This window comes from Paenibacillus radicis (ex Xue et al. 2023) (genome assembly GCF_024722015.1).
In the GTDB taxonomy this organism is placed as follows: Bacteria; Bacillota; Bacilli; order Paenibacillales; family NBRC-103111; genus Paenibacillus_S.
Window position 1 is genome coordinate 57,225 of record NZ_JANQBD010000020.1, and the last position, 57,671, is coordinate 114,895.

General features: G+C 43.6%; 55 protein-coding genes (2 of these 55 cut by a window edge). 51 read left to right on the forward strand and 4 right to left on the reverse strand.

Features of this window, described 5'->3' with window-relative positions; genetic code table 11:
• From trpE to trpA, 6 genes are all read left to right on the forward strand, one after another.
• Nucleotides 1–1,339, forward strand: the 3' portion of a protein-coding gene (trpE, locus tag NV381_RS25075; RefSeq protein WP_258216033.1) for an anthranilate synthase component I. It extends 203 nt beyond the left edge of the window; the window shows 1,339 of its 1,542 coding nt (coding positions 204–1,542); the start codon falls outside the window, past its left edge; its stop codon occupies nucleotides 1,337–1,339.
• A 150-nt stretch (nucleotides 1,340–1,489) separates the two neighbouring features.
• Nucleotides 1,490–2,533, forward strand: coding sequence for an anthranilate phosphoribosyltransferase (gene trpD, locus NV381_RS25080; RefSeq protein ID WP_258216034.1), 1,044 nt, complete (start codon nucleotides 1,490–1,492; stop codon nucleotides 2,531–2,533).
• Entirely contained in the window at nucleotides 2,520–3,326 is an 807-nt protein-coding gene (gene trpC / locus NV381_RS25085; RefSeq protein ID WP_258216035.1) for an indole-3-glycerol phosphate synthase TrpC, read from the forward strand. Before trpD ends, trpC begins: the two co-directional genes overlap by 14 nt.
• A gap of 7 nt (nucleotides 3,327–3,333) precedes the next feature.
• Nucleotides 3,334–4,080, forward strand: a complete 747-nt coding sequence (locus NV381_RS25090; RefSeq protein WP_258216036.1) for a phosphoribosylanthranilate isomerase — start codon at nucleotides 3,334–3,336, stop codon at nucleotides 4,078–4,080.
• Nucleotides 4,073–5,278, forward strand: a complete 1,206-nt coding sequence (gene trpB, locus NV381_RS25095; protein WP_258216037.1) for a tryptophan synthase subunit beta — start codon at nucleotides 4,073–4,075, stop codon at nucleotides 5,276–5,278. The genes NV381_RS25090 and trpB overlap by 8 nt, the downstream gene beginning before the upstream one ends.
• On the forward strand, nucleotides 5,265–6,074 hold the full coding sequence (gene trpA / locus NV381_RS25100) for a tryptophan synthase subunit alpha (RefSeq protein WP_258216038.1): 810 nt from the start codon (nucleotides 5,265–5,267) through the stop codon (nucleotides 6,072–6,074). The genes trpB and trpA overlap by 14 nt, the downstream gene beginning before the upstream one ends.
• Before the next feature lie 67 nt (nucleotides 6,075–6,141).
• Here trpA and NV381_RS25105 read toward each other — a convergent pair whose 3' ends face one another.
• Nucleotides 6,142–6,684: a hypothetical protein gene (locus NV381_RS25105; RefSeq protein ID WP_258216039.1), complete on the reverse strand. Its 543-nt coding sequence runs from the start codon at nucleotides 6,682–6,684 to the stop codon at nucleotides 6,142–6,144.
• 262 nt (nucleotides 6,685–6,946) lie between these two features.
• On the opposite strand from NV381_RS25105, the gene hisC reads away from it, so the two are divergent.
• The 14 genes from hisC to NV381_RS25175 all read left to right on the forward strand — a co-directional run bounded on the left by hisC (nucleotide 6,947) and on the right by NV381_RS25175 (nucleotide 18,775).
• Nucleotides 6,947–8,047, forward strand: a complete 1,101-nt coding sequence (gene hisC / locus NV381_RS25110; protein ID WP_258216040.1) for a histidinol-phosphate transaminase — start codon at nucleotides 6,947–6,949, stop codon at nucleotides 8,045–8,047.
• Between the two features lie 54 nt (nucleotides 8,048–8,101).
• Nucleotides 8,102–9,193 (forward strand): prephenate dehydrogenase, encoded by a 1,092-nt coding sequence (locus NV381_RS25115; protein ID WP_258216041.1) that lies wholly within the window; start codon nucleotides 8,102–8,104, stop codon nucleotides 9,191–9,193.
• 480 nt (nucleotides 9,194–9,673) lie between these two features.
• On the forward strand, nucleotides 9,674–10,264 hold the full coding sequence (locus NV381_RS25120) for an RNA polymerase sigma factor (protein ID WP_171655796.1): 591 nt from the start codon (nucleotides 9,674–9,676) through the stop codon (nucleotides 10,262–10,264).
• Nucleotides 10,261–10,893, forward strand: coding sequence for an anti-sigma factor family protein (locus NV381_RS25125; RefSeq protein WP_258216042.1), 633 nt, complete (start codon nucleotides 10,261–10,263; stop codon nucleotides 10,891–10,893). The genes NV381_RS25120 and NV381_RS25125 overlap by 4 nt, the downstream gene beginning before the upstream one ends.
• Nucleotides 10,894–10,955: 62 nt before the next feature.
• The gene (locus tag NV381_RS25130; protein ID WP_258216043.1) at nucleotides 10,956–11,534 is read left to right on the forward strand and encodes a histidine phosphatase family protein; all 579 of its coding nucleotides are present in this window, start codon (nucleotides 10,956–10,958) and stop codon (nucleotides 11,532–11,534) included.
• A gap of 150 nt (nucleotides 11,535–11,684) precedes the next feature.
• Complete coding sequence (locus NV381_RS25135) at nucleotides 11,685–12,809, forward strand: hypothetical protein (RefSeq protein ID WP_258216044.1); 1,125 nt, start codon at nucleotides 11,685–11,687, stop codon at nucleotides 12,807–12,809.
• A gap of 52 nt (nucleotides 12,810–12,861) precedes the next feature.
• Nucleotides 12,862–13,392, forward strand: a complete 531-nt coding sequence (locus NV381_RS25140; RefSeq protein ID WP_258216045.1) for a gamma carbonic anhydrase family protein — start codon at nucleotides 12,862–12,864, stop codon at nucleotides 13,390–13,392.
• A gap of 26 nt (nucleotides 13,393–13,418) precedes the next feature.
• Nucleotides 13,419–13,610: an IDEAL domain-containing protein gene (locus tag NV381_RS25145; protein WP_258216046.1), complete on the forward strand. Its 192-nt coding sequence runs from the start codon at nucleotides 13,419–13,421 to the stop codon at nucleotides 13,608–13,610.
• A gap of 155 nt (nucleotides 13,611–13,765) precedes the next feature.
• On the forward strand, nucleotides 13,766–14,206 hold the full coding sequence (locus tag NV381_RS25150; protein ID WP_258216047.1) for a YpiF family protein: 441 nt from the start codon (nucleotides 13,766–13,768) through the stop codon (nucleotides 14,204–14,206).
• A 284-nt stretch (nucleotides 14,207–14,490) separates the two neighbouring features.
• A complete protein-coding gene (locus NV381_RS25155) occupies nucleotides 14,491–15,036 on the forward strand; it encodes a ubiquinol-cytochrome c reductase iron-sulfur subunit (RefSeq protein ID WP_308862251.1) in 546 nt (181 codons plus the stop codon).
• Between the two features lie 16 nt (nucleotides 15,037–15,052).
• Nucleotides 15,053–15,724 carry a menaquinol-cytochrome c reductase cytochrome b subunit gene (qcrB, locus tag NV381_RS25160; protein WP_171655789.1) on the forward strand — a complete coding sequence of 224 codons (672 nt, stop codon included), beginning with the start codon at nucleotides 15,053–15,055 and terminating at the stop codon, nucleotides 15,722–15,724.
• 25 nt (nucleotides 15,725–15,749) lie between these two features.
• Nucleotides 15,750–16,631 carry a menaquinol-cytochrome c reductase cytochrome b/c subunit gene (locus NV381_RS25165; RefSeq protein WP_258216048.1) on the forward strand — a complete coding sequence of 294 codons (882 nt, stop codon included), beginning with the start codon at nucleotides 15,750–15,752 and terminating at the stop codon, nucleotides 16,629–16,631.
• Nucleotides 16,632–17,194: 563 nt separating this feature from the next.
• The gene (locus NV381_RS25170) at nucleotides 17,195–17,851 is read left to right on the forward strand and encodes a DUF1405 domain-containing protein (protein WP_258216152.1); all 657 of its coding nucleotides are present in this window, start codon (nucleotides 17,195–17,197) and stop codon (nucleotides 17,849–17,851) included.
• Nucleotides 17,852–17,905: 54 nt separating this feature from the next.
• Nucleotides 17,906–18,775: a sporulation protein YpjB gene (locus tag NV381_RS25175; RefSeq protein WP_258216049.1), complete on the forward strand. Its 870-nt coding sequence runs from the start codon at nucleotides 17,906–17,908 to the stop codon at nucleotides 18,773–18,775.
• A gap of 38 nt (nucleotides 18,776–18,813) precedes the next feature.
• Here NV381_RS25175 and NV381_RS25180 read toward each other — a convergent pair whose 3' ends face one another.
• Nucleotides 18,814–19,683: a YitT family protein gene (locus NV381_RS25180; RefSeq protein WP_258216050.1), complete on the reverse strand. Its 870-nt coding sequence runs from the start codon at nucleotides 19,681–19,683 to the stop codon at nucleotides 18,814–18,816.
• Between the two features lie 222 nt (nucleotides 19,684–19,905).
• Between NV381_RS25180 and NV381_RS25185 the strand changes: the two genes are divergently transcribed.
• The 14 genes from NV381_RS25185 (at nucleotide 19,906) to NV381_RS25250 (ending at nucleotide 33,148) form a co-directional block, all read left to right on the forward strand.
• Nucleotides 19,906–20,241, forward strand: coding sequence for a nucleotide pyrophosphohydrolase (locus NV381_RS25185; protein WP_258216051.1), 336 nt, complete (start codon nucleotides 19,906–19,908; stop codon nucleotides 20,239–20,241).
• A gap of 49 nt (nucleotides 20,242–20,290) precedes the next feature.
• Nucleotides 20,291–20,806 carry a tetratricopeptide repeat protein gene (locus NV381_RS25190; protein ID WP_258216052.1) on the forward strand — a complete coding sequence of 172 codons (516 nt, stop codon included), beginning with the start codon at nucleotides 20,291–20,293 and terminating at the stop codon, nucleotides 20,804–20,806.
• 59 nt (nucleotides 20,807–20,865) lie between these two features.
• Nucleotides 20,866–21,669 (forward strand): 4-hydroxy-tetrahydrodipicolinate reductase, encoded by an 804-nt coding sequence (gene dapB, locus NV381_RS25195; protein WP_258216053.1) that lies wholly within the window; start codon nucleotides 20,866–20,868, stop codon nucleotides 21,667–21,669.
• Between the two features lie 84 nt (nucleotides 21,670–21,753).
• On the forward strand, nucleotides 21,754–22,179 hold the full coding sequence (gene mgsA / locus NV381_RS25200) for a methylglyoxal synthase (protein WP_258216054.1): 426 nt from the start codon (nucleotides 21,754–21,756) through the stop codon (nucleotides 22,177–22,179).
• Nucleotides 22,176–22,874 (forward strand): bacillithiol biosynthesis deacetylase BshB1, encoded by a 699-nt coding sequence (gene bshB1 / locus NV381_RS25205; protein WP_258216055.1) that lies wholly within the window; start codon nucleotides 22,176–22,178, stop codon nucleotides 22,872–22,874. The genes mgsA and bshB1 overlap by 4 nt, the downstream gene beginning before the upstream one ends.
• Before the next feature lie 103 nt (nucleotides 22,875–22,977).
• A complete protein-coding gene (bshA, locus tag NV381_RS25210) occupies nucleotides 22,978–24,147 on the forward strand; it encodes an N-acetyl-alpha-D-glucosaminyl L-malate synthase BshA (RefSeq protein ID WP_258216056.1) in 1,170 nt (389 codons plus the stop codon).
• Nucleotides 24,148–24,160: 13 nt separating this feature from the next.
• Complete coding sequence (locus NV381_RS25215; RefSeq protein WP_258216057.1) at nucleotides 24,161–25,462, forward strand: CCA tRNA nucleotidyltransferase; 1,302 nt, start codon at nucleotides 24,161–24,163, stop codon at nucleotides 25,460–25,462.
• Nucleotides 25,449–26,438, forward strand: a complete 990-nt coding sequence (locus NV381_RS25220) for a biotin--[acetyl-CoA-carboxylase] ligase (protein ID WP_258216058.1) — start codon at nucleotides 25,449–25,451, stop codon at nucleotides 26,436–26,438. Before NV381_RS25215 ends, NV381_RS25220 begins: the two co-directional genes overlap by 14 nt.
• Nucleotides 26,439–26,709: 271 nt before the next feature.
• Nucleotides 26,710–27,567 (forward strand): 3-methyl-2-oxobutanoate hydroxymethyltransferase, encoded by an 858-nt coding sequence (gene panB, locus NV381_RS25225; protein WP_258216059.1) that lies wholly within the window; start codon nucleotides 26,710–26,712, stop codon nucleotides 27,565–27,567.
• A gap of 12 nt (nucleotides 27,568–27,579) precedes the next feature.
• Nucleotides 27,580–28,446: a pantoate--beta-alanine ligase gene (gene panC / locus NV381_RS25230; RefSeq protein WP_258216060.1), complete on the forward strand. Its 867-nt coding sequence runs from the start codon at nucleotides 27,580–27,582 to the stop codon at nucleotides 28,444–28,446.
• 46 nt (nucleotides 28,447–28,492) lie between these two features.
• Nucleotides 28,493–28,876, forward strand: a complete 384-nt coding sequence (gene panD, locus NV381_RS25235) for an aspartate 1-decarboxylase (protein WP_258216061.1) — start codon at nucleotides 28,493–28,495, stop codon at nucleotides 28,874–28,876.
• Between the two features lie 67 nt (nucleotides 28,877–28,943).
• Nucleotides 28,944–29,576 (forward strand): tetratricopeptide repeat protein, encoded by a 633-nt coding sequence (locus tag NV381_RS25240; RefSeq protein WP_258216062.1) that lies wholly within the window; start codon nucleotides 28,944–28,946, stop codon nucleotides 29,574–29,576.
• Nucleotides 29,577–29,678: 102 nt separating this feature from the next.
• Nucleotides 29,679–32,528, forward strand: a complete 2,850-nt coding sequence (gene dinG / locus NV381_RS25245; RefSeq protein ID WP_258216063.1) for an ATP-dependent DNA helicase DinG — start codon at nucleotides 29,679–29,681, stop codon at nucleotides 32,526–32,528.
• Complete coding sequence (locus NV381_RS25250; RefSeq protein WP_258216064.1) at nucleotides 32,525–33,148, forward strand: redox-sensing transcriptional repressor Rex; 624 nt, start codon at nucleotides 32,525–32,527, stop codon at nucleotides 33,146–33,148. Before dinG ends, NV381_RS25250 begins: the two co-directional genes overlap by 4 nt.
• Nucleotides 33,149–33,222: 74 nt before the next feature.
• Here NV381_RS25250 and NV381_RS25255 read toward each other — a convergent pair whose 3' ends face one another.
• Entirely contained in the window at nucleotides 33,223–34,221 is a 999-nt protein-coding gene (locus tag NV381_RS25255; RefSeq protein ID WP_258216065.1) for an inorganic phosphate transporter, read from the reverse strand.
• Between the two features lie 30 nt (nucleotides 34,222–34,251).
• Nucleotides 34,252–34,872 carry a DUF47 domain-containing protein gene (locus tag NV381_RS25260; RefSeq protein ID WP_258216066.1) on the reverse strand — a complete coding sequence of 207 codons (621 nt, stop codon included), beginning with the start codon at nucleotides 34,870–34,872 and terminating at the stop codon, nucleotides 34,252–34,254.
• A gap of 271 nt (nucleotides 34,873–35,143) precedes the next feature.
• Between NV381_RS25260 and NV381_RS25265 the strand changes: the two genes are divergently transcribed.
• The 17 genes from NV381_RS25265 to NV381_RS25345 form a co-directional block, all read left to right on the forward strand.
• Nucleotides 35,144–36,445, forward strand: coding sequence for an amidohydrolase (locus NV381_RS25265; protein ID WP_258216067.1), 1,302 nt, complete (start codon nucleotides 35,144–35,146; stop codon nucleotides 36,443–36,445).
• Nucleotides 36,446–36,481: 36 nt separating this feature from the next.
• On the forward strand, nucleotides 36,482–36,973 hold the full coding sequence (locus tag NV381_RS25270; RefSeq protein WP_258216068.1) for a DUF5590 domain-containing protein: 492 nt from the start codon (nucleotides 36,482–36,484) through the stop codon (nucleotides 36,971–36,973).
• Between the two features lie 162 nt (nucleotides 36,974–37,135).
• Nucleotides 37,136–37,669 carry a hypothetical protein gene (locus NV381_RS25275; RefSeq protein ID WP_258216069.1) on the forward strand — a complete coding sequence of 178 codons (534 nt, stop codon included), beginning with the start codon at nucleotides 37,136–37,138 and terminating at the stop codon, nucleotides 37,667–37,669.
• On the forward strand, nucleotides 37,662–39,170 hold the full coding sequence (locus tag NV381_RS25280) for an AAA family ATPase (RefSeq protein ID WP_258216070.1): 1,509 nt from the start codon (nucleotides 37,662–37,664) through the stop codon (nucleotides 39,168–39,170). The genes NV381_RS25275 and NV381_RS25280 overlap by 8 nt, the downstream gene beginning before the upstream one ends.
• Nucleotides 39,171–39,381: 211 nt before the next feature.
• On the forward strand, nucleotides 39,382–41,013 hold the full coding sequence (locus NV381_RS25285) for an N-acetylmuramoyl-L-alanine amidase family protein (RefSeq protein WP_258216071.1): 1,632 nt from the start codon (nucleotides 39,382–39,384) through the stop codon (nucleotides 41,011–41,013).
• A gap of 13 nt (nucleotides 41,014–41,026) precedes the next feature.
• Nucleotides 41,027–41,587, forward strand: coding sequence for a GerMN domain-containing protein (locus tag NV381_RS25290; RefSeq protein WP_258216072.1), 561 nt, complete (start codon nucleotides 41,027–41,029; stop codon nucleotides 41,585–41,587).
• A 60-nt stretch (nucleotides 41,588–41,647) separates the two neighbouring features.
• A complete protein-coding gene (locus NV381_RS25295; RefSeq protein ID WP_258216073.1) occupies nucleotides 41,648–44,386 on the forward strand; it encodes an S-layer homology domain-containing protein in 2,739 nt (912 codons plus the stop codon).
• A gap of 200 nt (nucleotides 44,387–44,586) precedes the next feature.
• Entirely contained in the window at nucleotides 44,587–45,252 is a 666-nt protein-coding gene (nth, locus tag NV381_RS25300; protein WP_258216074.1) for an endonuclease III, read from the forward strand.
• A 38-nt stretch (nucleotides 45,253–45,290) separates the two neighbouring features.
• Nucleotides 45,291–45,563, forward strand: coding sequence for an NAD/NADP transhydrogenase alpha subunit (locus NV381_RS25305; protein ID WP_171655763.1), 273 nt, complete (start codon nucleotides 45,291–45,293; stop codon nucleotides 45,561–45,563).
• A 56-nt stretch (nucleotides 45,564–45,619) separates the two neighbouring features.
• Nucleotides 45,620–49,312: a dynamin family protein gene (locus NV381_RS25310; RefSeq protein ID WP_258216075.1), complete on the forward strand. Its 3,693-nt coding sequence runs from the start codon at nucleotides 45,620–45,622 to the stop codon at nucleotides 49,310–49,312.
• Nucleotides 49,313–49,479: 167 nt separating this feature from the next.
• Nucleotides 49,480–49,707 (forward strand): hypothetical protein, encoded by a 228-nt coding sequence (locus NV381_RS25315; RefSeq protein ID WP_258216076.1) that lies wholly within the window; start codon nucleotides 49,480–49,482, stop codon nucleotides 49,705–49,707.
• A complete protein-coding gene (locus NV381_RS25320) occupies nucleotides 49,694–51,541 on the forward strand; it encodes an ABC transporter ATP-binding protein (protein ID WP_258216077.1) in 1,848 nt (615 codons plus the stop codon). Before NV381_RS25315 ends, NV381_RS25320 begins: the two co-directional genes overlap by 14 nt.
• Complete coding sequence (locus NV381_RS25325; RefSeq protein WP_258216078.1) at nucleotides 51,538–53,394, forward strand: ABC transporter ATP-binding protein; 1,857 nt, start codon at nucleotides 51,538–51,540, stop codon at nucleotides 53,392–53,394. The genes NV381_RS25320 and NV381_RS25325 overlap by 4 nt, the downstream gene beginning before the upstream one ends.
• Nucleotides 53,395–53,837: 443 nt before the next feature.
• Nucleotides 53,838–54,014 carry a hypothetical protein gene (locus NV381_RS25330; RefSeq protein ID WP_258216079.1) on the forward strand — a complete coding sequence of 59 codons (177 nt, stop codon included), beginning with the start codon at nucleotides 53,838–53,840 and terminating at the stop codon, nucleotides 54,012–54,014.
• Nucleotides 54,015–54,410: 396 nt separating this feature from the next.
• Complete coding sequence (locus tag NV381_RS25335; RefSeq protein ID WP_258216080.1) at nucleotides 54,411–55,874, forward strand: LysM peptidoglycan-binding domain-containing M23 family metallopeptidase; 1,464 nt, start codon at nucleotides 54,411–54,413, stop codon at nucleotides 55,872–55,874.
• 136 nt (nucleotides 55,875–56,010) lie between these two features.
• Nucleotides 56,011–56,835, forward strand: coding sequence for a GDSL-type esterase/lipase family protein (locus NV381_RS25340; protein ID WP_258216081.1), 825 nt, complete (start codon nucleotides 56,011–56,013; stop codon nucleotides 56,833–56,835).
• Nucleotides 56,836–56,881: 46 nt separating this feature from the next.
• On the forward strand, nucleotides 56,882–57,671 hold the 5' portion of the coding sequence (locus NV381_RS25345; protein ID WP_258216082.1) for an ABC transporter ATP-binding protein. The gene runs 167 nt beyond the window's last position; 790 of the gene's 957 nt are visible here — the first part of the coding sequence; the start codon lies at nucleotides 56,882–56,884; the stop codon falls past the right edge of the window.

The following is a 57,671-nucleotide window of genomic DNA, read 5'->3' on the forward strand; positions in this document are numbered from 1 at the left end:
CCTGATGATTACTGCCAAAGACGGTGTGACTACAATCGAGAGACAGGACGGAAAGACACAAACGCAGCAAAAACCGATTGAAGTACTAAAAGGATGCTTACGTACTTATTCAAGCCCATCGTTGCCTGATTTGCCGAGATTTACTGGCGGCGCAGTAGGATTCTTCGGTTACGATCTGCTTCAATATTATGAAAAGCTGCCGGCGCATCGAGTTGATGATTTACAGATGAATGATATTCAATTCATGTTTTGCGACCAAGTTATTGTTTTTGATCACTTCAAACAGCAGCTCAAAGTTATTGCTAATGTGCATGTACCTCAGCATGGAACAGACGCAGATATATTGGCGGCTTATGAAGCAACATGCACCAAAATCAATGATACGATAGAACGCCTGAAACGTCCGCTTCCTGGTCTTTCAATGTCTCAGCAGGCTATACCGGATGAGGTAGAGCTGGGAGAGATCCAATCCAATATGACGAAGGAACAGTACATTGGCAATGTGGAAAAAGCGAAGGAATATATTCGTGCAGGCGATATTTTTCAAGTAGTGCTGTCACAGCGCTTCGAGATTAAGACAGATGTTTCCCCACTTCATGTGTACCGTATTTTGCGAACTCTAAATCCATCACCCTACATGTACTGCTTAAAAATGGATGACGAGGTTATCGTGGGTACTTCTCCCGAGCTGCTGGTACGTGTGGAGGATGAGAAAGTGGACACACGGCCGATTGCAGGAACTAGACCTCGCGGGAAAACTCCTGAACAAGATGAGGCTTATGAGCGTGAGCTGCTGGCTGATGAGAAAGAGCGTGCAGAGCATTTAATGCTTGTTGATTTGGGACGTAATGATATCGGCCGTGTTTCTGAATTCGGAACCGTGCATTGCGATACATTTATGCAGGTCGAACGATATTCCCACGTAATGCATATTGTCTCCAATGTGACAGGGAAGATCGCCAAAGACAAAGATTTCTTCGATGCTTTTATCTCTTGTTTGCCTGCGGGAACCGTATCCGGAGCACCCAAGTTGAGAGCGATGCAGATTATTGCTGAGCTGGAAAATGAATTCCGTGGTGCATACGGCGGTGCAATTGGTTACTTGGGCTTTTCCGGAAACATGGACACATGCATTACGATCCGCACTATCATTTTCAAAAATGGAAAAGCCTATGTTCAGGCTGGTGCCGGGATAGTATGGGATTCCATTCCTGAGAATGAATACGAGGAAACAGTCAACAAAGCAAAGGGAATGCTTAAATCAATCCGCATTGCAGAGGCTGTTTTCGCTAAAAAATCGTATGCACATTCCGTTATTAATCACGATTATTACGAATAATTGAACTGCTATATAAGCTTTAACAGTCACTTCTGGCTTCAAGTATCCGTTTGAATGGTCAACAATGACTATTTAAACAAGCTCTTAAAGTATTGAAGGCTGCTTGGTATATGTATGTGATTAGTATATGTATGGGGGAGGCAGTTAGAAATGGACAATAAGCTAACGATACAGCAGGCGATTCAAAAAGTAATTTTAACCCAGCATTTAACTCGTGCTGAAGCTAATGAAGTGATGTCCGGTATTATGGATGGCTTGGCCACTCCTGCTCAGATCGGAGGGTTTCTAACCGTTCTGAGAATGAAGGGCGAAACAATCGAGGAAATTACCGGCTTCGCCGAAGCTATGCGCGCCAAAGCGAATCGGGTACAAACAGAGCAGTCGGATCTGTTAGATACATGCGGCACAGGCGGAGACGGGGCAGACACGTTCAATATTTCCACAACAGCAGCAATTGTGGCAGCTGCAGGGGGAATACGAGTGGCCAAGCATGGCAACCGTGCGATGTCGAGTAAAAGCGGCAGTGCTGATGTGCTGGAGGCTTTGGGTGTTAATATTACGCTAGACAATCAGCAGGCAGCACAATGTTTGGAGCAAGTGGGAATCTGCTTTATGTTCGCGCAGCTGTATCATCAGTCGATGAAGCATGCAGCTGCCCCCCGCAAGGAGCTTGGCATCCGCACTGTATTTAACCTGTTGGGTCCATTAACCAATCCTGCAGGCGCTGATCGCCAAGTGCTTGGGATTTTCGACCGCGGCAAGACGGAAACAATTGCTCATGTCATGCAAGCGTTGAATGTGAAAAGATCACTTGTTGTAGCGAGCTATGATGGATTAGATGAAATCAGTATTTCCGATGCGACACAGGTAACAGAGCTAAAGAACGGTGATATTACCACGTATGACGTAACTCCTGATTTACTTGGTTTACGTTCTTATGATATGAAGGAAGTGGTCGGGGGCGGCCCTGCTGTTAATGCAGAAATCATTCGTAATATTTTTCGCGGCGAGTCAGGGGCATGCCGTGATATTGTTCTTGCGAACGCCGGAGCATGCTTCTATGTAACAGGTAAATGCGCCACTCTTCAGGAGGGTGTTAAATATGCGGCTCATGTAATTGATTCAGGGCAAGCCGCTGCCAAGCTGCAACAACTAGTCCAATGTACGGGAGAAATCAACCATGTTTCTAGATAAAATAGTAGCTACCAAGCAGCAAGAGGTTGCGGCATTGAAAAGCAGGATCAGCTTGTCGGAAATGGAACAAGATATTGCTTCCTTGCCTGCCTGCCTGGGATTTGAGAAGGCTTTATTGTCCAAGGGACGCAATCGTTCTATGGGACTCATTGCCGAGGTGAAGAAGGCATCGCCGTCCAAAGGCTTGATTCGTGCCGATTTTGACCCTGTAAGCTTAGCTCAAGCTTATGAAGCTGCGGGAACGGACTGTATTTCTGTGCTGACCGATGTGGATTATTTTCAGGGCTCTAATGATTATTTGAGTCTGGTTAGGCGCTCGGTGGGAGTCCCGATTCTGCGCAAGGACTTCACGATTGATCTGCATCAAATTTATGAAACACGTTTAATTGGGGCTGATGCGATTCTGCTGATTGCTGCTATTTTGACCACTTCACAGATGAAGGAATTTTCAGCGACAGCTAAAAGGATTGGATTAGATGTGCTGATCGAGGTTCATGATAAAGAAGAGCTTGATCGGGTATTGGAATTAGACGCTCCTACATTAATTGGAATTAACAACCGCAATTTAAAAACCTTCGTTACTGACTTAAGAACGACCGAAGAGCTTATAGCACATATGCCTAAAGGAGTTACGGTTGTTAGCGAAAGCGGGATATCCCAGCCTTCGGAGATTGCATACTTACAATCTATTGGAGCTGAAGCTGTTCTAATCGGCGAGCATTTCATGCGCCAGCCTGTTGTAGAGCAAGCTGTGCATGATCTGATGGGGCTTCCGGCAGTAAAGGAGCTGTGAGTGGGGCATGAGCACTGTGAAAATATGTGGGCTCCAGCAGCCGGATATGGTGAAGGCTATTCTGCATTTACCTATTGATTATATCGGCTTTCTATTTGCGAAAAGCAAACGTCAGGTTACGGCTCAGCAGGCAGGAGAGATGATTCAGCTAGTAGTTGATCAGCGTTTGTCCGGAGAGCAGGTTCCACTAACCGTTGGAGTATTTGTCAATCCCGACTCAGAAGAGCTTGCGGGTGTAATGGCGGAAGCGCCGCTTGATGTGATTCAGCTGCATGGGCAAGAAAGTCCCGAATACTGCCGTAAGGTGAAGAATGCTTTTCCTGGTGTGCAGGTGTGGAAAGTCGTATCGGTAACTCAAGCGCAGCTGCAGCCGATGGATAAAAAGTCTGCATCAGAATCTTCTCTGAGTGATGATTCAGTTGGACATGGAAATGCAGACGCTGCTGTTGCGGCTTTGCTGAATCCTTACAAGGATACTATTGACGGAATATTGCTAGATACATTCGATCCCGTATATGGTGGTGGTTCCGGCAAGACGTTTGCTTGGGACTCCATCCCTCCCTATCAGGCGTGGTGCAGGGATGCAGGTATTCCTCTTCTTGTAGCTGGAGGCCTGCAAGCGGATAATGTAACCTCGCTGATAGATGGGTTTTCCCCGGATGGGGTCGATGTGTCCAGTGGCGTGGAAACAGACGGAAAGAAAGATGTGAATAAGATAATCAGCTTTGTAGAAAGGGTGAAGCATCGTGTATAACGTACCTGATGAACAAGGGCGATTTGGGAAATTTGGCGGACGCTATGTTCCAGAAACCTTAATGAGTGCTCTGATTGAATTGGAAGATGCCTATAAAAAGTACGTCAAAGAAGATAAATTTCAACAAGAGCTGAACTATTTGCTTCATCGTTATTCTGGTAGACCAACCTCATTGTTTTATGCAGAGCGTTTAACGGCACATTTAGGTGGAGCCAAAGTTTATTTAAAGCGAGAAGATTTAAATCATACGGGCGCACACAAAATTAACAATGCTCTGGGGCAAGGCTTGCTAGCTAAATCGATGGGTAAAAAGAAGCTGATAGCGGAGACTGGTGCGGGTCAGCATGGTGTGGCAACAGCTACTGTAGCCGCGCTGCTTGGTTACGAGTGCAAGGTATTTATGGGTGAGGAAGATATGAAGCGCCAGCAGCTTAATGTATTCCGCATGAATCTGCTTGGGACGGAAGTAGTTCCTGTCGTTTCAGGAACGAAAACGCTGAAGGATGCTTGCAATGAAACATTGCGTTACTGGGTTAGTAACGTCGAGGACACGTTCTATATTCTTGGTTCTGCTACAGGGCCGCATCCATATCCGATGATGGTACGTGATTTCCAACGTATTATCGGTGACGAATCCCGCAGACAAATACTTGAGCAGGAAGGCAAGCTGCCGGATGCTGTAATTGCCGCAGTTGGTGGAGGAAGCAATGCTATTGGGATCTTCTATCCATTCGTAAGTGATGAAGGGGTGCGTCTGATTGGTGCGGAAGCCGCCGGCAGAGGGATCGACACGAATGAACATGCTGCTACAATGACTAAAGGCAGTCATGGTGTATTCCAAGGCTCTATGAGCTACCTGCTGCAGGATACTTACGGACAAGTGCAAGAGGCGCATTCTATATCGGCTGGTCTTGATTATCCCGGTATTGGACCTGAGCATGCTTATTTAAAGGATTCCAACCGTGCGGAATATTTCCCGATTACGGATAAGGAGGCACTGGAGGCTTTGCAGCTGCTAAGCCGCACAGAAGGCATTATTCCTGCATTGGAAAGCGCTCATGCTATTGCCCAGGTGATGAAGGTAGCTCCAACCATGGCCAAGGATGAAATCATTGTTGTCAGCTTATCTGGACGTGGAGATAAAGACGTGGAAGCGATTATGAAATACTTGGGAGGTACGCCGAATGAATCGCATTGATAAGGCATTTGCCGAACTTAAAGGTCAGAACAAGCCGGCATTTATTCCTTTTCTGACGATTGGCGATCCGGATTTACGGACCTCCATCGATATTATTAAGCAGCTGGAGCAATCCGGAGCTACCATGGTCGAGCTAGGAGTTCCTTACTCTGATCCGCTGGCCGATGGACCTGTCATTCAGCGCTCCTCTGGACGCGCATTGAAGAATAACCAAATCTCAATCAGGGATTGTATTGAAGCTGCACGTCAAGCTAGAAGCGAGGGCTGCGAGCTTCCTTTCATTCTTTTTACTTACTACAATCCAGTGCTTCAGCTTGGGCTCGATACAATCTTTGGCTTGCTGAAGGAGAGCGATATTAGCGGAATGATCATTCCTGATCTGCCTATGGAAGAAGACGCGGAAATGCGTACACTAGCTGAGCAGAATGGTATTCATTTGATTCCTCTTGTGGCCCCAACGTCAAATGAGCGTATCAAACGAATTGTGTCCCGTGCATCCGGTTTTGTATATTGCGTGTCGTCACTCGGGGTAACAGGTACGAGAACACAATTCCACAGCGGTATTGATGAATTTCTTGATACGGTTAAGCAGTCTACAACATTACCGATTGCAATAGGCTTCGGTATTTCTACTAATGAGCAGTTTGCCAGGTTCGCAAAAGTATGCGACGGCATAGTTGTAGGAAGCGCTCTTGTACGTCAGGTAGAGGATGTGCTTACTTTATTTGAGAAAGAGGCAACACGGCCACAAGCACTTTCAAAAATTGATGAGTTCGTACGCAATCTTATTCAATAAATTCATAACTAAACAACCCCCTTATTAAACAATTCGTTGCTTAGTGGAGGGGGCTGTTTCTAATATTTTAGAAAAAAGATTTGATTCTTTGAATTATTGTATCCATAACACGGGTTCTTGCTTCGCAACCGGTCATTCGTGAAACTTTGCCATAGTCAGGAGAATTGAGAATACCATTGATCGAAAAGCGCTCATAAAGTAATTTCCATTCGTTATTGATTCGAATAATTCTATAAGGCAGATCACCAGGGATAGTTCCTGATTTTGTCGATATTCTTATTGTATATTCCTCTGTTTCGGAGTTAATAGTTGTTGTATTAATTATAGTATAAGCAGTTATTGGATCCGTAGGTAAATAGGAGTCGCGAAACATTTGGATTCTTTCTCTGTTACTTTCGATACAAGGGTCAATAGATACGGAAGCCATTTGATTGAAATCTCCAGCTATAGCCGATTTGAAAAACAGATCAACTACCTGACTTGCCGTATAATTATAACTTGCCGCCTGTTTAGTGACTGAATTCATTGTGAGCACTGCCGTCAGCGTAATAATTACGGAGATGGCGAGTATAAGGACGATTTTTGACCGGATTAATTTCTTGAGTATCATAATTTCACAGCAGTTTCCTTTCAGTTGAAGTTTATTCGAGTCATTTTTATCCTAAAGGATATCATAGGAAGCCAATCATTAATACCATTAAATGGTATAGTTGGTTTAATTGTGTGGCCCTTGCTATAAAAATAATGAAACAGACTGGTAACTATGATATAGATAAGTTAAAATAGTGTTTACGCCTTACATAAATTTGTGGCATTTTTTATAAAGTAACCGATAACATGGATGTTCCAACTATTTGAATGGGGTGACCTGCGTGCAGCCAAAGAAAAATATTGTCCACCTGCCGGTGTATAAGCCAGGCAAACCGATGGAAGAAGTAAAGCGTGAGCTTGGACTAACTGAAGTCATTAAATTAGCATCGAATGAAAATCCATTCGGCTGTTCTCCTAAAGCCAAAGAAGCGATTATTGCTCATGTTGACCAATCCAGCATTTATCCAGACGGCGGTGCCGTAGAATTAACAGCGGCGGTTGCTGAGTATTTCAAGGTTCAAACCAATCAAGTTATTTTCGGAGCAGGCTCGGATGAAATCATCTTGATGCTGGCTCGGGCTTACCTTGAACCTGGCGATGAAACCATAATGGCAACCACAACCTTCCCGCAATATAAGCACAATGCCGAAGTTGAAGGTGCAGTTTGTATTGAAGTGCCTTTAAAGGATGGAACCCATGACCTTGAAGCGATGCTCGGTGCAGTTACAGAGAAAACCAAAATTCTCTGGCTGTGCAATCCTAATAATCCGACAGGCACGATGAATACGGATCAGGAAGTCGCTGATTTTCTGAAAAAGGTGCCTGCGCATGTTTTAGTTGTGTTGGATGAGGCGTATGCCGAGTATAATGTGAGTGGAAATTACCCAGACAGTATTGGCTTGGTGAATCAATATAAGAATGTCATTATTCTTCGGACTTTCTCGAAAATTTACGGTTTGGCCTCATTACGAATCGGCTATGGAATAGCACATGCGGATGTGATTCGCTCTGTAAATCAAGTGCGTGAGCCGTTTAACACGACTGGATTTGCTCAGAAAGCAGCGCTTGCCGCATTAAAGGACGAGCAGTTTATTACAGATTGCCGCGAGGCTAATGCAAAAGGAATTGTATACTTATCCGCACAGTTCGATCGCTTGAAACTGAGCTATTATCCAGCCCATGGCAACTTCATGATGGTCAATGTTGAACGGCCTGGTGGACAAGTATTTGATTCCTTGCTTCGCAAAGGTTTAATTGTGCGCCACGATCCTTCTTGGAAGCTGCCGACGATGATCAGAGTTACGGTTGGGAGCCAAGAACAGAATGAGAAGTTCATCGGTGCACTTGAGCTTGCGCTGAATGAAGTAACGGTAGAAGCATAGTTCGATAAGTCCGTAGTTTTTTACGGATTATTACACGATAGAAGGAACCTATTCATGACAAAAATCGCTATTTTCGGCGTTGGTTTGATAGGTGGTTCTCTGGCGCTCTGCTTTAAGGGAAAGCCGGGGATAACCGTCGTCGGCCACTCCAATAATCCGCATTCCGTGGACAGATATTTAAAACGCCAGGTTGTCGATCAAGCCACTACCTCGATGGAGGAAGCGGCGGCCGATGCAGATTTTATTTTTTTGTGTGGCCCTGTAGGCATATTAGATGAGTATTTAATTAAACTGTCTAAAATGGATTTAAAACCTGGTTGCATCATATCGGATGTAGGCAGCACGAAAGCCTCTGTGGCAGCCAGTGCAGCCAAGCTGGAGCTTGACAATGTGTATTTTATCGGTGGCCATCCGATGGCAGGCAAAGAAAAATCAGGTGTGGAAGCAGCAACCTCCCATCTGTTTGAAAATGCATTCTACGTACTTACACCGAGTACAGCCGTACCGGAAGAAAGCTACCGACGTTTAGCGGAGCTGCTTGAATGGACACGAGCGATTCTAATTAAAGTCGATGCAGTTTTGCATGATGAAGTGGTGGGGGCTATCAGCCATCTACCGCATATTATTGCTGTTGCTCTTGTAAATCAAATCGCTGCCTATAACGAAAACAATCATTTGTATCAAGATTTGGCTGCCGGCGGATTCAGGGATATAACCCGTATTGCTTCTGGCGATCCTATCATGTGGCGTGATATTCTAATCAACAATAAGGATGTTATGCTTAAACTGCTTGCCGATTGGAATCAGGAGGTAGCTCAATTCATTAAGCTGCTGCAGGATGAGGATGGAAGCGGGATTGAAGCGCAGTTTCAGAAGGCGGGTGAATTCCGCAGCAGCTTGCCGGAGCGTCGTAAAGGGGTATTAACCTCGGTATTCGAAATTTATGTGGATGTTCCTGATCATCCGGGTATTATCGGACAGATTACAATGCTCCTCGGTAACCAAAGGATTAATTTGAGCAATATTCACATTATCGAAAGCCGGGAAGATACACCTGGAGTTTTAAGATTATCGTTCCGGGATGAGTGTCATATGGACAGAGCATTAGAGCTGTTAAAGCAGGAGAATTACACGGTTCACGTGTAATTCTTTTGTTTTTTCAATAAAAATAAAGCGTTTTCAAAAAAACCATTGACATTTTGAAAACGTATACATATAATAAAAGTACAGTATGGTTTCTCTCCACTCCTATCCGAATCATGTGCACTCTGTGCAGCCACCTTAATATGAGGTGGTTTTTTTTTTGTTTGCATCCTACCTCGACTGTTCGAGTCATTTACTGCCAGGGAGGCTATATATCTTCCAAGATGCGTTTTCGAATAAAAGTTCTCTTATTCCTCCTGGTCTCGTACACTAATTGTAGTAGGATTATACACCTTTTTTTGGAAATTACTCTGAAAGATGTCGATTAGGCAGGAATTATGCCGTTTTTACCGAATGATATTATCTATGGAATAAATATTATTAAAATATTTTAAAAATAAGCGCAACTTTTTTACTCCCATCCGGTAAAACTTGTTAGAATCACTGGGAGTAAGCTAGGAATCACAAGGAGGGTCGTAGTAAATGACCGATTCCCAGTTGATCAGAGAGATCAAAGATGGTAACGTCCAACTATATGATGATTTGATGCGTCGCTATGAACGTAAAATATTGGCTTTTATTTATCACATGTTAAAGAGCGCAAAGATGGAGTCTCATGCTGAGGATTTATGTAATGAGACGTTCTATAAAGCTTACCGCAGCTTGCACTCCTTTCGTGAAGTAGAAGCGACTTTTTCAACATGGTTGTATACAATTGCCAGAAATACGGTTTTGAGCGAATTGCGTAAAAATAAAAGCAATAATGTATCTTTGGATCAAAGCGGTCATGAGCCTCATGCGGGATTGGATGCTATGCCTGAGATGAGTGCGCTGCGCAATGAGAAAGTTTCGATGGTTCGCGATGCAATAAATAATCTTCCTGAAAAGCAACGGTCTGCCCTCATCCTGCGTGAATATGACCAGCTCGACTACCAGGAAATTGCGAATATCCTTGGGCAAACCGTGAGTTCGGTTAAATCCTTATTGTTCAGGGCGAGAGCTAGCGTAAAGCTCCAGTTGGAACCATACTTTCTTGATCCGATTTTTGAGGAGTATGAAGGGATGAATCGATGATGAAATGTGATGATATACAGGAATTATTCGGCGTCTACTGGGACCTGCCAGAGCATGATTTAAAGAGACAAAGAGTTGATGAGCATATTAAGCATTGCGACAGCTGCCAGGCTGAATTCGAAATTTGGCTGGAAAGCACGGAATTAATCAAATCAGCCGCGTCAGCAGATGAATATTCGGATCAATCAACGCCGATCTCGCGAAGTGTAATGAACCGGATCTATGAGGACGAAGGCTGGCGAGTTCCCGTTGCAGATCGTTTATATGCTATCTCATTTAAACTTCGCAGAAACATTACAGCTGCGATAGCATTCTGTCTTGCTTTGTTTATCTTTTCATTTATTTACTCCATTACTCACCAGCCAACAGCTGGGGAAGTTGTAGCGAATACGAATTCATCCGTTTTTGGACGGATTGGAGATCCGGTTGTAATTGCCTCCAGTAAAACGGAATCAATGAATGTGCATACGATGCCATCCGCAGTAGCCAGTCTCAAGGGCTTCAATGAGCCGTTTATGTATCAGGTTGGACCGATTCATACTTATCAGGATTACATGCTGTTCTTGTCTTTACTTGGGTTGACATCTACATTGCTTGTATTGAATTGGTTGTCCAGGACAAGGTCATAGCAATGAAGCCTCCTAAATAAGGAGGCTTTTTATCTCAAGGTCGGGAAGCGAGCGTAGACTTCATGATTACTATAGGATTAATACGGCATGGTACAACAGAATGGAATTTGGTTGGCCGAATGCAGGGGCAAATGGACACGGATTTAGCAGAGGTTGGACGGCTGCAAGCCGAGCGGCTGGGCGAGCGATTGAAATCGGAGACATGGGATGGAATTATGTCCAGTGATTTAATTCGAGCCAAACAAACGGCGCAAACTATTTCAGACAAGACGGGTACTCCTATATGGGGATTGGATTCCAGATTAAGAGAACGACATTTCGGTCAATTGGAAGGTACGACGCTGGATGACAGGCTAAATCGCTGGGGTGAAGGCTGGAGAGAGCTTGATCTTGGTATGGAAAGCGATGAAGATTTACTCGCAAGGTGGTTCTCTTTTTTGCAAGATCTTGAAGCGGGGCATCGAGGTAAGAAAGTGCTGATTGTTAGTCACGGCGGTTACATTGCCCCTGTACTTGAACATTTAATGGGGAAACCGGTTGAATCGCATTTAAGTAATACCTCCTTGACTGTGATTAAGCGCGATATATCCATTTGGAATTGTTTGTTGTTAAATTGTACGGCTCATTTGAACGACCTGTAATTGTATAAGTTAAAGAAAAGCCCAGAGGGGCTTTTTTTGCGATTCAGGGTAAGCGAAGCTTTCCCTTTTTTAGAAAAGTTTTGCGAACTGTGTTTAAATTCAGCACAACTTCCAATAATGGTACTAAGCGTGTACGGGAGGTATAGTGCCATGAATTTAGCGGATATGTTGAGCTATGCGGATATTCACGACTTGGGCCGAATTGCCACAACGTACAATTGTGAATGCAATGGCCACTCCAAAAATGAGCTGATCCAATCAATCCTATCTACAGTAACTCGCAGAGAGGTGTTTGAGCGGCAGGTCATCGAACTATCAATAGAAGACATTCGTTTTTTGAACTCTCTTATATTTGATAAAAGAGGTTCATTCAGTCTGGAAGAACTTATCGCTCGTGTTCAACAAAGCCGGTTTGTTAAAGAAGAGGATGATGGCTGGAATCCGAGAGATATGATTACCCGTTTCAAACAGCGGGGGTGGTTATTTAACGGATATTCGCGGGATACCCGATATTTGTTCCAGGTGCCTGCCGATTTAAAGAAAAGGTTTGGTGATGCTTTAGGCAAGCAGCTGCAGCAACAGCTTGATTTATCGGATGAACCGGGCGTATATCGGGACGAGCAAAAGCTGATTATTGAAGACATCTATCACTTTCTTCACTTTGTTGGGCAGCAAGAGACGGTATTGACGGCAGAAAACTTCATGTATAAGCGATATTTGCAGCAGGTTCTGGACCGACTCTCCGTTAAAGAAGAGCTGGTTGGCAAGACAGCTTGGCGTTTTGGCTATGGACGTATGTTTAAGGAATATCCAAACCGCTTTTCGTTTATTTATGATTACTGTTACTTTCAAGAGCTGATTACAGAGCATAATCAAGTTCTGGCATTGAGTGAGAAGGGAAGAGACAGGATTGCCAATTCACATAAGGAAGACCTGCTTCAAGTGTACCGCTTCTGGTTAAGGTTGTATAAAGGAGCCATTCCGAATCTTCAGTCTCTAGCTCAATGGGTGGAAAAGCTCACGAAAACATGGGCTACGATCGAATCTGTCAAAGCAGCGCTGGTCCCATTGATCCGTCCCTTTTATTACGATAACCCTGATTCCATTATTGAACAGCGGATATTGCAAATGATGATGCATTTGGGGTTAATCCGCATTGGACAGCATGAGGATAAAGGTACCGTCGTGCAGTTAACTAAAATAGGCGGACGTATTATTCAGGGGATCTATGTACCAGAGGAAGATCTTATTGTATTGCCATTTGACAATCGTTAATAGGATTGCTAAAATCACTCCACCAACTAATGGAAATAGGAGTGAGAGCCTAATGCTGCACAGCTATAACGGAGTAATGCCGCAAATACATCCCACTGTTTTTATTGCGCCGGGTGTTCAAATCATCGGAGATGTAATTATTGAAGAGGAAGCGAGTATATGGTATAACACAGTACTTCGCGGCGACTTGGCTCCAATTCGTATTGGGCGAAGAAGTAATATCCAGGATGGCTGTATCGGACATGTAAATTTGGATCAGCCTCTTATTGTAGGGGAGGAAGTATCGGTTGGACATGGTGCTATAATCCATGGATGCCGTATAGGTAAAGGCACATTAATCGGTATGGGGGCTATTGTACTTAACGGAGCAGATATTGGTGAATATGCTTTAGTAGGGGCAGGGTCTCTCGTTACGGAGAATAAGCAGCTTCCTTCCCATACTCTTTCACTGGGTTCTCCTGCAAAGGTTATACGCGAATTGATTGAAGCCGACTTGCAACGAATGCAGCGTACTATGGAAAGCTATTGTGTAAAAGGCAGCGAATACCGGCATCAAGTGAACCCTGGCAATAAACTATTTTGAGCACGACCCAGCTGGAGGTAGATTCTATGGGCAAAATGAATGTTTCCAATGATATGATGCTGAGCTTGTTTGCCGAAATGGTGCTTGATGAGTCTATACGCAAACATAAGGAGCAGTATTTGTACAAAGAGATTGATTTGGCTTTGGCCAAGGGAGATGAAGTCACTTTTCTAGCCCTCACCACAGAACTGAAATCGCTCTACGCTCATGGAAAATAACTGGATGCTCTTGGGCCTTAGGTTGTGACATTTTAATGAAAGGCATATGAAGCTGGTTCATATGTCTTTTTTTCTGTGTTAAAGTGTTAGTAGCAAACTCTAAGAAAATGCTTATGAAGGAAGTTTCGTTAAAGCGGAACTATAAGGAGGATAAAATGAAGTTTAGTGATGTTTCCCAAAATAGTTGGGAGGAACTGCGTCCTTACGTGGATACATGTTTATTGCCTGTTACCGGGTTAACTGGGGCGGAGCAGCCTTGGGAGGCTGTACAAGCGCTGGAGGAGCTAAGGGATGCTTTGGATTGCTTTGAAATACCTTACAAGGGAAGGGTTTTAACTTATCCTGCCTATCATTTTGTATTAGGTGAAGAAATGGGAAGTATGCTAAGGCTTGTGTGTAAAAATTTAAAGGAAAATGGATTTAAATATATTGTGATCGTTAGCGCAAAATCGGAATTTGAACCGTTGTTTATGAATGCGCAAGCCGATCTGTTCTTTACCCTCCCAAAAGAGAAGCTAAATGATTCACAGCATAGTGTTAAGGAACAAATCTCTAATAAGCTTCAGCAATTATGGTCAAATAAGATTGACAGTTGATACAGAATGTGTGTCTAAGAGCTGATAAAGGGATAGTTTGTGATGTGTGTATGTTCAGTGGCATATTTGCTAATTCTATGTACAGGACAAACTAATTAATCCGAAGAGGCATATGTGACAATTTCGTTAAAAGTTACGGTTGGGACAAGCTTTGAAGCCTTTAAAGAGAAGGCTATATTCTTGACGCACCCTAACTCGTAAGCTATTATTAGTAATGTCCTAGTATGTGTTGTAAAGTTATGTCGAACGACGTGATATATGTTGCAAAAGGGGGTAGAACGAGAATGAGTGAGCACAATAATCATGATGCGCAGCATCAAGGGGAAAAGCCTGTTAAACGTCGCGAGATGTCCCGCAGACAGTTTCTTTCTTATACCCTAGGGGGAGCAGGAGCATTCATGGGCGCTGGAATGATTGTTCCTATGCTTCGCTTTGCTATTGATCCGGTCCTTCAACCGAAATCGCAAGCGGCTTGGGTAAAAGTGGTCGAGGCTTCGAAGGTTACGGAAGTACCGACTTCTTTCAAATTTAAAGTGCATCAAGTAGACGGCTGGTATGAGAGTGATCCTGAACTGGAAGCTTGGATCTCCAAGGATAAGGCAGGCAATTTATTCGCCTTGAATCCAACCTGTAAGCATCTTGGATGTACAGTAAACTGGAATTCAAATCCGGAGTACAAAGACCAGTACTATTGTCCTTGTCATGGTGCACATTATACGGCAGACGGAAAAAACCTTGCTGTAGCGCCATTGCCTTTGGATCAGTACGACCTTAAAGTAGAAAACGGATTTGTGTACGTAGGACAGCTTGGTCCGAACAAGAGGGTATAAGGAGGCGTAAAATCTGATGTTTAAAAACATGTATAACTGGATTGATGAACGTCTAGATATCACGCCAATGTGGAGAGATGTGGCCGATCACGAGGTTCCTGAACACGTGAATCCTGCCCACCATTTTTCCGCTTTTGTTTATTGTTTCGGCGGATTGACGTTTTTTATTACGGTTATTCAAATTCTCTCCGGTATGTTTTTGACAATGTACTACGTTCCGGACATTATCAATGCTTATGCAAGTGTTGACTACCTTCAGCATAAGGTGGCGTTTGGCGTCATCGTGCGCGGTATGCATCACTGGGGAGCGAGTTTGGTTATCGTTATGATGTTCTTACATACACTGCGCGTGTTCTTTACAGGTTCTTACAAGGCACCTCGTGAAATGAACTGGGTTGTTGGTGTTTTGATTTTCTTTGTTATGTTGGGATTAGGCTTCACAGGTTACCTGCTTCCTTGGGATAACAAAGCTTATTTCGCAACGCAAGTTGGTATCAAAATTGCCGCTTCGGTTCCTTATGCGGGTGATTACATTAAGACTTTCCTTCAAGGTGGAGAAGTTGTAGGTGCTCAGACCCTTACAAGATTCTTTGCATTGCACGTGTTCTTTTTGCCAGGCGCATTGCTTGCCCTATTGGCAGGACACTTCTTTATGATTCGTAAACAAGGGATTTCTGGACCGCTATAAAAGAAAGCAAGGAGGTGCATCAATAGTGGCACATGGTCATAAGCCTGATGAGAAAATTGTTTATGTTGGGGATACCCGCGTACGTGCTAAAACCTCACGTTTGCCTCAACCGGATTTTTCAGCCTATCCCGGAAAGTCGGAAGTATTTATACCTAACTTTCTTTTAAAAGAGTGGATGGTTGCTGTTGTTTGTCTAGTTGGTATATTGGTATTGGTTATGTCCGAAGCTGCTCCGCTTGGCTATCCGGCTGATCCGACTAATACAGCGTTTATTCCAATGCCTGACTGGTACTTCTTATTTATGTACCAGTTGCTTAAATATCCTTATGCTTCTGATAAATTCGTTGTATTCGGTACGGTTATCGTTCCAGGTATTTTATTCGGTGGACTGATGCTCGCACCATTCCTCGATACAGGTAAGGAAAGACGTTTTTACAAACGTCCTATTACAACAGCTTTGATGCTATTAAGCTTAGTGGCCATTACATACCTGACGGTAGTATCCTGGTCTCACTATCAGCATGAATTGAAGGAAAAGAACATTATTCCTGAGCATATTAAGCGTGAGCAAGAAATGCATGCTGGTAAAGGCGACAGCGGCGGCGGTGCAGCCAAGAAGCCTGCTGCAGCTGCAGCAATTGTTGCTGCTGATGATCCAGCTGCTGAGATCTACAAAAAATCAACTTGTCTTCAATGCCATGGCGGCGAGTTAAAAGGTATGCCATCTTCCGGTATCCCAGCTTTACGGGGTGTCGGCGACAAGCACAGTAAAGATGAGATTTTGGGCATCATCAAAAAAGGCCAAGGCAATATGGGCGCGCAGTATGATGCGAACATTGCTAAGGGATTAACCGATGCAGACATCAATAAGCTGGCTGAATGGTTAGGCAAGCAAAAAGCACAATAATTCATGGACCTGACCGTACGATCGGTCAGGTTTTTTTTCGAACAATGAGAAGGTTCAAGTGCTTTATAGCGCTAAAGGAAGTTGCTCTTTCTAAATATAAGTTTGCCGAGGGTACCCTATTATCTCGCAAGATAAGCTGAGCTTAAGATCTTGAATGCCCCCATGATAGAGATAGCGGCGATGAGCCTTGGAGGATCTTATACGGAACGGATAGTTCCGCTATTCCATTTGTCGCCGACAATCTGGGGCGATAGCGGAAGTGGGAATTCCGTTATGTTGGCCGAATTGAAGCATTTATGCACAAAACAGAGCAACAGCGGAACTAGCTGTTCCCTTATCACTCTGATTTTTGGACTTTTCAGGTGATAGAGGAACAATCACTTCCGTATTGCCCTTCACTTAAAGCCTTCCATTCCAAGGAACACGATTTCAAAAGGCATTATTCTTATCTGTTATTGTAAAAAAAGCAACCGCTAAGACACGAAAACATCTTCATTGAAAATGCTTCGTTCGGAAGCTTTCAACCAGTAGAAGTCATACGGGAGGAACCTCTTTTGTTGAGCATGTCTATAAGGACTTATTTCTCAAAGGCGTTTTTATCAAGCCGCTTCATGCTTTGGAGTTTATTCTGGATCAATTTGCTCGGCACGATATACGGATATCAGTGGTATTGGAAGCAGCTGACTTATACAGCTGAAACAAAGTCAGCTATATTTCTTCCCTTCGTACCAGATAGTCCGACTGCAAGTCTTTTCTTTACAGCGGCTATAGGTTTTTTGCTTATGGATTCATATCTGTTGAGGGGGACAGAACCCCGATATAGATGGATTCGGGGAATAGTGGAAGCTTTCGCCGTAATCACTTCCTTCAAGTATGGGATATGGGCTGTGAGCATGATTTGGGCAGGGGTTTATCAAGGGGATTCGGTTAGCTGGCAAGATTGGATGCTTACTATCTCCCATCTGGGTATGGCTGCTGAAGCACTCTTATATTTGAGATTATATACTTATCGCCCACTGTCCATATTCATTGTTGCCATTTGGGCATTTCTGAACGATTACATGGACTATGGCTATGGAGTTTATCCTTGGCTGCCTGAGTCGTTAGAAGACGATTTGAATGCTGTGGCCACATTTACAGTAGAGCTGAGCTTTGTAAGTGTAATTGTCGCGTATGTAATGATGAAAATACGTTTGATTTTGGAAAAACGACAGCCTTAAAACTGGTCTAAATGTGGACATCCCCCCATACGATGATGGTAGGAGGGATGTCCGATGTGGTATTTTAGCCAATGGAAAGGGGTTGGCTTCATTTTGGCAGTTCTGCTTGGGGTCGGGCTGCTTGCAGGCTGTCAAAGCACAAGCAAAGGCTCGCATGAAGCGGCAGTACCAAAGCCAACGCAGGAGCAGCTGCAAAGAGTGGGGCTGCTGAATCAAACAGCAGATGATATGTATAACAAGGTGATGCAGGGAGATTTTGCAGGTGGACGAGCAGTTCTTCAGCAGTTGGGCGATCAGATTCCACAAATCAGCTATGAGGGTATAACCTCAATTGAAGGACTGAATGCTTTAACAGAAACAGTTACACAAGCTAATAAAGTTTTTAGCTCGGTAAAATTTTCTCCTGAAGAAGGTCAAGTTACAGCTGCCAAAATTCGTTTGGCGACAGATGCGCTAACTCATGCAACACAGCCAATGTGGCTTCAGTATTACAAATTGCTTCAAGAAGACATGGACCAATTGGAACAAGCGGCCAAGGAGCAGCGAAAAGCGGGGGTACAGAAGAGCGTGCTGCAATTCGAACAGCATATCTCTGTCATTCATCCAAGCTTACTGATTAGTCGTGAAGTGGCAGATGTAGAGAAGCTGGATTCTCTCGTCGGCTTTGTTTCGGGTCAAGCTCGTCAAGAGCAGGATAACTACAAACAGATCACTAATATATTGCCAACCTTGCGTCAGCATGTGGACAAGTTGTTTATGAAGAAAGCAGCAACAGCCTATTTACCCGTGATTGATCAGCAAAATCCGATCTTGTGGACGTTGGCAATAGGTTCGTTTATTATCGCAGCTTTGGCCTTTGCAGGCTGGCGTCTGGCTAAAAAGGATAATGGGGTTATACCAGTCCGCAAACAGGATGCAGATTAGGCAGAGGTTGCATTGCATATCAAACAAAGTTTTATTAATTATTCCGGCTTAAAGCCTTCACCCAAAACATCGTGGACCTCGTTTATTATAATAAACGCATGGGGATCGATGGAACGGGTTAAGTCTTTGAGCCTTTTCATTTCTTGGCGATATACAACACAGTACACAACATTTTTATTTTGCTTCGAATAACCGCCGATTGCAGGAATGATAGTTGCTCCTCTGTCGGTTTGTTCAGAAATCATGGTGACGAGTTCTTCGGCATGATCGGTAATAATGGTAAATGAGCGTGCGGCATAGGCACCTTCAATAATAATATCGATTACTTTGGTAGTAATAAATACCGCAACAAGGGTATACAATATTTTTTCTTTAGGAATAAAAAAAAATGCGGTCCCAATAACGAGGCCATCGAACAATAAGATGACCTGACCCATACTCCAGCCCTTCCACTTTTGTCCGATTCGAGCTATGATATCCGATCCCCCGGTTGTCCCTCCGTAGCGAAATACGAGCCCTAAACCGATTCCTAATGTAAGTCCGGCGTAAGCGGTAGCCAGAAAGTAATCATGCTCTGTTCTAAAGGGCACAATCCAGCTATGCTGAATCAACCATTCCATGATCCACAGAAAAAATGAGAGAGAAACAGTACCGACAATAGAATAATACATCGCTTCCTTGCCTAGAAACTTCCATCCTATAGCAAACAAGGGAACGTTGATAACCAATGTCGATATTGAAGGAGGAAATTGGAAGATGTAGTTTAAAAGAAGAGCGATCCCGGTTATTCCACCCTCCATCAATTCATTTGAAATGACGAAGTAATGCAATCCGAAAGCGTAGATGGCGGTGCCGAGCAAGATAGGAAGTAAAGCATGGAGTCTTTCCACCGAGTGCTTGGTTGACATAGGATGTTCAGCCTCCGCAGTAAATGTTTTTTCGTACCGCAAACTTTGAAACTTCAGCAATTGCCATACGGAACTTGTTATTTAGTATGCCTATCACACGCACAAAATAAATTTGTCATCCATACATGTTTGCGATAACATGGATAAAGACAACCTTATTTGCCGTTAGCGGCCAATGAGGATCAGTTTGAACAAGGATAAAGGTTGGTGAGATATTCGAATATGGCAGAACGTTCATTGCAAGAGCTGCAAAAAGAAGTGGATCAATATATTTCACAGTTTAAAGAAGGCTATTTTAGTCCACTCTCCATGCTTGCCCGTATGTCCGAAGAAGTTGGAGAATTAGCAAGAGAGGTTAATCACCAATTTGGTGAGAAACCAAAAAAAGCGACTGAAGCAGACAACTCTATTGAGCTGGAGCTAGGGGATATTTTGTTTATTACGATCTGTTTTGCGAACTCTTTGGGTATTGATTTGACAGAGGCGCATGATAAGATAATGCATAAATTCCAAACACGCGATGCCGATCGATGGACTAAAATTAACACCGATAGCTAATGAAATTCATATGCTATACCATCACCTTTTTTAGAGGGAGGATGGGCAGATGGATGGAGAAGAGCAAATTAAGAAGGCATACGAATCGATTTTAATGCATGATTTTGAACAGGCCATAGAATGGTTCGAGCAAGCCATTGCAATAGCCCCTGACAATGCTGCCTTCCATTACAAGCTTTCAATCACATATGCTAGAAGCAATAAGTTGGGTAAAGCCATTGAGCATGCCAAGGAAGCAGTTAGGCTGGAGCCGTTTGAGGAGCATTATCGATTCCATATCCAGCATCTGCGTGCTAAAGAATTGATCTTGCAGGCGCAATATTATTTTGATGAGCCTGAACAGCGGATATGGATGGCTGTAACATTGCTCCAGGAAGCAATAAAGCTGGATTCATTATCTTCTGAAGCTTTCTTGCTGTTAGGTCTTGCTTACTCTCGGCTGAAGGAGTATAGTCAAGCCATTCGGGCAATTAAAGAACTGCTGGTATTGGATCCTCAGCACGAAATTGGGAATCAATTGTTGGCCGAATATCAATTAATGCTGAAACAATATATGAAATCCTGATCAAATAATTTTTATCACTTGTTATTAGCAGATTTCTAGACGAAGGGAACGGAATGGATATGAGTCAGATTCGAGTAGCAGTAGCAGGAGCAAGCGGCCGTATGGGTCGGGAAGTAGTGAAAATGGTGCTGGAGGACGCTGATTTGCAGCTGGTCGCAGCTGTAAACCGTTCATCTGAGCTGCAGGTGGATGCCGGAAGACTTGTTGGGCTGGACGCATGCGGCGTTATACTCAGTACGGATCTGGAGCTAGCACTCGTAGAAGCCAGACCGGATGTGCTGGTTGATTTCACAACGCCCCAATCCGTTGTTGCTAATACGGCATTAGCTATTAAGCATAAAGTACGTCCCGTTATCGGGACGACGGGGTTTACGCCCGAGGATCTTGAAAACTTCGATAAACAATGTAAGGAGCAAGGCATAGGCGGCATCATTGCTCCGAATTTCTCCATAGGTGCTATTTTAATGATGAAGTTTGCTGCACAAGCCGCCAAATATTTACCTAACCTTGAGATCATAGAATACCATGGTGATCAAAAGCTGGACGCGCCATCGGGAACAGCGATCAAGACAGCTGAATTAATAGCTCAGAATCGCCAGGAGTTACGTCAGGGCAACCCTCGGGAAGAAGAAACAATTGAAGGTTCGCGCGGCGGATTATACAATGGATTTAGAATACATAGTGTACGATTGCCGGGAGTTTTTGCTCAGCAGGAAGTTATATTTGGAGCATTTGGCCAAACCTTAAAAATACGCCATGATTCCTATGACCGGGCAGGTTATATGCCAGGTGTTAATGTTGCTGTGAAGAAGGTTATGGAGCTAACCGGAATTGTGTACGGATTCGAGCATTTTATTGACTAATTTATATAAACATGAGGACTAGCCTAAAAAGGCTTTTTGCTCTATGTACTTATCGGGTAAGAATTATAAAGGAGCTTAAGAGGGATGTCCATGAAAATTGCATTAATCGCACATGATCGTAAAAAAGAAGAAATGGTTAATTTCGTGACTGCCTATGAGCAGGTATTTAAGCATCACCAATTGTATGCAACGGGCACCACAGGTACTCGAATTATGGATAGCACAGAGCTTCAGGTTCACCGATATATGTCAGGACCACTTGGAGGAGACCAGCAAATTGGCGCCATGGTAGCGACCAATGAGCTGGATTTAATCATCTTTTTGCGTGATCCATTAATGGCACAGCCTCATGAGCCGGATATCATTGCCTTGCTTCGTTTATGCGATGTGCAGGGGATTCCTGTGGCAACGAATATTGCTACAGCTGAGATTTTGGTGAAAGCACTGGATCGAGGAGATTTTGCTTGGCGGGAACTTGTACATAAATATAAGCAAGGTGAAATGGAATGAGCGAGCAGCTGGATATTCTTGTTTTCGGAGCGCATCCGGACGATGCGGAAATCGGAATGGGAGGGACTATTTACAAGCATTCATCTGCCGGTCAACGCGTAGGAATATGCGATCTGACCTATGCTGAAATGTCCTCTAACGGTACAGTTGAGATCCGTCAGCAAGAGGCGGCTCTCGCTGCTCAAATATTAGGATTATCTGCGCGTTCGAATCTCGGTTTACCTGATCGTGGGCTATGGATGAGTCCGGAATCCGTTAAAGAGATAACCTTGGAGATTCGCAAGTATAAGCCTCGAATTGTATTTGCGCCTTACTGGGAGGATCGGCATCCCGATCATATCGCATGCAGCAAGCTCGTTCAGGAAGCGGTGTTTAACTCTAAGCTCCGCCGTTATGAACCCGAGACAGCAGCACATACAGTGGAGCAAATTTACTTTTATTTTATCAATGATATTTATGAATCCGATTTATTGGTTGATATTACTGGAACGCATGATGTGAAGATGCAAGCATTAAAGGCATACCGTACCCAGTTCGAAGCAGCGGGAGCAGCCAATGATTTTGTAAGGACTCCATTAAACCAAGGCTATCTCGAACGAGTGGAAGCTAAGGATAGGATGCTTGGTCAGAAGCATATGCTTCCATACGCCGAAGGTTTTGTAAGCAAGCTTCCTTATTTGATTGACCTTTTCTAATTCATATCTGAAAAATAGCATAAGCTATATACTAACTTGAAAGCTCAGCAAAAGCTCACGGAGTAAGCTTTTGCTGATGCAATCACTCTTAGGAGGGAGCCCAATGAAAGAACGATTAAAGATCGGTATTACCTGTTATCCAACACTCGGCGGTTCTGGCGTTGTAGCGACGGAATTGGGCAAGCTGCTTGCTGAAAAAGGACATGAGGTTCATTTTATTACGCACAGTATGCCCTTCCGGTTAGGGAAATTCGATAAAAATATTTTCTACCATGAAGTTGAAGTTAACGACTATTATGTATTTAAATATCCTCCTTACGATTTATCACTTGCAAGTAAACTGGCTCAGGTTGCTCAGCTGGAGGAGCTCGATTTACTTCATGTACACTACGCAATACCTCATGCGGTATGTGCAATATTAGCCAAGCAAATGGTTGGCGATAAGCTGAAGGTAGTAACTACGCTGCATGGTACGGACATTACTGTTCTCGCACAGGATGAATCTTTAAGTGATTTGATCCGGTTTGCGATTAATCAAAGTGATGCTGTGACAGCTGTTTCGAAGGATTTAATCCATGAAACTCGCAGTCTTTTAGACATAGATAAGCCGATCGATTTGTCCTACAACTTTGTTGATAAAAGGGTTTACTATCCTCGCGAGGTTACGGCGCTGCGCAAGGAGTTTGCCCATCCCGATGAGAAAATTTTGATACATATTTCCAATTTCCGACCTGTTAAACGGGTTACGGATGTGGTTGAAATTTTTGACCGTGTAAGTAAGGATGTTCCGTCCAGACTGTTATTTGTAGGAGAGGGCCCTGAGCTATCCAAGGTGCTTTGCAAAGTAAAGGAGAAGGGATTACTCGATCGAGTGACCTTCTGCGGCAAGCAGGACGATGTGGCTCAATTGTTATCCTTATCTGATGTAATGCTCCTGCCATCTGAGAAAGAAAGCTTTGGTTTGGTTGCTTTGGAAGCAATGGCTTGCGGGGTTCCTACAGTAGCCTCTGATGCAGGCGGTATTCCTGAGCTGATCACTCACGGGGAAAGTGGTTTTTTAGCGGAAATCGGCGATGTGGATCAAATGGCTCATTATACAAAAATGCTGTTAACGGATAAAGCTTTGTATGAAAAAATGACGGAGGCATGCTTGCACCGTGCCCGGTTCACATTCTGTAATGATGTTATTACCCGCCAGTACGAAGAGATTTATTATCGTGTACTTGGACTTCCGTTGCCGGAAGAACTTAAATTAAAACCATTGAATTGTTAAAAAGGTGATGGTTATGACGCAGGACCTGGAAAGAAAAGCAAAAAAAATCATCGGAAAGCTGATTGATGCTGGCTTTGAAGCCTATATGGTGGGCGGTTGTGTGCGTGATAAGCATCTGAAGCGACCGGTAAAGGATTTCGATATCGCCACCTCAGCCAAGCCGGAGCAGGTACAGCAATTATTTCATCGAACCATTCCAACGGGACTTCAACATGGTACTGTATCGGTGATGATGGAAGATAGCTTATTTGAAGTAACTACATTCCGTATTGAGTCCGGCTACGAAGATTTTCGCCGTCCCACTGAGGTCCAATTCATTGACAGTTTGTATGAGGATTTAAGACGGCGTGATTTTACGATGAACGCAATGGCCCTGGATGTTGACGGGCAGTTGATTGATCCCTTTCACGGTGTAGATGATATGAAGAATAACCTGCTGCGTTGTGTAGGTGATGCGAATGAAAGATTCCAGGAGGATGCTTTGCGGATGCTTCGCTGCATTCGCTTCGCCGCACATTATGGGCTTGAGATCGAGGAGCAAACATGGGCTGCGCTTCTTAAGCAAGCGCCGCTCTTAGAGCATATTGCCATGGAACGTGTGCGCATGGAGCTGGAGCGTATGATTGATGGTGCTGCTCCCGCTCATGCGGTTCAACTGCTTATTGACAGTCAGCTTCTGGGGCATCTCAAACAGACTCTGAGGCTGGCTGATTTGAAGCAGGTGAAGCTGACCAGAGGCTGGAGCAGCCTCAAAGAGCCGCTTTACAAGTGGGCCTATCTATATTTATGTATAAGGGTTAGCGCGGCAGAAGCAGAACTGGAGCTAAGGCAGCTGACCTTTTCCAAGCAACAATTGGAACAGGTGCGGCAGATCATAGCTGTTGCGCACCATTTGAGGCGTCAGCTTACTGACGAAACAGATGAAGCTGCTTTGCAGGAAGCCTGGAAGCTGTCGGCGGTAACGTACGGGCAGCAGGCGGTTGGTGGACTGCATGAAATTGTGACAGCTGCTCCAGAGGTGCTGGCAAGGTTTGAAGTAGAAGCTAAGTGGAGTGAAATCCTAATCAATAATGGATTGGACTGGTTGAAAGACATGCCTGTTCATAGACTAGAAGATCTTGAATTAGGCGGTAAGGAGCTGCTTGCTCATATTTCCAAACCAGCAGGTCCTTGGGTTTCAAGAGTACTAGCCCATCTGCTTCGCGAAGCAGCGATGCAACGATTGACTAACGAGAGAGATTTATTGCTAGCTGAAGCTGAACGTTATTATGAGAAGGTTCTTCAGCAGGAAAGTGGTACATATGAACATAAGTGAACAATTGGTACAGCTCTTTGAAGAGAAAGATGGAGCTTTTGTATCAGGCGAAGAATTAAGTGCTACTTTACAATGCAGCCGAACAGCGATTTGGAAGCATGTCGAGAAGCTCCGTAGTGCTGGTTATGTTTTTGAAGCGGTATCACGTAAAGGGTATCGCCTTGTTGAGAAACCGGATAAGCTGGAGCTAGCTTCCATTGAAAAGCAATTAAAGACTGAAGTGTTCGGACAAAATATCCACTATTACGAACAGCTGGGTTCCACTCAGACAAAGGCTCATGAGCTGGCAAGACAAGGCGCAGTTGAAGGTACACTGGTTATTGCTGAACAGCAAACTGAAGGACGAGGGCGAATGGGACGTAAGTGGCATTCACCCAAAGGAAAGGGAATCTGGATGAGCATGATTCTGAAACCCCGTATACCTCTTCAGTTTGCCCCTCAACTAACATTATTGATAGCAGTTGCTTTGTGCCGCGCCATCCGGCAGGTTACATCGCTTCCTGTTGGAATTAAGTGGCCGAATGATTTGTTGATTGATGGAAAGAAAATCAGCGGAATCCTGTCAGAGTCTATTGCTGAGGACGAGAAGCCACTGTATGTCATTGTGGGAGTAGGCATAAGCGCCAATTTACGCGAGGATGATTATTCGGAAGAGCTTAAAGCTATCGCTACCTCTTTACAGATCGAGGCGGGAAAGCTAGTGGACCGTACAGAGCTGCTGTGCCGGTTTCTGGAGGAGCTGGAGACACTTTACGAATTATACCATAGTAAGGGATTTGAACCTGTTAAACTGCTATGGGAGGCACTCAGCGTATCTCTGAACCGCAAGGTTCGCAATCAATCGCCACAAGGGCTAGTGGAAGGAATTGCTGTAAGTCTGGATGAGACTGGGGCTTTAATTGTGCAGCTAGAGGATGGCTCATTAACGAAATGGTATTCTGGAACGATTGAATTTATCCCCCTATCATCAGAATGAAAAGTTTGGTATAATAAGGCTACATCTGAGGCGGTATCTGTAAGGAGCTGCACTCGAATGGAACTTATATTTAACTGATTGTTCTGACTTGCAACAACTTAATAAGATTTATGCTTGTATGTATGTCGGATTCTGCTCTGAGCCTAACGGACCGAGACAGAAGGATCATATGATTTTTTTAACATGTGAACCTTTTCGCTCCTTGGGGCTAAAAGGTTTTTTTTGTTCATACTAAGCTTACAAATACGGATTTAGAAAGGTTGGTGCAGGAATGGAACAGAGAAAAGCCGTTACGACTAGCAAGTTAAAAAGAATGAAGGAAACCGGAAATCCGATTTCCATAATTACAGCTTATGATTACCCTTCTGCCATGTTAGCGGAGGAAGCGGGAGTCGATGCCATATTAGTCGGAGATTCCTTGGGAAATGTTGTTCTTGGCTATGACTCGACTATTCCGGTTACGTTAGAGGATATGATTTACCATTCACGCTCAGTTGTAAGGGCGGCACAGTCAACATTCGTCATTACGGATATGCCTTTTATGACTTATCACGGCAGTCTCGATCAAACGCTGCGTAACGCGGCGCGTATTATGCAAGAGGGTTTGGCTAATTCAATTAAGATGGAGGGGGGCCGGGAAATTTCCGACGCCGTAAAGGCCTGTACGATGGCGGGAATACCGGTAATGGGTCATCTTGGGCTAACTCCACAATCCATTCATCAAATAGGCGGTTACAAAATTCAAGGCAAAAACTCAGCGCAAGCTCAACAGCTGCTTGAGGATGCAAAAGCATTAGAACAGGCAGGGGCTTACGCAATTGTATTGGAGCTGGTTACCGAACAGGTTGCCGCGCACATCACCGAGCAGCTGTCTATCCCAACCATTGGAATTGGCGCAGGGCCACGATGTGATGGGCAGGTTCTGGTCTTTCATGATGCACTTGGCTACGGCTCTGAAATGGCGCCAAAACGGTTCGTCAAAACCTATGCGGATACCGGCAGCTTAATTCGAAACGGCTTAAAGCAGTATGTCAATGAGGTGAAGAGCCGTACCTTTCCGTCAGTTGATCATTCATTCCTTATGGAGGAAGAGGTTGCCGGTTTTTTATATGGCGGCGCAAAGAAATAGGAGGACTGAACTATGCAAACGATCCATACCATACATGAACTTCGCTCAGCAGTTAAACAGGCAAAAATTGACCAGCCTGGTATAAGAATCGGTTTTGTTCCAACAATGGGATTTCTCCATAAAGGACATGCCAGCCTGCTTGAGGCTGCTCGCACGCAATGTGATTTGGTTATATTGAGTATTTTTGTGAATCCTTTGCAATTTGGTCCGAACGAGGATTTTGAACGTTATCCTCGCAATGAAGAAGGGGATCTTGCCGTTGCGAAGGCAGCGGGAACGGATATCGTATTTCTGCCATCGGTTGAAGAAATGTACCCTCAACAGACCAGAACAATCGTCTCCGTGTCTCAAGTAACGGAAAGATTATGTGGAGCATCGCGTCCGGGTCATTTTGACGGAGTGGCGACGATCGTTTCCAAATTATTTAATATTGTTCAACCGGATGCCGCCTACTTTGGTCTGAAGGATGCACAGCAAATAGCAGTCATTACCCAGATGGTTAATGATCTGAATATGCCAGTGGAGATTATTCCTTGTCCCATTCTTAGAGAGTCCGACGGCTTGGCTATGAGCTCTCGCAATGTATATTTACAGCCGGATGAACGCAAACAGGCACTTGTATTATCTGCATCCTTACAAATGGCGGAGGGTTTGATTCGTGAGCAGCATACCAATATTGATTTAACGATGCTTAATGAGAAGATCACCAGGTCTATACAGCAAGCGCCGCTGGCCGTTATTGATTATGTGGAAATATTAGCCTATCCATCATTAGAAACGATTAGCAGCTTGAAAAATGTTGAACAAATTATTATAGCATTGGCCGTAAAATTCGGAAAAACACGTTTAATTGACAATATTATTATTCGTCTTGTATAAATTAATGAAGAAAGTTTTCTTATGAAAACTTTAAGGAGGACTTCTAATGTTCAGAACTATGCTTAAATCCAAAATTCACCGCGCTACTGTAACAGAAGCCAATCTCAATTATGTTGGCAGTATTACCATTGATGAAGAGCTTATTGAGTTGTTAGATATGCTGCCCAATGAGAAGGTACAGATTGTTAATAATAACAATGGTGCCCGATTTGAAACCTACATTATCCCGGGTCCCCGTGGATCAGGAGTTATTTGTTTGAATGGTGCGGCAGCCAGAATGGTTCATGTTGGAGATACCGTAATTATTTTATCTTACGCGATGATGACGGATGAAGAGGCAAGAAAGCATCAACCTCAAATAGCAATTATGGGCGAAAACAACCGAATCATAAGTGTTCTAAAAGAAGAAATTCATTCCACCGTCATGTGACGCATGAAAAAGGCCGCCGAAACAAAAAATGAAAGTATGCTCAACGTTAAGGTGGGATGCAATCATCATGTTCAAACAACTATTTGCCTCCATGAATGAAATGCTCGATGAAGTGAATGATCAGTTCGCAGCTGCGTCCGGTTCCCAAAGAAAAGAGCTGCAAGAAAAGCTTCACACGTTGAAGGCTATGAGCGACACGTATATTGAAGAGTGGCTTTTGTTTGAAGAAAAGCTTGCGGCCTTTTACCAATTGCACCAGCCAGTGTCGGTCAATGATTTATTGGATCCGGAATTGGCTGGGAAACGTTCAGATGCGTTTTTAAAAGGGCAGGGCTTCTATAAGCTTTTGATGTATGAAGAAGCAATTAGAGAGTTTAAAGCAATTGTTAACAAGCAGCCGGAGTTTACATTAGCGAGGATCTATTTGGCAATGAGTTACTTGCAAAAGGGAGAAATATCCGAAAGCTACAATCAGTTCCATTTCTTATCCCAAGTAACAGAAAATAATCGTATGAGAGCTATTTCCTATAGCGCAATGGGCTGTATTCAAATTCAATATCAGAATATGGAAAAAGCATTCGAATATTTTGCCATGGCACATCATTCGGATCCATCCAGTGTTGAGCCACTTATGGAAATGGGTTTATGCTCCGAAGTAAAAGGAAAGCTGTATTTTCTGCAGCATCCTGCAAGAAATTAGTCGTTTTTTAGAAATTCTAGCAGTAAGTTTACTATTCCCTTTTCCCATGAGTATTGGTATGCTTAGAAAGAAATTGGGAATGAAGGGATTGACATAAGGGTAATGAAATTCGCGGTTTTGGATTTTGAAACGACCGGGAGCCAGTCTACGGATCGCATTATTCAGGTTGGCCTCGTCATTATACAGGATGATTACATCATTGACAGGTATACCTCCTTGGTAAATCCCGGGATCGGTATACCTTCTTCTATAACTGCATTGACTGGAATTGACGATAGTATGGTTGCTGATGCGCCAGAGCTTGATAGCGTTATGGGGAACATGGTGCCTTTACTTCAAGATTGTGTGCTCGTCGGCCATAATATTGCTTTTGATTTAGGTTTTTTGCAGAGGGCTTTAGACGAGGAAGGCTATTTTCCGTTTGATGGCAAGGTGTTAGATACCATGGACACGCTGAAGGTACTGTACCCGTCATTATCGAGCTTACAGCTTAGTATGGTTAGCCTTGCCTTCGGTATTGAGCATGAACGTCCGCATCAAGCTGACAGCGACGCAGAAGTGACAGCCTTAATTTGGATTAAGTGTCTTCAGAAATTTCAAGCATTACCCTTGTTAACGCTGCAGAGGTTGTCATTGATTTTTGATGAGGTAACGACTGACTTCGGCTGGTTTATTCAAGAGATGAAAGCGTATAAGGAAATGTTCACAACCATTGACTCCGATACAGCTCGCTATTTTCGGCAATTCGCTATCAATGTTGACGATTGGGGAGAGGATGAGCCAATTCGTAGTGAACAGGATGTTAAGGGATTGCCGGAGACCTTTGCATTATTCTACGATGAGCTGAAACAAGCGTTAAAGCAGCGCTTTGAGTCTTACGAGGATCGTGAAGCCCAGGTCCGTATGCTTGAAGAAGTAGAGGCTGCATTCCAGCAGGGGCAGCATCTCATGATTGAAGCGGGAACAGGTACCGGTAAATCGCTTGGTTATTTAATCCCTTCTTTATACTATGGCCTTAAACAAGATAAGAAAATAATTGTAAGCACCCATACAATCAACTTGCAGGAGCAGATTCGTGAAAGAGATATCCCTCTCCTGGAGGATTTATTTCCTGTAGGATTTCAGGCTGCAGTGCTTAAAGGCAGAAGCCATTATTTATGCTTGCGTAAATTTGAGCAAAAGATGAATGTTCAAGACTTTGAGAATGGTAAAGATGATCGGCTGTCGGCTGGACAAATGTTGGTATGGCTTAGTGAAACGAAGCATGGGGACGATGAGGAGCTGCATTTTGGAAATAAAGGTGTGCAGTTTTGGCATTCTGTTGCAAGCGACACGGATTCTTGTTTAAACAGGGCTTGTCCCTGGTTTAAGAAATGTTTCTACCATCGTGCAAGGCATCAATCAAACACAGCAGACGTCATAATTACGAATCACTCTTTGTTATTTACAGATATGAAAGCGGAGAACAGGCTTCTGCCCAGCTACAAGCATCTTGTAATCGATGAAGCTCATCATTTTGAAGAGGTTGCTAGCAAGCATCTGGGCATAGAGCTTTATTACGGAGCTTTCTTGAGTACACTCTGGTGGTTGTTTAAAGATAGCAGGAGCGGTCAATTACCGCTGCTTCGCTTAAAGCTGCAAAAGCACGAGAAGGATCAAATACAGACGTGGTGTCAATCAATAGACGAAGTAACTCCTAAACTGCTGCAAATAAAAGAAGAGTGGGATGAGCTGGCTGAGCTGCTGTATCAGCTGGTAGTGACTCGCTCTGACCCTTCGCAATCCGAAGCCGGCCAGCTAGTGTACCGGGTTAAAAAAGATGAAACACCCAACGGTTGGGACAAACTTCTGGTGCTCGAGGATAATATATTCATTCATATGAATGAAGTTATAAAGAAGCTGGAGAAGCTGTTTAATGAGATGAAAGAAATGCAAGATGAGTTGGACATTCAAGGGATATTAACCGATTTAAACGGAACTCTCAAGGAAATGTACCGCCATCGTGATAATTTACATTTTTTTATGACCATGCCTGACGATAATTATGTGTATTGGATTGAAGCAGGGAATGGTAAAAGCAAGTCGCTTCAGTTGGTAAGTGTACCTATTGATGTAAGCTCCATGCTGCAGCAATCTTTCTTTGGTATAAAAGATAGTGTCATTCTGACTTCAGCAACTTTGTCAGTTGGCAAATCATTTGATTATACATGTGAGCAGCTGGGCTTGGAAACTAAAGAAGATGAGAGCAAGCTGAAGACGGTTCAGCTTCCATCTCCCTTTAATTATCGGCAGCAGGCACTTGTCGCCATCCCAAGAGATTTTCCAAGCATACGCGGCAATAACGGCGAAAAAATATTTATGGACCATCTGAGTATGTCTCTCGCTGAGGTAGCTTTGGAAATGAAGGGACGAATGCTTGTGCTGTTCACTTCAAACAGGATGCTGAAGCTGGCACATACAGCGTTGAAAGATAAGCTAAGTCCATTTGGCATCCAAGTGCTTGGGCAGGGAGTAGACAGCAGTAATCGCAGCAAGTTGACAAGGCTTTTTCAAAGCAGTCCTGCGAGCATTTTACTAGGTACTAGCAGCTTTTGGGAAGGAGTGGATATTCCAGGGGAAGCATTGAGCTGTCTCGCTATTGTACGTTTGCCTTTTCAACCTCCCAACCATCCGCTTGTTGAAGCGAAAACAGAGAATTTGAAGAAGCTGGGTCATAATCCCTTTATGAAGCTATCGGTGCCTCAAGCGGTCATTCGCTTTAAGCAAGGCTTTGGCCGTCTCGTAAGAACGGCGAAAGACAGAGGCATAGTTATCATATACGATACGCGGGTCATTGATACGACCTATGGCAAGTATTTTCTATACTCTCTGCCAGGTCCCAAAATAGAACATATGCCTACAAGTCAATTAGTTCCGAGAATCAAGCAGTGGATGGGGGAAAGCGATATATGAAAACATTAAAAATATCGGAAGCAGTTGTCCGCAGACTGCCGATTTATTTGCGCTTCCTTAACGAGCTGAGCAAGAAAAATGTGCATACTGTTTCATCCCAGGATCTAGGTATTAAGCTTGATCTAAATCCGGCGCAAATACGCAAAGACCTGGCCTATTTCGGTGAATTCGGCAAAAAGGGTATTGGTTATGATGTAGATTATTTGATCGAGAAAATCCGCCAAATTCTTAAAATTGACAAGGTGATCCCAGTTGTATTGGTTGGTGCGGGGAATTTAGGCCGCGCGCTCTGCAATTATAATGCTTATCTTAAGGATAATATGAAGATTGTCGCTATTTTTGATGAGCTTCAGAGCAAAGTAGGGGAGTCAATCAATCATTTGAAAGTAAAGCCGATGAAGGAGCTTAAAGAAACGATACAAGGCTTGAACATTCGGATTGGAATTATTACAGTGCCTGCAGCAGAAGCCCAGAATGTAGCAAACCAGTTTGTTGAAGGCGGAGTAGAAGCTATTTTAAATTTTGCTCCGATTATTATAAAAGTTCCGAGTGAAGTGCGCGTGCATCACGCTGATTTTACTACTGAGCTGCAAAGCTTGGCGTATTATTTGGATGAATAGTCAACAGTATGGATTGTTAGACATAAAAAGAACGTCAGGAGCTCCTGACGTTCTTTTTATGTTCACTATTACCCCTAGAAGAATAGGAATACGACTTTGTAAAGCAGAAAAGCAACAACCATACTAATTGGAATTGTAATGATCCAGGTCATAACCATTTTCGTAACCGTAGCCCATTTCACATCATGGAACCTCATAACAGATCCGGTACCAATAATGGATGATGAGATTACGTGAGTAGTGGATAATGGCATTCCCATGTGGGTAGAGACTTGAATAACTATGGATGAGTTTAAATCAGAAGCGAAGCCGTTAATAGGTTCGATCTTGATCAGTTTTTTACTCATTGTTTTAATGATCCGCATACCGCCTATCGATGTGCCTAAGCCCATAGCTATAGCGGCGCTTATTTTAACCCATAAGGGGACATCCATGGTGGTTTGATACCCTAAAGTGACGAGAGCGAAAACCATGATTCCCATCGCTTTTTGAGCATCGTTCCCTCCGTGGGATATGGATAGTAACCCGGCAGAAATAATTTGGAAAAATCGGAAGGTTCTATTGAGCTTGGATCGTGAATGGTTGCCGCCTACAATGATGAGCTGACGAATAATCCACATGATGATAAAACCTGTTCCAAAAGCAACTATTGGAGATAAAACCAAAATTAGAATAATCTCTCTGAAACCGCTCCAATTGAGTGCCGCTGTCCCGGCTCCAGCTATAACACTACCAGCTAAAGACCCGATCAAAGTATGAGAGGAAGAAGAAGGGATTCCGAAATACCAAGTCACTAGATTCCAAATAATAGCGGACAAAAGTGCAGCAATAAGTATGGGTACACCATTCTCAATTTCGGCCGGATTGGCTACTTTTCCACCGACGGTTTTGGCTACCTCTGAAGATAAGAATGCGCCAACGAAATTCAAAATCGCCGCATAAAAGACAGCAACTCTTGGAGTTAGCGCCCGGGTAGAAATTGAGGTGGCAATGGCATTGGCTGTATCGTGAAAGCCGTTAATAAAGTCAAACAGCAGCGCCAGTCCAACAATGATCAACAATAAGGTTAACATAGTCTCCTCCTACCAAATATGGACGACTGCTTACGAATAACGCAATACTACGCTTTCCAGTATATTTGCAACATCTTCACAGGCATCTGTTGTTTGCTCCATACGTTCATAAAGCTCTTTCAGCTTAAAATCATGATATGGATCTTTAGGGTTTAGAAATATTTCTCTGATGCCTTCCCTCATTAGACGATCGGCTTCGTTTTCGAGGCTGTTGATTTGAACCGTGTGCTCGGTCATTTGCATGTACTTTTTCTTGGAAAGCAGCTTGAAAGCATCGAGGATGTGCTGGCAGCTTGCTACAATGACCGCGGAGAATTCTTTCATATACTTATCGCTCTCGGAGATATTCAAATAGTCAAAACGGGCAATCGTGGCTTCAATGCCGTCAATTACATCATCGACCTTTGATGCAAGCTCCATAATATCCTCGCGGTCTAGCGGGGTGATGAATACTTTGTTAAGACCTTTAAAAATTTGGTGCGTAATCTGATCTCCTTTATGCTCCAAATCTTTCAGCTGCGGGTAAAACGTAGCGGGCGGTTGATCTCCCATGATGGCATTACGAAACATTTGTGCGGCATGCAGCGTATTTTCCGATGCTTTAATCAGCAGCAGCAAAAAGTCAGTGTCATTTTTTTTTGCAAAAAGCATGAAGCAGCCTCCTCGATTGTGTATTTTAACAATAAGTTAACAATATTCTTGTAATATGTAGAATTTTGCCGAGAAAAATTAACACAAAATTAAAAATAACACAATAGACAGATGGATTGCAATCATAGTTTATCCAATTTAGAATATGTTCATCAAAGTGTAAAAATGTAATATAAGCAAGGTTGCATTATCTAATGTTACTTGATTTCTGTGGATTGAAGTTGTACAGTTAAATTTGGTTATTAATGTGCGCGAAGGGATATGTGAAATAATGAAAAAATGGATTATTACTAATGGTACTTTTATTACAATGGACGAGCAAAATCCTGTACTTCAAGGATGTATGGTTGTAGAAAATAATCAGATTACATATATAGGTAAAAACCCTCCGCAGCCTCTTGATTATTATGACGAACGAATTGATGGTTCGAAGAAGCTGTATATGCCGGGTTTAGTTAACACTCATAATCATGCTGCTATGTCTTTGCTTCGCGGATATGGGGATGATTTGGCGCTGCAGGTTTGGCTGCAGGAGAAAATGTGGCCGATGGAAGGCAAATTTACGGCACATGATGTTCGGTGGGGATCGCTGCTATCTATTATAGAAATGCTTAAAGGTGGAACGACTACTTTTGTTGATATGTACGATCACATGAATGAAGTAGCTAAAGCGGTGGAAGAAAGCGGAATGCGTGCAGTCCTAACTCGCGGAGTTATCGGATTGTGCCCGCCGGAGGTTCAAACGGCCAAGTTAAGCGAAGCAAAGCAGTTTGCTCTTGACTGGCATGGTAAAGCTGACGGACGTATCACTACAATGATGTCACCGCATGCTCCCTATACATGCCCGCCTGATTATATAGAAAAGATTGTACAGGTTGCTCATGATCTGCAGCTTCCAATCCATACGCATATGTCCGAAACAGCACGTGAGGTTCAAGATAATGTAGATCAGTACGGGGCAAGACCTGTTGCTCATTTGGCCAAGCTAGGCGTTTTTTCCAGGCCTGCATTGGTTGCCCATGCTGTTCATTTGACCGATGAAGAAATAGATATTTTAAAGCAGTATGACGTTCGTGTTTCTCACAACCCGGGCAGCAACTTAAAGCTGGCTAGTGGTGTGGCGCGGATACCGGAGCTGCAGCGCAAAGGCATTATGGTTTCACTTGGAACAGATGGTCCTGCGAGCAATAATAACCTGGATATGTTTGAGGAAATGAGGCTTGCTGCCTTGATTCATAAAGGGGTTTCCGGTGATCCGGTTGCCGTTCCGGCTGATTCAGCGCTGCGTATGGGGACGTTGGATGGTGCCAGATCGATTTGGCTAGAAGATGTTGGCGCGCTGCAAGCAGGAATGAAAGCTGATTTCATTGCATTGAATATCGATCAGCCTCACTTTTTCCCGAAAACGAATTTCATTTCCCATGCTATTTATTCAGCATCTGCCAAAGATGTAGTTGATGTATGGGTCGATGGAAAAATGCTCGTTAAAAATGGTGAGTGTCTAACATTAGATGAAGAAAAAGTGTTGTTTGAAGCACAGCAGTGCTTCGAGCGTTTGGTTGGACAAGCATAGGATGGAGAACTGAAACGGGGAGGAGGGCTGCATCCCGTGAAATATAAAATTATAGTTGCCGCGGTAATAGTATTATCGCTTCTCGTCTTTTTTAGTATCCGTTTTTTTAACATAGTTCAAGAAGATGAGTGGAAGGTTCAACGTAATGCCGTGGAGACTGCCTATCAGAAAACAATTTTGACTAAAGCGAATAAAGTTGAAAGCTTTGTGAGTGATCAGCCATATACCATCATTTTTGGTGAGGATAAGATCGGTCAAAGCCTTATTGTTTGGGTAGGTAAAGAAAGTATATACACGCAGATGGCTGTTGATGGAATCACTGCTGAACAAGCCGAACAGCTTGTATTGGGAAGGCAGCCGGAAGCTAAAGTATTAAGATTGATGCCAGGGATAGTCAATGGAATTCCGGTCTGGGAGGCTTTTTATAAAGTTATACCCGAAAATGAACGCAGCGGCCGATATTACTATGATTATTATGCATTCCACGATGGGGCTTATATTGATACCTATCGATTGAGCATCGAATAATGTTTAATTTGAGCGTCTATTCAAAAGCGATCGGATAACCGAAAGCGTTGAATCAGACGCTCTTTTGTGTTGTTTCCACACATTGCATCATCATTTCGTATATATCATGTGCTATACTATCGATATAACAAATCGATATATAAGAAAGGGGGACGTCAGCTTATGAAGTTACGTCTCTTACCTGTGATAATAAGTGTTTCTATTTCTGCTGTAGTTTTATTTGGCGGATGGTTCGTATATCAAAGCGTTGCTATGGAAAATCCTTTGAAAGAGGTAGTTGAAAGTACACCGGGTGTACAATTGATGCATACTCACATTACCAATACGGCTACCGAGTTGGAACTAAAGCTTCAGGCTGGAACAAGCCTGCGTGAAGTTTACAGTCGAATCCAGAATGATGGCGGCTCGGCTCTTGGTAAAAGAGAATTGAAACTAAAGGTAGTCAATGATTCATCTCCAAAATTAGAGCAGTGGTGGTCTTCTGCGTTATTTGATGTGGCACAAGCCATGGAAACCAAACGTTATGCACAAATTCCAAAAACATTGCAGGAGCGGGCTGCAGCGTCAGATAGTTTAAAAGTGTCAACAGAAATGGATGATAAATTTGTTTATATTACGCTAACAGACGGAGACAAAAGCAAGTTTATTATGATGCCTAGAACCGCTTCCGTAATGGGGGTGTGGCCTAATGAGTAAAATTTATAAAGAAATTTTCGTTGGTGTCATTCCTGTAATTTTAGTGTTCCTATATTTTATCGGCATAAACGTTGTTCCTTTGTTATTTATGACCATTATACTTGGCGCTCTATTCTTTATGACTCGAATGAGAGGTGCCGGAGGCAGCTTTGGCGGAGGTTCTGACCGCAAGGCTCGTAACGCTGCCGCGCCTAGCTATATGACGTTTGATGATATCGGGGGTCAGCACCGGGCCAAAGGAGAATTGAAAGAAGCGCTCGATTTTCTGATCAAACATGAAGAAATACAGAAGCTGGGCATACGCCCGCTAAAAGGTATTTTGCTTACAGGGCCTCCGGGCACCGGAAAAACATTAATGGCTAAAGCAGCAGCTCATTACACGAATTCCGTCTTTATGGCTGCCGCAGGCAGTGAATTTGTTGAGATGTATGTTGGTGTGGGTGCAAGCCGGGTTCGTGATATGTTTAAGGAAGCACGCTCAAGGGCGATTAAGGAAAATAAGGACAGCGCAATATTGTTCATTGATGAAATTGATGTTATCGGAGGCAAAAGAGACGGCGGTCAACATCGGGAGTATGACCAAACCTTAAATCAATTACTTACCGAGATGGATGGGATTCATACTTCTGAAACTCCGCGCATTTTGATTGTAGCCGCAACAAACCGTAAAGAAATGCTGGATAGCGCGTTGCTGCGCCCAGGCCGGTTTGACCGTCATATTGAGGTGGATCTGCCCGATAAGAAAGGCAGGCTTCATATCCTTAATATTCATGCCAAAAACAAGCCTCTAGCAGAATCGATAAGTTTGGAACTAGTAGCTGAAGAAACGTTTCAATTTTCAGGCGCACAGTTGGAGAGCGTTATGAATGAAGCTGCCATATATGCTATGCGTGAAGAATCCATTGAGATTGAACAGAGGCATTTATCTCAAGCTGTCGATAAGGTGATGCTTGGTGAGAAGACTGATCGTGAGTCAACGAAGGAAGAAAGAGATCGCGTCGCCCTGCATGAGCTTGGACATGCTATTGCTGCAGAAGTCGTACGTCCAGGCTCTGTATCTCAAGTTGCGCTAAGTCCACGCGGCAAAGCACTCGGCTATGTGCGGCATAATCCTCAGCAGGATCAATATTTATATACGAAAGAAAATATTGAGGAGCAGATTATTATTGCACTTGGAGGCTCAGTTGCAGAAGAAATGTACTATGGAGGCCGCAGTACGGGTTCTCGCAATGACTTTGAGCAGGCTCTGCAACTAGTGCGTACAATGATGGATTCAGGTTTGACAAGCTTGGGTATTATCGACAGGCAGATGGTAACTAAAGAAGAATTGATGAAAGAAAATGCGGCGATACTGGAGCAGTTAACGACTAGTACCAGAGAGCTTCTGGAGCGCCATCGCCTTGTTTTCGATGAATCGCTGCATATTTTGACTAAAGAAGAAGTATTGTCTGGTGATCAGTTCCGTCAATTATTGGAGCAATCCCGATTACAGATGGCCTAACCTCAGGCAGCCTTAGGCTGCTTGAGATTTTTTAAATTGATTTGAATTATAAACCTAAGCTAACCTTAGCTATAGGTTTTTTGTCATTTTTCGCAACTTTTTCTGTTTTTAATAGTCTAATATATTGGCAGATTTCGCCACATTATACGCCCCTTACCCATTATTTTCAATTTGCATATTTCCTAATACATACGATAAGCTGAGGTGTAAAATGAGATTTTTAACTATGTTTATTTCATTATTACTGTTGTCAATGCTGATGGTTCCTATGCTGGCGTTCGCCGCGGAGAAGCCGATCAATCTATTTTTGAATGGAAAGCAGCTGTCTGCTAATGTTGCACCCAAAATTGTTGAAGGTAATACGGTTGTTCCTGTGCGGATCATTGCCGAGTCTCTCGGGTCCAAGGTAGACTGGGAAGAGAAATCTGGTAAAGTTACCGTAGATAAAGATAAAGTTAATATTCAATTATTTATTAATAAGCAGGAAGTTATAGTTAATAAAAAAAAATATCAGCTGGAAGTCGCGCCGGCTATTATGGAAGGCAGCACAATGCTGCCGTTGCGTTTTGTAAGCGAGCAGCTTGGAGTTAAAGTCATATGGGATGACTTGACTCGTTCCGTATTTTTATTTGATTCAGAACAGGATGCCAATAGCTCTGCTGTTTCACCAGCCCAACCTAATGAAGGACAAGCAGGTGCTGCAGATAAAACCAAAGTTCCGTCTAAACCAGCCGACAATTCTAACGGTAAAGGAACCGACAAGACTACAGATAAATCGACGGATAAAGCATCAGATAAGATCACAGATAAGCCGATAGATAAGACCACAGATAAGCCAATAGATAAATCAGATGGCGCAACGGAGCTCCCTGTCAAGGAAGCAGCAGTCAAGCCGGGCGAGAAGCCGGTAACTGAAGCACAGCCCGGAAAGCAAAATCCTGCTGCCTCTGATAAAAACTCAGAACTAACTACGACACTGAGTTCAATTTCAATGGATGGCGATCAGTTCATAGTAAAAACGAGTGGAACAAAAGTAACGCCGAATTTGATTTCTTCAAATGAGGGTAACCGCATTACTATTGATTTTCCTAACAGTAAGCTGGATCCGGCTCTAAAGCTGGGTGCGAATGGCGAGGGAATTATTAAACAAAACAATCAGGCAGTGTCACAAATTCGATATTTGCTCTTTTCAAAAGATTCATCTATCGTTAGAATAATAATAGATTTATCCAAGAAGTCAGCTTTTAAACCGGCAACTGCAAGTACTGCCGCACAATTCGTATGGGCTATAATTCCTGCTAAAGATCGATATAGAGTCGTAATTGACCCGGGTCATGGAGGTAAGGATACAGGAGCAATCTCAGTAACCAAACGCCTTGAAAAGGATTTCGTGCTTGCATTGGGAACCAAAATACATGCATTGCTTGAAAAGGAACCCAAAATCGAAGCTTTTATAACCCGTAAAGATGATACATTCGTCGAATTGGCTGACCGTGCTGCTTTTGCGAATGACAGGGATGCAGACTTGTTTATCTCTGTACATGGAAATTCAGCTGGAAAAGAAACCGTACGAGGTGTGGAAACGTATTATTATACGGACCAGAGCTTGGATTTTGCTAATTTGATGCATAAGCACATGCTTAAATCCACCGGTTTTACTGATCGTAAGGTTAAACAATCAGGCTTCTACGTTGTAAAGAATACCAACATGCCTTCATTGCTTTTGGAAGTTGGATTTTTATCCAATCAAACGGAAGAAAATGCTATGTTTCAGGATGCTTTTCAAAATCAGGTAGCCGCGTCCATCGTTACTGCTATTAAGCAGCAGTTGAATATCGACTAAGGAGATGGTAACGATGCTAAACAATAAGCTAAGCGGAGTGCTGATTGGCGTTTCTTTAATAGCTCTGTTGTCTGCATGCGGACAAGCAAAGATACAGGGAACGGCTGAGCAAACGGTTAAGCCGCAGGTGCAGAATGTTCCCGAATCCAAACAGCCTGCTGCACCTCCTGTTCAGGATAAGGTAAAGCAAAATACTATCAAAGTGTATTTCGGCGATGAGTCAGGTGAGAAATTAGTAGAACAAGAAGTAGCGGTAAGCTACAAGCAAGAGGATGAGAAGTATTCAGCATCATTAGCAGCATTGAGTACAGCTCCTGACAGTAAGCGGATTGCATTGCTGAAAGGAATTACTATTAAGTCGGCTGTCTTGAAAAATCAACTGCTTACAGTTGACTTATCCATAGCCCCTGAAGCCAGAATGGGCGCGGGGGGGGAAGATTTGGTGCTGCAAGCTATGAAAAAAACATTATTTCAATTTTCAGAGATTCAGAGTCTGGAGATATTGGTTGATGGAAAAGTAGTTGATAGTTTAATGGGGCATATGGAACTGCCGCATCCAATCAAACGAGATTAATAGTTAAATTTTATATTTCATATTTTTTGTAAATGTTGAGTACGCCGGGAGGGCAATTGAATGAATCATAAGAAAAATCAAACAAAAAAAGTAGCTGCGGGTCTCGTAGCTTTATCCGTTTTAATGAGCAGTCCCGTTTATGCAGCGGATTCAATAACCAATCCAACGTCAACGAGTGCAACATCTGTAAACACTACTTCAGCCTTTTCTGATGTTAGTACACAGCACTGGGCTATTAAATATGTGACTAAATTAGCTGCTCTAGGTATTATTCAAGGCTATGAGAGAAATGAGTATCGACCTGAAAACCCTGTTTCCCAGCAAGAGGTTATCGTTATGGCCATAAGAATGATGGGACTTGAGAGTGAAGCTTTGAAGAGCAAGTCGGAAACCATACTGCCAGTTGCGGTCGATAGTTTCTTTAAGCCATATATAGCCTACGCATTTGATAAACAGCTGCTTGATATTAAAGAAGAGACCGATACCTCCGGAGCTGCATCCAAAACTGCTTGGGGTTCACGTTCTGCGAGCAGAGAGTGGGTCGCAAAGCTCGTAATAAGGGCAATTGGCAAGCAGGGCTTGGCTCAAGAGAAAGCACTGACACCCTCCATCTTTAAGGATGACAAAGACTTGTCGAGTTGGGCTGTTGGTTATGTAAATGCTGCAGTATCCTTGAAGATTGTCAATGGAGTGGACGATAATAACTTCCAGCCCAAGGGTGCTGTAACTCGTGCACAAATGGCAACCTTCTTAAGTAGAGCGGATAAAGAGCTGACAACACGTTCAGACAAGGTTTCTATCGGATATGTGATGGGTTTGACGAATAATAAATTGTCCATCCAAAATGAACGTGGCCAGTCAAGCGATTTTACAATTAACTCCAATACCGTTATTTATAATGCCAAAGATGACAGCCGAATAGCTTCTTCAGCTTTGAAGGAGACTTATGAAGTATATGTGATCCAAAATCAGGGAGCGGCATCCTACATAGAATTAATGAGTGATCAAGAGAAGATGGGATCGCTTGAGGGAAGCTTGAACCAGCTGTTTTTGCCAAATATGCAAATAGCTATAAATCAGGCTTCAGGGGTAGAATTAAAAGAGCTTGCGCCTAATGTAACAGTTACAGACAAGGATGGAAGAGGTTTAAGTCTGGGTTCTATTGTCCAAGGCAGCATCATTGAGCTGAAATGGAATCTGTTAGTGCCTAATGCGAAGATTAGTCAAATCATAGTTAAGCAAACTCCTGTTAGTAAAACCGGGGAAGGTACAATAATTAGCATACAAAAGGATCAAAACACTATCACCTTTATGGAGAAAGCTTCAGGAAAAAATGAAACCTTTGCTCTCGGACCCGTTGTTCCTGTTAAGCTCCCTGATCAAACAGCAGCAGACATTTCCAAGCTGCGGGTTGGCGATGAAGTTGCCTACGATATTAAAGCTAACCAGATTACAGGGGTAGCCATTCGCAAGCAAGCTGATGTAAGCAATACGGTTCAAGGCACATTGATAAGCTTAAGTGATGATAAAAAGAATATGACCATTAATATCGGGGGCAAGAGCCTCGGTGCTTATTTCGTAGCAGAGAATGCTCTTGTAACTATCGATGGATTACCTAGTGCTGGCTTGTTCGATATTGTTGCCGGTGATGAGCTGAAAATAGAGCTGGTGAACGAAAAAGTAGTCAAAGTTAATGTAACCAGCCGTTCGATTAAGGAAATGTCCTTTGCAACTATGGGTGTGTACGATTCGGAAAATAAGGTGCTTACAGGAATTTATGATAACGGAGACGTATTTGCCTACAAGCTAACTGAAAACACAGTTCTTAAAGTTGGCAGCAGAACTTATCCTTTAACGGATTTCTCGACAAACTTCCACAAGGGAGATAAGATCGACCTGAAGGTTTCAAAGGATAAAGTAATCTCAATTCAATTGACGGAGCAGTTGGAAGGAACTTTGACTCAAGTTAATACAACAACCAATGAGGTAAGCATTCGTACTGCAAGCGGTCAAAGCATTACCTTCAAAGTTCAGGATAATTTATGGGTCTCTTTCTGGTCGAACACGAATGGAACTTTAAAAGATTTAAAAATCGGAGATCAAATTTCAGCCAGAATTAGATCGTCCCAGGATGTTATTATTACTCAAATAAGTGTTAAGAAAACAGGTGTTTACAAAATTTTGATGGTTAATTCGGATAGCAGGCAAGTTAATGCAGAAGATGAAGCAGGCTCTTTGTACACCTTCAAAGTAGACAATGATAATATTATTATCAATGCGAACAAAATCACTCATACATTTGGAGATATCCAGCAGGATGATTATTTAAAAGTATCTTACAACGGTAATGTATTGACCAGTGTAACTATCCTCAAAACAGTCCGCGGAAAAGTAACAGGCGTTGATACGGCAGCGGGAACGATAACTGTTCAAGATTTTGCAAATGGCATTCAAGCTATCCCGGTTGGGCAAAAGTTCGTTATTAAGCAAGGCGGAGTAACATCTGCAGCTTTAACAGCTATTAAACCAAATGATAGAGTTGAAATTATTAGTGATACCGATGATAAAACATACATTACAGTAGCTGATGCAACTAAACGTACAGTGTCATCCTATGATATTGTACTTAATCAGATTGTGTTAAAGCCTACAGCCAATGGTGACAAAACTACCTATAATTTATATTCCAAAGCTTATCTTCACAAAGGAACGAATATCGTCGCACCTAATGCTTTTGTTGAAAACGACGAAGTGAATGTTTTTGTAATAGCAAATAAAATTATAGAATTAGAAAAATAATATGTAACTTTATCAATCAAGCAACCGTCTAAGGGGTAGAGTAGTTTTATTCTACTGATTAGGCGGTTTTTTCTTAAAACTTCCTTAATTTAAGGTAAATTTCGTTAAAAGTTCGGATTTTGTCGTGTAAAGTCATTGATTCCTCACGGCGGATTGGGTAAACTAAATTTTATACCATTAGAAAGAGGTAGTCCTCATCCATGAACAAGAAGCAGGTTCGTAATATTCTCGATACGATTGGCGGTATGTTTCCTGATGCCCATTGTGAGTTGAATCACGCGAATCCCTTCGAATTGACAATCGCTGTACTTTTATCGGCACAGTGTACGGACGAGACTGTCAATAAAGTGACGGCTTCCTTGTTTCAAAAGTACAAAAAGCCGGAAGACTATATCGCTGTACCGATAGAGGAATTGGAGCAAGACATCCGCCGGATTGGGCTCTTCCGAAATAAAGCCAAAAATATTCAAGCTTTGTGTGTCCTTCTATTGGACAAATACGGTGGTGAAATTCCTCAACTGCATGAACAACTGGTCGAATTGCCTGGTGTCGGCAGAAAAACAGCGAATGTTGTTATGTCGAATGCTTTTGATGTACCTGCTATTGCAGTAGACACGCATGTGGAACGGGTATCTAAACGACTAGGAATGGCAAACCTGAAGGATACTGTACTGGAAGTGGAAAAAAAGCTGATGAAGCTGGTTCCGAGAGAAGAATGGACGCTGACGCATCACCGGCTCATTTTTTTCGGACGCTACCATTGTAAAGCGCAAAACCCGCAATGTGACGTATGTTCGCTTGTGGAAGTATGCCGAGAAGGAAAAAAACGTATGAAATCCGGTAGTCGTAGGAAACCTATACAGTAAAATTTATATCACTAGAATACGATAAGGATGGGATTAATATGAAATGCATATCGGTGTATACGAATGATTTTGAAGTGTTCTCGGACATTTATGAGCAGGTTCTGAGCATGCCATTGGCAGAGAATGAAGAAAAGCAAATAGAAGGCATAACAGTAACGGAGTCCGGAGATGTTCCAGACAACTATTTGGATCGTATGAAAATAAAGCCAGAAGTTGTTGTAATGAAAGTTAGGGATAAAGATATTACCATTTTACAGCATAAAAATTTGTTTGAAATTTTCATTCCAGCCCCTGAAAGTGTGGTACACTAAAAACCGAAGCCATTCGGTTTTTTTTTGTAAATTTTTATGGTATGGGGAGATAAAGAATGAGCAACATAGCTATGCTAGAGGAAACAATAGAGAATGCAATTCGCAAGCTGATGGGGAAAGTACAGGATGCCGGTGATCCTGAAAATGGTAAGAAATTAAAGCAATTGCTGCAAAAATCAGAGAGTGGAAATTTATATATCGCTTTCTGCGGACATTTTTCTGCAGGGAAATCAAGCCTAATAAACAAGCTGTGCGGTCATCAACTGCTGCCGTCCAGTCCGATCCCGACAAGTGCGAACATTGTAAGTATCAGTAACGGTGAAGCGGGAGCGAAAGTTGTTCACAGAATTAGTGAAGGTTCTGAAGAGACTGCCAAGGTACAAATGGTGCCTTTGGAGGAGCTAGCTGCCTATTGTAAAGACGGGGAAGCTATAGAAACCGTAAATTTGCAATATCCGATACCCTTTTTGGGTTCAAATACAGCACTTTTGGATACTCCCGGCATAGATTCGACAGATGATGCACACCAACTAGCTACTGAATCGGCTCTGCATCTGGCAGATGTCGTTTTTTATGTTATGGACTATAATCATGTGCAATCAGAAATAAACTTTGCTTTCACGAAGAAAATGAAAGAGTGGGGGAAGCCGCTCTATTTAATTATAAATCAAGTAGATAAGCATAGGGATCAAGAGCTATCATTTTCAGATTACCGCTCAGGTGTTCAGGAGGCATTTAAGAACTGGCATATTCAACCGGATGGAATTGTGTATACATCAGTGAAAACTCCAGACCATCCGCATAGCGAATGGAGCAAGCTGGATTGGCTGCTTAAGCGACTAATCGACGAGAAAGCGCCCTTAGCAGCGCTAAGTTTGGAGAAGTCGGCCAAGCACTTGGCCGATGCGCATGCATTGAAGATGGCCGAGAACAATGAGACGGCCAAGGAGGAGCTGCGCGCTCGTCTAGCTGCGGACGAAGGAATTGAGTCGGCGCAGCAGCAATGGGCAGCGCTAAGTGCAACGATTGCAAGCATGGAAGCACAGCCAGAGGAGCTGCGTGCTGCGCTGCGAAAAGAAACTGCGGTAATACTGGATAACGCCAATATTACACCTGCTGTGACGCGCGATCTCGCGCATGAGTACTTGCAGAGCCGCAAACCGGGCTTCAAGGTTGGGTTGTTTGCAGGCGCAGCTAAGACAGCTAAGGAAGTGGAGCGACGTCTTGGGGCGTTTCACAATGATTTTGCAGGGCAGGTTGCTGCACAAATTGAACGCCATCTTCAACAGCTGTTAACGAAGTCTATGGATGAGGTTACAGTGGTTGCGCCGGAGCTCGTTAGAGAGATTGCAGAAAGTCTGCATGTTCCGGTGAAGCCAGAATGGTTGGCTGAGCAGGTCAATACAGCTGCCGGATTCGGCGGGGACTATACGTTGAATTATTCCAAGCAGGTTGCAGCCGATTTAAAGCTGCAGTATCGCAAGCAAGCGTTCGAGCTTATTGACGGGCTCAGTGCCGCACTTGGCGCTGCGCTGCAGCCGCAGCTGGTATACCTTCGTGCGCAGCTGAAGGAGCTGGACGGCCGCTTGGGCAGCTTGCGCGAGCTCGAGAAGCTTGCTGCCGCTGAGGCTGCGTACGCGGCAGCGCTGGTCGCGCCGTTCGCGGCCCTGCGCGTGCCGCAGCCGTCGCTGCCGGACCCGGCCGCAGCCGCGGTTAGCGCGGCTGCGCCTGGCTCGGCTGCTTCGGCGCCGGCGCAGCACGGCGACGCCACGCGCGACGCGCTCGCGGCGATGGCCGCGGCTGCAGGCCGCTCCGGCAGCGCAAGCGCTGCGCCGCTGGCGCAAGGCGCGCATCGCGCACGCCTGCGCGAAGCGGCCGCACAGCTTGCCGCAGGCGCTGGCGAGCTCGCGGGGCTCGCGCCTTTAGCGAGCATTTGCCGCTCGCTGCAGGAAAAGGCTGAGCGGCTGCAGCAGAGCCGCTTTACAATCGCGCTGTTCGGTGCGTTCAGCGCGGGCAAATCTTCTTTCGCCAATGCGTTGATCGGCGAAAGGGTACTGCCAGTCTCGCCGAATCCGACGACAGCGGCGATCAACAAAATTATGCCGCCCGAGCCGGAGAACGGCTGGCCGCACGGTACAGCCAAAATTCAGATGAAGAGCAATGAGCGTCTAGCAGACGATATCCGCTACTCCTTAGAGGTTCTTGGCATTCAGGTTAGTGGTTTATCGGATAGCCTTGCCGCTATTGGCCGTTTGACAGCAGATCAAGTGTCAGCCAAAGGCAAACCTCACTATACCTTTCTAAAGGCAGTAGAAAACGGTTGGGCGGCTGTAAAAAACGACTTGGGCCGTGAACTTAAAGTAGATGCAGAACAATTTGCTCTTTATGCTGCGGATGAAAGTAAGTCATGTTTTGTCGAGTTGATCGAGCTGTATTATTCTAATCCGTTGACTGATCAAGGTATTGTGTTAGTCGACACCCCAGGGGCAGATTCAATCAACGCTCGACATACGGGTGTGGCGTTTAACTATATCAAAAATGCGGATGCTATCTTGTTTGTAACTTATTATAATCATGCATTTTCACATGCTGACCGTCAGTTCCTGCTGCAATTGGGCCGGGTCAAAGATAGCTTTGAGCTTGATAAAATGTTCTTTATCGTTAATGCAGCCGACTTGGCTTCATCAACGGATGAGCTTGAAGGTGTTGTAGCCCATGTTCAGAGCAATCTGCAGCAGCATGGAATCCGTAATCCGAGAATTTATCCGTTATCAAGCTATTACGCATTAGAGGGTAAGCTTGCTGAAGATGAAAAGACTATTCAAGCGTCAGGAATAGCGGCATTCGAGCAGGATTTTGTGAGATTTAGCTTGGAGGAGCTTACGGATATCGCTATCAGGTCGGGACAGGCCGATCTGGGGCGCGCCGCAGATGTGCTGCAGCAGTGGATTATCGGGGCACAATCCGACGAGAGTGCGCGGCTCGAACGTGCCTCAGCCATTCGTCTTGCTCTGGATGAAGCTGTTACTAAGCTTCGAGAAATTTCGACAGAGCCGGAGGAAAGAGAACTCCGCAAGGAAATAGACGAACTGTTATATTATGTCAAGCAGCGTGAAACGTATCGCTTCGGTGAACTATTTCTGCATGCTTTCAATCCTGCTGTATTCCGGGAAGAAGGGCGCGATATTAAAGCTACTATGGAATTGGCGTGGGATGATCTGCGACGTATGATTTCTTTTGATTTATCCCAAGAAATTTTGGCTACTACCCTTCGAATTGAAAATGCGATCAATAGTACAGCCAAAAAAAGAAGGCAGCAATGGTCGCAGTCTTTTGGCCGAGAGCTTACAACCTTTCAGTATTCCGAATATGAGCCCAAGGTATTTGAAACGCCTCAGGAAACAGAGTCATTTACTGCGGATTCCGTACAGGTGAAATGGTTGGCAGGCTTTTATAAAAATGCAAAGCAGTTTTTCGAAGGTGACGGAAAACAAAAGCTGCGGACAGAGCTGGAAGCGAAACTGAACGATCCATTTGCCGTTTATGTACAATCACAGGCGGATCGGCTTGATCAAGCTTATCGGGTCCAATTGCAGTCGTGGTACCAGGCGTTATCCGAGCAATTGCAAACCGAATTGCAGGAATATGCAGTTGGGCAATTAGCCGCCCTGGAAACGCAGATTGATATCGTTGAGCTAAAAAATAAGCACGAAAAATTAGTCAATTATTATTTAAAACCAAATAAATAAGGTTGTGCCAGGATCGGCTGTCTAAAAAAAGACAGCCGATTTTCATTGTTTTTATGAAAGGGGATTCATATGGCGGCAAAAGGTACTATGATCGTGAAAAAAGTGGATTGTGTCATCATTTCGTAAAGATTTGGGGTATTATCTCCCTATAAGGAGAATTATGGGAAATGAGGTTGTTGCCGCTCCCCATGGATGGTGTTAAGATTCTAAAAAAGCGAACGCTTTCGGTGGCAGCGCGATCTGCATCGGAAGCAATTTTTGCTTTTGAGGCTTTTTTTTGGCCTCAGATTATGCTTGGAAGAAAGCTTTGCTCAAGCAACTCAGTCATGATTGCGATGCCAGTTTTCTTGGCTGGCGCAAAAAAACTCTTAGGAGGATCCAATGGAAGTCTTTAGGCAGCTAAAGGAGTATTACTGGTCTGAAAGAAAGTTATTACTTGCTTCGATTTTGTCGTTGATGACCGCAACGGCTTTGGGATTGGTTTATCCCAACTTGCTTCGTTATTTGATAGACGAAGTAATAACAAAGAAACAGTTCTCCTTGGTGCCTGGTCTGTCTTTGCTGGTAGTGGGCGTAGTTACATGCAAGGCGATTTTTCAGTTTGTGCATGGATTAATGAGCGCAAGGCTCGGAAACAAAACAGCTTTTAATCTTAGAAATGCATTGTATGAGAAGCTGCAGTATTTATCCTTTCAATACTATGACAAAGCAAGAACAGGGGATTTAATGTCTCGTCTTACTGCAGATTTGCAAGCTGTCCGTGATTTTATCGGATTTGGTTTTGTTCAAATATTAAACGTGCTTATGATGTTTGTATTTGGAACGACCATGCTGTTAACAATCAATTGGCAGCTCACGCTGATCACAATGATTACAATGCCATTCCTTGTATTCACCGCGATTCGCTTTGAGGGTAAGATCCATCCAGCGTTTCGTTCGATCCGCAAATCTATGAGCTCTATGACGACGTCTGTACAGGAAAATATAACGGGTGTACGTACTGTAAAATCATTTGCCCGCGAGCCTCATGAAATTACGAAGTTCTCGGAAAGAAATGAAGATTACAGAATGAATAACGTGACTACGTCAGGCATTTGGGCTCGTTATTTTCCATTAATGGAGATTCTTGCAAATTTAAGCGTTGTCTTTTTACTTGCAAGCGGCGGGTACATGGTTATCCACAATATGATCACCTTAGGAGAGCTGGTCGCCTGTTTTAGTCTGATCTGGTATATTATCGGTCCTATGTGGCAAATTGGTTTTCATATCAATAACTACACGCAATCCAAAGCGGCAGGCGAACGGCTTCTTGAGATTTTACATCATTATGTCCATGTGAAAAACAAAGACAATGCGATTGAGCTAACTTCGGATAGGGTCAAGGGGCATGTTCGCTTCGAGGATGTGACGTTTGCTTATACAGACCAGCAGGCTGCTCTGCAGCATTTTAAAGTGGATGCGCCTCCAGGCTCGGTAATAGGTCTTTTGGGAGGTACGGGCTCCGGAAAGTCAACAGTCATTCAGCTGTTACTTCGCGCGTATAATGTCAAAGAAGGTCGAATTACGTTGGACGGCCTGGATATTAGAGACGTTACGCTCGAGAGTTTGAGGGAACAAATGGCTATTGTTTTCCAGGAAACCTTTCTATTTTCATCTACAATTCGCAATAATATTGCCTATGGAGTTCGAAATGTGACGATGGATCAGATCGTTCAAGCGGCAAAGCTTGCAAAAGCGCATGATTTCATTATGGAGCTTCCATTAGGCTACGACACTATTGTCGGCGAGCGTGGTATGGGTCTTTCGGGAGGGCAAAAGCAGCGGATTGCCATTGCAAGGGCGCTTCTCACCAATCCGAAAATATTAATTCTAGACGATGCAACAAGTGCTGTCGATATGGAAACCGAGCATGAAATTCAAATGGGTTTTCAAGAGGTTATGAAAGGCAGAACAACCTTTATTATTGCGCACCGAATATCCTCGTTGAAGCACGCAGATGAAATTATTGTGCTGGACCAAGGCCGGATCGTTCAAAGAGGGACGCATGATCAGCTGATGAAGCAAGAAGGCCCTTATTTGGAAACATATAAAATTCAATTTGCTGATCAAGCGGATGCTGTTTTACTGGAAGAAACAATCGAAGAGCTTCTTGTATCACATCAGGATCAGAAGGCGGAGAATCAAGTGGCCGCTGCGGGTCAACAGAACTCCGGGAGGTACATACAGTGAGTGAGAAGGTGAAACAAACGGTACAAACCGATGGAGATGAGCAATCAGGAAGACGGTTTGTTTATCAGGACGATGAATTGCTGGATAAGGGATTCGACTGGGTCCAGGTTAAACGTCTCGGACAATATTTAAAGCCCTATTCCAAACAAATACTTCCTGTCATTATAACGATGATGATAGTGGGTGCTTTAACAAAGCTGCTGAACCCTTTATTAATTGCTTATGCAATCGATAATGTGCTTCGTGAGAGTGCGCCACGTCATGGAGACACTGCTTTGCTGTTTCAATGTGTTGCAGGCATGCTTTCCTTGTACTTCATTCAGTGGGCGGCGAATAATTATCGAATCCGGTTTACGAATAAAGTCGGGCAGAAAGTGATTTATGACCTTCGTCATGACTTGTTCAAAAACATTCAAAGCTTATCCTTCCGTTTTTTTGATAAACGTCCTGCCGGTTCAATTCTTGTTAGGATTACGAACTATGTAAACTCATTGCAGGATTTGTTCACGAACGGCGTGGTTAACCTGATGATTGATTGTGTGCAGCTATTAGGTATCATTTTCATTCTATTGTTCTACAATGTTAAATTGGGTACGGCCATTATCGTTACGGTTCCGATTATGTTTATGGTTTCCACCAAGCTGCGTGTTTTGATTAGGCGTTCCTGGCAGGTTGTGCAAACGAAGCAATCCCGAATTAATGCGCATCTGAACGAATGCATACAAGGCATCAAAGTGACACAGGCGTTTACTCAGGAAAAAGAAAATATTGCTTTTTTTGATCAAATGAATCTGGATAACCATAAATCTTGGCAGCGGGCATCCAATTTAAATCAGGCTTTCAACCCGATTATTGAGGTGACGGGAGCCATCGGTTACTGTATCCTGTTCTGGTTTGGAGCCTATTTAATTCAACAAGAAGAAATAACGATAGGCTTATTGGTTGCTTTTGCTACTTACATCGGGCATTTTTGGGAGCCGATTAACCGACTGGGGCAGATGTACTCTCAAATGCTGATTGCAATGGCGTCATCTGAACGGATCTTTGAGTTTATCGACGAGAAGCCGAATGTGGCTGAGGCGGCGAATGCAAAAGAGCTGCCGAAAGTGAAGGGTGACATCGAACTGTCGAAAGTAGAGTTTGAATATGAGCCTGGCCGTAAAGCTCTCAAGGGAATTGATTTGAGTGTAAAAGCAGGTGAATCGATTGCTCTTGTAGGTCACACAGGTTCTGGCAAGAGCACTATTATTAACCTGCTCTGCCGTTTCTATGATATTACCAGTGGGAGCATCACCATAGACGGTCACGATATTCGTGATGTAACGGTATCAAGCTTACGCTCACAGGTAGGTATCGTGCTGCAGGATACGTTTATTTTCTCCGGCACTATTCGGGACAATATTCGCTTCGGGCGGCTGGATGCGACAGATGAAGAAGTTGAATTTGCGGCCAAAGCTGTTAGGGCGCATGATTTTATCGTTAACTTGCCATTAGGCTATGATACCGAGGTCCAGGAGAGAGGGAACGTCCTTTCTATGGGGCAGAGGCAGCTAATTTCGTTCGCTCGCGCTTTATTGGCCGATCCACGCGTCCTAATATTGGATGAGGCGACAGCCAGTATTGATACGGAAACAGAATTGAAAATTCAAGAAGCGCTGAAGACGCTGCTTGCTGGAAGAACCTCGTTTATCATCGCTCACAGATTGTCGACAATCAGAGGCGCGGATAAAATTATCGTGCTAGATCACGGGGTTATGATGGAGCAGGGTACCCATGAGGAATTATTGGCACATAAAGGCATCTATCATGGACTGATACAGGCTCAATATCGGTTTCTGAGGGAAGTGGGATAGGACTGTTTTAAAGAATTTAAAACATGTGAACATTTATTCATAGTACGGGTATTTCGGGAAAGGGGTGGCACTCCAAAGCTCTTGAAATTCCAAGTTGTCTATTAATTTACATTGCGGTAACAACTTGATTTCAAAGGCAGCCGTAAACTTTCCGTACCATCCCCATATCCCTACATACCCACATGAAGAAGTATTCACAAACCTGGATTTCTTAAGAAAGTTCCAATTTTATTAGAGCTAGAAAGACAAGACGCCCTGTAGTGGGGCGTCTTGTTTAAGATTGTAGAAAGTATAAAATCTTTACAGCACTAAGGAATGAAGAATGGGCGAGCACCCTGCCTTACATACATGAGAGCTTAAGATCTTTAACGTACTCTATGATCAGGGGGGATTTTTATAGATAGCGGCGAAGTTGTGCAACGATGCACCTTGGAGGATTTTGTATGGAACTGAGAGTTCCGCTATTCCATCAGCTTCCTACAATCTGGGGCGATAGTGGAAGTGGGAGTTCCGTTATGTTGGTCGAATTGGAGCATGTATGTACAAAAACAGAGCAATATCGGAACTGGCTGTTCCCTTATCACTCTGATTTTTGGACTTTTCAAGTGATAGAGGAATAATTACTTCCGCATTGCCCTTCACATTCGTGGGTGCAGTACTGGCGTGTTGTTTAGGGTTATGTTCAGGGTGTGGGGTGGAGGAGTGTGAGGTTCGCCCTGTTCGTCATCTCCGGTGACTGATTGGTGATCAACTGGCAAACTTACTAGGAGGAGATTGCAGCGGGGATTGAATTAGTTGGAGGGGGGGCAATGAGTTATTTACTTTCATCAATTACTCATTGAGTGAACACTGGTATTCTCCCAAATTTAGGCCGCCAGATCAAATAAGTTGGTATCAACAGATTGGCATATTAAGTCCGCTCCCTGTTGTATTTAGTGCTAATCAGCACCACTCAAGAATAGACTAGGAAAAGGTTGTTTACTTTCCACCATTACACCGATTTACGGGAGGTACAAGTGGACTATACAACAGGCTGGAAAATAGAAAAGAAGTGGATACTTAGCTGCGGAAGCTTGGCTGTTATTGCTTTCTTTTTAGCAATTGTATACATGTATACACTGCAGCATACGGTGACGCGATACCGCGTTATTATTGGTATGGAAGCAGTTGGAACCGTGAGCAGTCCAAACGTTGTTTGGGATTGGTTCGAGCAGAAAAAAACATGGACAAAGCAGCAATATCCGACGGTTCAAGCCGAAGCAAAGCTGGCGGACTTACAATTTATTGAAGAACGGGAGTATAAAGCAGCTTATGATAATTCGGGTGTAATTGCTGAACTGGAAAAAAGAATCAGGACGCAAATGAAAGGTGTACAAATTCGGATAGATGATAAGCCGTTGGGAGTCGTTAAAGATGAAGCTGCGGCGCAACAATTATTGGAACAGGTCAAGCAAAAAATGTCGAAAGCTAGCACAAATGGAAAGGTTCGCATTTTGTCCGAATCAGCTTCTTCAGGTGTTGTTACCGCTTCAGCAACAGAATCAGAACACAAGCTTGAGGAGAATATGACTCCCATGTTTGAATCCGTTCAATTTGTTCAAAAGGTCGATTTTGTCTCTCTTGAAATAAAGCCCGAGGATATCGGAGATAGCGATGCTATGTTAAGAAAAGTTGAAACTGGCGATGTGCAGCCGTTCAAATATAAGGTCGTTTCAGGTGATTGTGTGTCCTGCATTGCATATAAACTGAAAATTAACAAGCAGGTCATTTATGATAATAATCCTTGGATAAAAAACAATTTGATCCGCGTAGGAGATGTTTTGGATTTAACGGTGCTGCAGCCGCTGCTATCGGTTAAAACAATCGAAAAACGGATAGAAAGCTTTGAAGTGCCGTATGAGGTTGCATATGTAGAAGATTCTACCATGAAAGCTGGTCTCAAAGAAACGTTATTCCCCGGTGAAACTGGGTTAAAAGAGGTTACTTACTTGACAACCCGTATAAATGGTGATTTCAAAGAGGAGATGGCGGCTGCTGAAACTATCCTGCGTCCAAGCGTTCAAGCGATCGTCAGAAAGGGGACGAAAGTCATTCCTGGAGTAGGCACGGGAACCCTTGCCTGGCCCATATATAGAGCCAAATTAACTAGCGAGTTCGGTAAACGTTGGGGAGCTTTTCACCCAGGTACAGACATGGTTTCTGAGAATAAAACGATTATGGCCGCTGATCATGGAAAGACGGTTTTTGCCGGATGGAAAAATGGTTATGGAAATTGTATTATAATCGATCATCAGAATGGGTTAAGCACACTTTATGGTCACCTGAGCAAGCTCTCCGTAAGTGAAGGGGAGATAGTACAGAAAGGTGAAAAGATCGGGATCATGGGCACAACAGGCAATTCTACAGGAGTTCACCTTCATTTTGAGGTACATAAAGGAGACGAGCAGGAAAATCCGCTGAACTACTTGGGCAGCTTATAATATTAAGATTAAATATGTAGGCTGGAGGCTGCTGCTTCCGGTCTATTTGTCAAACATTTGCAAATTGGTTCGCGAACCGCTACTCTAAAATGGAAGTGCAATAGATGTCGAAGGATGGAGAAAGGGAGGAGTCGTCTTGTTATCCACTCGTTTTTTGTGGCGCACGATTGGGTTGGCCGCGCTTGTGTCCACTTTGCTATGTATTTTCGGATTTGTTTATGCAATCAACCAGATTATATTTCCAACGAAGGCTGATAATATGGGAGTAGCTGCCCCTCAAGAAACGGTCAAGCCTAAGGAGACTTCCTTTGCTGCCAAGGATAAGATTCAAATTGTTGCTCTTGGAGATTCATTAACAGCAGGAACAGGCGATTTGTCAGGCCGCGGGTATGTGGGACAAGCAAAAGAAAAGCTGGAGAAGCAGCTTGGTAAGCCAGTGTTTATTTTAAATAATTTTGCGATACCAGGTTTTAGGACAAGCAACTTGTTGAAAGATATGCAGGAGAAAAAAGGGATTGATACGGCTCTTTCGCAAGCGGACCTGATTGTGCTGACAATTGGCGGTAATGATCTGTTTGAAGGCGGACAAGGAGTTTTCAATGGGCAATCCGATGAAAGCTTTAATCCGAAGGCTGCACTTGAACGGATGCCGGACGCTTTAAAACGTTTGGAGCAAATACTAGACCATGTAGCTAAGCAGAATCCAACTGCTGTTATCTGTTATGTAGGGTTATATCATCCTTTTCTAGATATCGATCCCAACAGAGAGGGCTCTTTGATTATTCAGAAATGGAATCTGAGTGCTTTTGAAATTGCAAATCGTTATCCGAACATGGTGGTGGTGCCTACATTCGATTTATTTGAGCTTAACTTAAGCAAATACTTGTATACAGATCATTTTCATCCGAATCAAGACGGTTACGAACGTATAGCTGAACGGATTGCACAAATAGTAAAATAACCCTCTTTAACAAACTCTTTTATTATCGTAATAAGGAGAAGCTTGTATGGAAAAACAACGGGAAGTTGTCTTATCAGTTAAAAATGTAAAGAAATCCATCAGAGGTAAAGAGATCATAAAAGGGATATCGTTTGAGATATACGGCGGTGAAATTTTTGGCTTCTTAGGCCCTAATGGCTCAGGAAAAACGACTACTATTCGGATGTTGGTCGATCTGATCGCCCCAAGCGAGGGCTCCATTTCAATTTGCGGCTATGATGTTCACAAAAATCATAATGAAGCGCTGCAATACGTCGGTTGTATTGTAGAAAACCCGGAGCTTTATTCATATTTGACGGGTTGGGAGAACCTCGAACATTTCGCAAGAATGCTTCCGAATGTATCGGACAAGCGCATTCAGGAAGTGGTCGATATTGTAGGAATGGATGCCCGAATTCATGATACGGTAAGGACCTATTCATTAGGCATGCGTCAGCGGCTTGGGATTGCCCAAGCACTCCTTAATAGTCCGAAGCTGCTCATTTTGGATGAGCCAACCAATGGCTTGGACCCGCAAGGAATCAAAGAAATGCGGGAGTTTATCCAGCAGTTGGCCAAAACCGGGTTAAGCTTGTTTGTTTCGAGCCATCTGTTAAGCGAGATTCAACAAATGTGCGATAGGGTAGCTATTATTAGCCATGGAGAAGTCATTAAGGTTGGTAAGGTGGATGCACTAATCGATGAATCCGCAAGCCGTGTTGTATGGCGGATATCTCCGCTGGGAAAGGCATTGGAGGTTCTGCGAGGACAGCCCGATGTGCAGATTTTGAGCTCTTCAGAGGCGGAATCAGGAGAGG

Excerpts from the sequence above, each read along its gene's own strand:
- NV381_RS25240 (WP_258216062.1), top strand. The coding sequence starts at position 28,944 with ATGTTCAAACAACTATTTGCCTCCATGAATGAAATGCTCGATGAAGTG.
- NV381_RS25130 (WP_258216043.1), top strand. The coding sequence starts at position 10,956 with ATGATTACTATAGGATTAATACGGCATGGTACAACAGAATGGAATTTG.
- NV381_RS25290 (WP_258216072.1), top strand. The coding sequence starts at position 41,027 with ATGCTAAACAATAAGCTAAGCGGAGTGCTGATTGGCGTTTCTTTAATA.
- bshA (WP_258216056.1), top strand. The coding sequence starts at position 22,978 with ATGAAAGAACGATTAAAGATCGGTATTACCTGTTATCCAACACTCGGC.
- NV381_RS25330 (WP_258216079.1), top strand. The coding sequence starts at position 53,838 with ATGGAACTGAGAGTTCCGCTATTCCATCAGCTTCCTACAATCTGGGGC.
- NV381_RS25255 (WP_258216065.1), bottom strand. The coding sequence starts at position 34,221 with ATGTTAACCTTATTGTTGATCATTGTTGGACTGGCGCTGCTGTTTGAC.
- NV381_RS25295 (WP_258216073.1), top strand. The coding sequence starts at position 41,648 with ATGAATCATAAGAAAAATCAAACAAAAAAAGTAGCTGCGGGTCTCGTA.
- NV381_RS25280 (WP_258216070.1), top strand. The coding sequence starts at position 37,662 with ATGAGTAAAATTTATAAAGAAATTTTCGTTGGTGTCATTCCTGTAATT.
- qcrB (WP_171655789.1), top strand. The coding sequence starts at position 15,053 with ATGTTTAAAAACATGTATAACTGGATTGATGAACGTCTAGATATCACG.
- NV381_RS25220 (WP_258216058.1), top strand. The coding sequence starts at position 25,449 with ATGAACATAAGTGAACAATTGGTACAGCTCTTTGAAGAGAAAGATGGA.
- NV381_RS25140 (WP_258216045.1), top strand. The coding sequence starts at position 12,862 with ATGCTGCACAGCTATAACGGAGTAATGCCGCAAATACATCCCACTGTT.
- trpC (WP_258216035.1), top strand. The coding sequence starts at position 2,520 with ATGTTTCTAGATAAAATAGTAGCTACCAAGCAGCAAGAGGTTGCGGCA.
- trpD (WP_258216034.1), top strand. The coding sequence starts at position 1,490 with ATGGACAATAAGCTAACGATACAGCAGGCGATTCAAAAAGTAATTTTA.
- NV381_RS25190 (WP_258216052.1), top strand. The coding sequence starts at position 20,291 with ATGGATGGAGAAGAGCAAATTAAGAAGGCATACGAATCGATTTTAATG.
- NV381_RS25105 (WP_258216039.1), bottom strand. The coding sequence starts at position 6,684 with ATGATACTCAAGAAATTAATCCGGTCAAAAATCGTCCTTATACTCGCC.
- NV381_RS25265 (WP_258216067.1), top strand. The coding sequence starts at position 35,144 with ATGAAAAAATGGATTATTACTAATGGTACTTTTATTACAATGGACGAG.
- panC (WP_258216060.1), top strand. The coding sequence starts at position 27,580 with ATGCAAACGATCCATACCATACATGAACTTCGCTCAGCAGTTAAACAG.
- panD (WP_258216061.1), top strand. The coding sequence starts at position 28,493 with ATGTTCAGAACTATGCTTAAATCCAAAATTCACCGCGCTACTGTAACA.
- trpA (WP_258216038.1), top strand. The coding sequence starts at position 5,265 with ATGAATCGCATTGATAAGGCATTTGCCGAACTTAAAGGTCAGAACAAG.
- dapB (WP_258216053.1), top strand. The coding sequence starts at position 20,866 with ATGAGTCAGATTCGAGTAGCAGTAGCAGGAGCAAGCGGCCGTATGGGT.
- NV381_RS25125 (WP_258216042.1), top strand. The coding sequence starts at position 10,261 with ATGATGAAATGTGATGATATACAGGAATTATTCGGCGTCTACTGGGAC.
- NV381_RS25320 (WP_258216077.1), top strand. The coding sequence starts at position 49,694 with ATGGAAGTCTTTAGGCAGCTAAAGGAGTATTACTGGTCTGAAAGAAAG.
- dinG (WP_258216063.1), top strand. The coding sequence starts at position 29,679 with ATGAAATTCGCGGTTTTGGATTTTGAAACGACCGGGAGCCAGTCTACG.
- NV381_RS25315 (WP_258216076.1), top strand. The coding sequence starts at position 49,480 with ATGAGGTTGTTGCCGCTCCCCATGGATGGTGTTAAGATTCTAAAAAAG.
- NV381_RS25145 (WP_258216046.1), top strand. The coding sequence starts at position 13,419 with ATGGGCAAAATGAATGTTTCCAATGATATGATGCTGAGCTTGTTTGCC.
- NV381_RS25260 (WP_258216066.1), bottom strand. The coding sequence starts at position 34,872 with ATGCTTTTTGCAAAAAAAAATGACACTGACTTTTTGCTGCTGCTGATT.
- mgsA (WP_258216054.1), top strand. The coding sequence starts at position 21,754 with ATGTCCATGAAAATTGCATTAATCGCACATGATCGTAAAAAAGAAGAA.
- NV381_RS25115 (WP_258216041.1), top strand. The coding sequence starts at position 8,102 with ATGACAAAAATCGCTATTTTCGGCGTTGGTTTGATAGGTGGTTCTCTG.
- NV381_RS25135 (WP_258216044.1), top strand. The coding sequence starts at position 11,685 with ATGAATTTAGCGGATATGTTGAGCTATGCGGATATTCACGACTTGGGC.
- NV381_RS25090 (WP_258216036.1), top strand. The coding sequence starts at position 3,334 with ATGAGCACTGTGAAAATATGTGGGCTCCAGCAGCCGGATATGGTGAAG.
- NV381_RS25120 (WP_171655796.1), top strand. The coding sequence starts at position 9,674 with ATGACCGATTCCCAGTTGATCAGAGAGATCAAAGATGGTAACGTCCAA.
- NV381_RS25310 (WP_258216075.1), top strand. The coding sequence starts at position 45,620 with ATGAGCAACATAGCTATGCTAGAGGAAACAATAGAGAATGCAATTCGC.
- NV381_RS25250 (WP_258216064.1), top strand. The coding sequence starts at position 32,525 with ATGAAAACATTAAAAATATCGGAAGCAGTTGTCCGCAGACTGCCGATT.
- NV381_RS25175 (WP_258216049.1), top strand. The coding sequence starts at position 17,906 with ATGTGGTATTTTAGCCAATGGAAAGGGGTTGGCTTCATTTTGGCAGTT.
- panB (WP_258216059.1), top strand. The coding sequence starts at position 26,710 with ATGGAACAGAGAAAAGCCGTTACGACTAGCAAGTTAAAAAGAATGAAG.
- NV381_RS25215 (WP_258216057.1), top strand. The coding sequence starts at position 24,161 with ATGACGCAGGACCTGGAAAGAAAAGCAAAAAAAATCATCGGAAAGCTG.
- nth (WP_258216074.1), top strand. The coding sequence starts at position 44,587 with ATGAACAAGAAGCAGGTTCGTAATATTCTCGATACGATTGGCGGTATG.
- NV381_RS25275 (WP_258216069.1), top strand. The coding sequence starts at position 37,136 with ATGAAGTTACGTCTCTTACCTGTGATAATAAGTGTTTCTATTTCTGCT.
- NV381_RS25180 (WP_258216050.1), bottom strand. The coding sequence starts at position 19,683 with ATGTCAACCAAGCACTCGGTGGAAAGACTCCATGCTTTACTTCCTATC.
- NV381_RS25185 (WP_258216051.1), top strand. The coding sequence starts at position 19,906 with ATGGCAGAACGTTCATTGCAAGAGCTGCAAAAAGAAGTGGATCAATAT.
- NV381_RS25150 (WP_258216047.1), top strand. The coding sequence starts at position 13,766 with ATGAAGTTTAGTGATGTTTCCCAAAATAGTTGGGAGGAACTGCGTCCT.
- NV381_RS25170 (WP_258216152.1), top strand. The coding sequence starts at position 17,195 with ATGTCTATAAGGACTTATTTCTCAAAGGCGTTTTTATCAAGCCGCTTC.
- bshB1 (WP_258216055.1), top strand. The coding sequence starts at position 22,176 with ATGAGCGAGCAGCTGGATATTCTTGTTTTCGGAGCGCATCCGGACGAT.
- NV381_RS25305 (WP_171655763.1), top strand. The coding sequence starts at position 45,291 with ATGAAATGCATATCGGTGTATACGAATGATTTTGAAGTGTTCTCGGAC.
- NV381_RS25285 (WP_258216071.1), top strand. The coding sequence starts at position 39,382 with ATGAGATTTTTAACTATGTTTATTTCATTATTACTGTTGTCAATGCTG.
- NV381_RS25155 (WP_308862251.1), top strand. The coding sequence starts at position 14,491 with ATGAGTGAGCACAATAATCATGATGCGCAGCATCAAGGGGAAAAGCCT.